Genomic DNA, 57,671 nt, shown 5'->3' with positions numbered 1-57,671 from the left:
CCCTGACGGGTTTACATTACCGCCGGAAGCCGCTGTGGAAACCGCAAGCGGATGCGTATGGGTCGGCATTTCGGCAAGGGTCAGCGTATGGGCTTGTTCGCCGGCCCTTTCGCCAAGCGTATGGCCGCTGCCCATATGAATCGGCACCCGCCCCCTGAGATCGGGAAGTGCAAAGTTTACCCGCCCGTCTCCCCCGTAAGTTGTGCCCAACAATGAAAACAGCGCCTGGTTCTGGTTGATCGGCAAGAGCTGGCCATTGCACAGAGCCCAGCCTTTGGGGGCAAACCCAAAGCTCATCAAGCGGATTTCACTTAAAAACGGTTCGGCCATGATTTCTCCTCTCTGGTTAAATTGAATAAGGGTTAAGGTAAAGGACACGCCCCGCCGGATCCAGGCGTATTAAAGAAGCCGTCCGACCCTGTCGACGCTTGGTTCGACGCAATCGCCGACGGCGCTCCATCACCGCCGTTGCGCGCGATAATATAGTTCTGAACCGCCGTGTTGTCGTTTGCGCTACCCGTATATCCACGCAGCAGAACCGTAGTGTCTTGGCGTTGCCGCAACCGGATATCCTCGCCGCCAGCCGCGGAATCGTTCGGCGCGCCCGAGTTCGATAGCGAGTTCTGAAGCGCACCGCTGCCGCCGGCGTCGAGGCATATCTCGTAAGTATCGCCCGAAACCGTGCCGGCATTGAGATGAATGCCGTTCTTGGCAATCGCAGCCGCAGAGGAGTTGGTCCCTGGATTGGCGATCGTATTACCCGTAATCGTGGAATTCAGCTCGCCGGAAAGCGCCGTAGCGCCGCCGCCGGTCAATAATTCGATGCCGAAATTATTGTACTGGCGGATCTGATTGTTGGTGACGGCCACGGTTACAGCGCCCAGTCCGGCATTCTGTACTTTTAATCCCGAACCCTCGAGCGAACCGGAATTCGCTACTCCCGCCACGCCGATCTGGTTACTGTTGAAAGTCGCTTTGAACGTTCCCGGATCGGTGGATTTGACGAACAGGATCGCATGCCCGAGCGCATCGCGGAAGGTATTGTTGCTGATGTTCGAGGTCAAATTGGCACCGGCTCCGGTATTGTCCCCGCCGGAAATTGTCACCCCGCCGCCGCCTGTCGCGATGGCCGAATGGTTATTCGACAAGGTGTTACCCGTGAAAACCAGATCGGCGGTACTGTTGCCGATCACGTTGAGCTGGAACAAATCGCCACGAGCGGAAGTAAAGGTACTGTTCTGCACCGTCACATTCAGCACAGTACCGGCGCCTTGCGATTCGATACCGATACCGTCATTGCCGTCGGTCGTACTGTTGGCACCGATCGTGGTGCTGGTGAACGTCAGGCGGTCCAACGTCCCGCTGGTGTTTACGACTTTGAAGTTATCTTCGAAACCTCCGCTGATATTACTATTCGAAATCGTCGCCGAACCGGTCAATCCGGTAAAACGCACACTGCCTTCGTCCGCGGCAGCATCATTGCCGTTAACGCCGTTGATTACCGAATTATCTAGCATAAAGTCCACGACCGATGAACCGCGAATCGCGAAATCTGAGAAACCGTTCAGCTGCATTCGGGTCAGGGAAATATTGCGAGTATTGGTTAAACTGATGCCAGTGCTCCCATTCTGAATCGTTCCGCCGCTGCCCGCCGAACCGGTGCCGGAGACGGTCAGACCGCCGTTCGAGCCGGTATTGTTCAATGCAATGCCGTTCGCAGCGCCGTTCGAGCTAATGCTCTGGAACGTCAATCCCGAGCCGCCGATCGTCGAATTGCTGACATTCAGCGCGATACCGGTCGTCGAGGCGAGCGTATTGCCGCTACCGGTCACGTTAATCGCTGTAGCGCCATTGATCGCATTGAAACCTGCGCCGCTGGTCGTCGTGACTGTAAGGCCGCCGCTGAAGTTGATCGTCGCCGAATCGTTGTTATCCAGGGTCACGGCAGCACTCGCTCCGGTTGTCAGTGTCTTGCTCGCGCCGCTGAATGCGATCGTTCCGTTCGTCGTGTTGTCCTTTACATTGATCCCGGTGCTGCTGCCTGTGCCGCTCAGATTGCCTGACAAGGTCACGCCGCCAGCGCTTTTATTAACAATATTGACCAAGCGCGCCGCCGCGGTATTGGTCACGGTGCCGCCATAAGTGATCGAACCGGCACCGCCGTCGAGGTTGAACGCCGTTCCGCTCGCCCCGGACAACGCACCCGAGCCGAAATTGCTGGTTCCTGCAATGCCGGTCAGATTGATATTGTTGGCTCCCCCGGTCGAGGTGAGACCGGCGAACGTGGCGTTGAGCGTTCCGCTGGCCAGATTCAGCGCACGACCATTGGTATTGATCGCGGCGTCCAAAACTGTCACCGTACCGAAGCTGGTAGCACCGGTGTTCATGTTGATGCCGGTGCCAGCGGCGGTAACATTGCCGATCGTGAAGCCGCGGAGAGTATTGCTCCCCCCCTGGCTGATACGGATCGCATCCGAAGCGCTGGTAATGCTGACAGTCGTGCCGTTGCCGCTGTTCGATACAGGCAAAGCGGCGCTGTTCGGAGCCAGCGTAATGCCGGCCATCGTCGCCAGGTCGGAGGTCGCATCCTGCCCGAGCAATTTTTGGTTATTCAGCAGCGTCACCGGCCCGGTGTAGGACGAAGCACTCTCGTACAGGAAAATATTATCGCCGGCTGCCGGATGGTTGCCGGTGCCGTCGTTGACGGCCTGGAACGCCGCCAGCGTGTTGAACGGATTGCTCAACCGCCCGTCGCCTCCGGCAGCGGCCGTGTTATCGATGAACCAGACCATGCCGCTAACGGTAAAGTTGACCGTCGCCGATGTACAAGCGCTGGCAGGTAAACCCACGCCGCTGTCGCAGACTTGATAGGTAAAGCTGTCCGCCCCTTCGTAGCCGGCCGGCGGATTATAAGTGAAAGCGCCCGTGCCGGTATCTACTGAAACGCTGCCGCCTTGAGCCGAAGTGAAAGAAGCGCTGTTGATTGTGAACGGCGATGCGCCGGCGCCGTCCGCCGGATCGCTGACGGTCGTGAGCAAGCCGGGCGCCGCCACCGAAACCGATACGTTGCCGGTCGCGGTATAGGGCCCAGGCGCCTCCACCTGTGGCGGATCGTTGACTGCGTTTACCGTGATCGTGAAATTTGCCGTATCGGAGGTATCGTCGCCGCCGTTCGCCGTGCCGCCGTCATCATGGACGTGCAAGGAAATGTGCGCAACCCCATTCTGATCCGCAGCCGGAGTGAAGGTTAAAGTACCGTTGGACGCTACCGCAGGCGCGGTCGAAAAGAGCGACGGATTATCGTTGCTGTCGATCACGAAATCGACCGTCTGTCCCGTCTCGCCCGGACCGGGCGAGATGGAAGCGGCCCACCCGTTTACCGTCACCAAACCGGCGTCTTCGTTGACGGTTTGATCGCTCCCTTTGACGAATGAAGGCGCATCGTTTACCGAATTAACAGTGATCGTAAAGGTCTGCGCCGCCGAAGTATCGGCTCCGCCGTTCGCCGTGCCGCCATTATCCTGCACGACCACCTTAAAGGTCGAAGTGCCGCTGGCGTTTCCTGCCGGCGTATAGGTCAGGGTGCCGTCCGCCGCCACCGCCGGAGGCGTACTGAACAATGCCGAGTTGGAGACATCGCTTACGGTGTAACTCACCACGGATTGACCGGACTCGTCGGTACCCGCGTTAAATGTCGCCCAATTGTTGACTGTCTGCAGCCCCGCATCTTCCGATACAGTCGGCGGATTAACGGCGGTCAGGCTTGGCGCGTCGTTGACGCTGGTCACTGTCAAGGTCCTGGTTATCGTATTGCTGTCGATCGATCCGTCATTTGCCTTGAAATCGATCGTGCGCGCGGTCGAATCGGGGTTTTGCGACCCGTTGTCGTAAGTCACGCTCCGCAGCACCTGTTGATAGTGGGCCACCGTATCGGTTCCTGTCAACGTCAAAGTCGGAGCGCTATAGGAAGCGGTGATGGAAGTTCCCGTCGTGTCTACCGCGAGCGTCTCGTTGCCGCTATCCAGGAGGTTACCGATCGTGACGGTAGCCGATTCCAAATCGGTGTCGTTGGTGTCCGTCACGGTAAGACCGCTGTCCACCACCACGGCGCCGCCGTCTTCCGTAAAGGACGGGCTCGCTCCGCTCGCCGTCAGCTCAGGCGGGGTATTGGGAGAAACGGTAATGGTAGCGTCGGCTGCAGCACTCGTCGCGCCGTCGCCGTCCGTCAGCACGAAATGCGCCGTGCGATTGTTGAGATCCGGCGATAAGGCGTTGCTGTTGCGGTAGGTAATGTTGCGCAGCAGTGCGCTCACCGCAGCGGCGTCGGCGTCGGCATCGAAAGTGACAACGAGCTCGACGCCTCCGGTGCCACCGCTAAAAGTGCCGATGACTACGCCGCCATATTTGACGTTTGCGCCGTCGAGGCCAATCTGGCCGGCGGCATCGCCTTGATTGCGAATGCCGAGTTCATCTTCCCCGGCAACACCGTCGACCAAAGAAAGGGTAAGCGTGCCGGTATCGAAATCAGCCGAATCGGCATCGGAAGCATCGGCGTTGTCGCCTTGGTCGATTACGCGTGCCGGTTCGTTTTGAGAATAGGCCAACGTATCGCTTGCAAGATCAGTGATCACCGGCGCATCGTTGACCGAATTGATGGTAATCGTTACTGTTGCGGTGTCGCAGAGCGGCTCACTGTCGCAGAGTTCGTAGACGAAACTATCCGTGGTGGTTTCACTGCCGTCGTGCGTATAACTGAAGCTGCCATCGGCATTGAGTGTAAATGCCGAAGCATGAGTCGGCCCCGATACCGGCGTCGTGGTCACAAAAAGCAGATCGCCCGCATCCGGATCAGTGTCATTGGCGGTAACCCGGGTTGCGAGCGATGGCGTCGTCAACGCCGTCACCGTACTGCCTTCATCGACGGTTGCGGTATCATCCACACCGGTCGGCTGTTCGTTGACATTGGTCAAATTGACCGTAATTGTGGCGCTGCCGCTCTGATTCGGACTGCCGTTATCGGTCGCCTCCACAGTCAACAGAAAACTCGGCGTCGTCTCGAAATCCAGCGCGCTGCCGTCCGCAACGGTGATTTGCCCGGAACTCGGATCAATCGCAAAAGCGCCGCCCGTGTTACCGGCAGTGATTGCATAAGTCAGCGTCTGTGCTGGAAGATCGACGTCGGACGCAGCAACTGTCCCGACGATGCTGCTGTTCAAACTGTTTTCGCTTAGGCTAAAGGTATCCGGAGTGACCACCGGCACATCGTTGACCGCGGTGACCGTCACCGTCAGGTTGAAGCTGCCGGAATTGTCGGTCCCGTCATTGACCACCACCGGCACGGTCAAGGTGCCGGTAAAGTTGGCATCGGGGGTGATCGTGTTGCCGGTATGGGTGTAATGGGTACCGTCACCCACCGTCAGCGTGAAGTCGGCCGGATAGGTATTGTCCGGGTCGGTCACGGTCAGGTCGGCCAGCACGATCTCGCGGTTGCCGTCTTCCGCCAGGCTCACCGCAGTCTGGCCGCTGATCACCGGCACATCGTTGACCGCGGTGACCGTCACCGTCAGGTTGAAGCTGCCGGAATTGTCGGTCCCGTCATTGACCACCACCGGCACGGTCAAGGTGCCGGTAAAGTTGGCATCGGGGGTGATCGTGTTGCCGGTATGGGTGTAATGGGTACCGTCACCCACCGTCAGCGTGAAGTCGGCCGGATAGGTATTGTCCGGGTCGGTCACGGTCAGGTCGGCCAGCACGATCTCGCGGTTGCCGTCTTCCGCCAGGCTCACCGCAGTCTGGCCGCTGATCACCGGCACATCGTTGACCGGCGAGACATTGATCGTGCTAATGGCGCTTACGCTGGTTGCCAGCCCATCGTTGGCCATCCAGATCACCGTACGCAGCGCGGCATTCGGCTTATCCGAGGTATTCTGATACTTAACATCACGCAGAGCGGCTTGGTAATTCGCCAGCGTTGCGGTTCCGGTCAATGTCAATAAGCCCGTGCCCGCATCATAGCTGCCGGTAATGCCGTTTTGGTTGACGAACGTCAGCACATCCTGACCGCTTTGGAAGTTGCTGCCGATCGAAACGGTCGCGCCAGTCAGATTCGTGCTGTCTTGATCGGTAACGGTTAGGGTCGGCGCGATTGCGGTTGCCGGACCGTTTTCGCTGTAGTTCAAAGTACCGCCCGCCGTTACGCTCGGACGGTCATTCACGTCGGTCACCGTCACCGTCAGCACTTTTTCCACCGCCAGACCGTCGCTGTCGGTGCTGCTCACCCGCAGGCTGTAGCTGGCCTTGGCTTCGAAGTCGAACACCGCCGCGGTCTTCAGCTGGTCGCCGTCGATCGTAAAGGCGCCGTTATCGGTATCGCCCGCCCCGGCCACCAGAGTATAAGTATGGGTATCGCCGCTGTCCGGGTCGATGCTGGTGAATGTGCCGATCGCCGTGCCCGCCGGTTGGTTTTCGTCCACCTCGGCCGCCGACAGGGTCAGGGCGGTGGGTGCCTCGGGCGCATTGCCGACGGTCACCGTCAGCACTTTCTCGAAGCCCAGGCCGCCGCTGTCGGTGCTGCGCACCCGCAGGCTGTAGCTGGCCTTGGCTTCGAAGTCGAACACCGCCGCGGTCTTCAGCTGGTCGCCGTCGATCGTAAAGGCGCCGTTATCGGTATCGCCCGCCCCGGCCACCAGAGTATAAGTATGGGTATCGCCGCTGTCCGGGTCGGTGCTGGTGAATGTGCCGATCGCCGTGCCCACCGGTTGGTTTTCGACAATGTTTGTCGAACTCAAGACAAGATCGGCCGGTACATCGTTGACCGGCATGATCGTGATCGTGCTGGTGGCGCCGGCGCTGTTCGCCGTCCCGTCGTCGACCGTCCAGGTCACCGTGCGCGCCGTGGTGTTCGGAGCCTCTGAGGCATTCCGATAGGCTACGCTGCGCAATGCCGCCTGATATTGCGCCAGCGTGGCGCTGCCGCTCAGCGTCAAAATGCCGGTGTCCGCGTCATAACTGCCGCTGATGCCATTTTGATCGGCGAACTCCAACTGATCCTGACCGCTTTGGAAGTTGCTGCCGAGCGAAACGGTCGCGCCAGCCAGATTCGTGCTGTCTTGATCGGTAACGGTCACAGACGCATCGATCGCTGTCGCCGGATCGTTCTCGGTATAATTCAGGGTACCACCCGCGGTCATCGCCGGACCGTCATTCACATCGGTCACCGTCACGGTCAAAGTCTTTTCGAACGGCCGGCCACCGCTATCGGTGCTGCGCACCCGCAGGCTGTAGCTGGCCTTGGCTTCGAAGTCGAACACCGCCGCGGTCTTCAGCTGGTCGCCGTCGATCGTAAAGGCGCCGTTATCGGTATCGCCCGTCCCGGCCACCAAGGTATAAGTATAGGTGTCGCCGCTGTCCGGGTCGGTGCTGGCCAAGCCGCCGACCAGTGTGCCTGCCGGTTGATTTTCATCCACGCCGGATGCGCTCAAGGCAAAGTCGAGCGATAATACAATCTGGAAGTCTTGTAGTTTTCCCGGAGTCAATCCGGCGTTTCCCCCCCTAAAAATCACTTCCGGATTTTCGCAAGACTCGACCGGTAACGACAGGATCGGCATAGCCAAATCGCACCGCAGAATGTCGCCATTCCGACCGCTCACGTCATTAACGTTAAATTTACCCCAAGTTGAGAAATACAGGAATTCGCCATAGATATCGACCCCGACGATATGCTCTTTCGCCAGATCCAAACCCGCCTTGCGGCCGTCGAACAGCAATTCGAAATAGCCGCTTGTATCAGGTCCGGTATTGCCAATAAATCGGACGAGATCCTGCTTACGAGCCGAAAAAAGCTGCCCTGGCGCCGTAAGTAATTTATTTATTCCGTTGAGACTGAAAACAAGATTCCCGTCCGGATCTAACGTCAAGGCGTCGATATTCCGTTTCAACCCTACATCGGAACCGTCAAAGAATAATTCAAAGGAGCCTTTTGTTTCGCTATCCCCAGGCGATGAATCCGAGTCCCAGTTGAACTTCAGAATATCCGAACCGCGAACTCTGATTTTCTCTCCACCAATATTCAACTTTACGGCTTTCGAAAGCGATAACAGGAGATAATCGTCCCCGACATAAAAACCGTTGATTCGCTCATTGGCCAATCCCACATCCGATCCGTCGAACAAAACCGACCATTCGTTTTTGGAGGTATCGAACTGCAGAATATCTTCGTTTTTGAATTCGAGATTGCCGACCTTCCCGTCGGTTTTGGTGGCAATATAGAATTTATCGGCCATTAATGGCGAAACACTCAGCAAGGCAACCAGACCGGAGAGAAGGCGTGTCCGTATTTTGGCAACTCTTTTATCGTTCGATTTGAGGAAATTCGGCATTACGCTGGCCCGATCAAGAGGTCTGATATAAAGTAGCGAGATGTCCAGCGGAAGAAATCGACTTTCGGTAAAATCCAATAAGGCATAGTAGAACTAACAGCCTTAATCGGTTTTTACCTCAAAAAAAGATGATTATATTCAGCAGAATTAGCAAGAGAATCAATGCAAGCCGCTCATATTACAACCTGCCCCCATCTATTTCACCTCTGGCACTAACTCTAACAGTAGAATATAAGGGCGGAACATTGTCAAGCTTCTTTATAGGCCTCAACCTCTACGGTTAGGGCATGATTTGGAATTGCACAGAATTTCTCGATTTTAATCGGGGCGATTGCCCTTGAAATTCCGTGCTGTTCCCCGGTTTGAATTTGGCCCCTCTTTGATCGTATAGTATGTGGCTGACCAGTCACACGGAATTTCTTGATGGACACCATTAGCATCCGCGGCGCCCGTACCCATAATCTGAAAAATATCGACCTCGACCTGCCCCGTGATCAGTTGATCGTTATTACCGGTCTATCCGGCTCCGGCAAGTCGTCGCTGGCGTTCGATACGATCTATGCGGAAGGGCAGCGCCGGTATGTCGAATCATTGTCCGCCTATGCCCGGCAGTTTCTCGCGATCATGGAAAAGCCGGACGTGGACCACATCGAAGGGCTGTCGCCGGCGATCTCGATCGAACAAAAATCGACCTCGCACAATCCGCGCTCGACGGTCGGCACGATCACCGAAATATACGATTATCTGCGTCTGCTTTACGCGCGCGCCGGTACGCCGCGCTGTCCTGAACATCAGGTTTCGCTCGAAGCGCAGACGATCAGCCAGATGGTCGATCAGGTACTGGCGCAGCCGCCGGAGCAGCGCTGGATGCTGCTCGCGCCGGTAATCAGCGAACGCAAAGGCGAGCACAGCCAGTTGCTCGAAGACCTCCGCGCGCAAGGCTTCATCCGCGCACGGATCGACGGGACCGTGTACGAACTGGAAGAGGCGCCGGCACTCGACCTGAAAAAGAAACACACGATCGAGGTGATCGTCGACCGCTTCAAGGTTCGCGAAGACATCGCGCTGAGGCTGGCCGAATCGTTCGAGACCGCCCTGCGCATCGCCGACGGCATGGCGATTGCGGCCTGCCTCGACGACGGAACCGAACTGCTGTTCTCGGAACGCTATGCCTGCCCGCATTGCGGCTACAGCCTGACCGAACTCGAACCGCGCATCTTTTCGTTCAATAATCCGAAAGGCGCCTGCACCAGCTGCGACGGGCTCGGCGTCCGCGAATATTTCGACCCCGAACTGGTCGTACACAACCCCGACATCAGCCTGGCCGGCGGCGCAATCCGCGGCTGGGACCGGCGTAACGCCTACTACTACCAGATCATTCTCGGGCTTGCGAAACATTACGGCTTCGACCCGGAAATGCCGTTTTCAGAGTTGCCGAAAGAGATCCAGGCAGTCATCCTGTACGGCAGCGGCAACGACGAAATCGAGTTCAAATTGGCCGGCGATTTCGGCTTTTCGAAAAAGAAGCGCCACCGTTTCGAAGGGATCATCGCAATTATGGAGCGGCGCTACCATGAAACCGATTCGCTGATGGTGCGCGAGGAACTGGCCAAATACCTCTCGCAGAAGCCCTGCAGCGTCTGCGACGGGGCGCGGCTGAACCTGTCGGCGCGCAATGTCTTCGTCGAGGACCTGCCCATCCACCATCTAACGCGTTTTCCGATCCGTAAGGCGCTGGCGTTCTTTCAGACGCTGAACCTGCCGGGCAAGCGCGGCGAGGTCGCGGCCAAGATCATCAAGGAGATTCAGGAACGCCTGGAATTCCTGGTCAACGTCGGCCTCGACTATTTGACGCTCGACCGCAGCGCCGATACGCTGTCCGGCGGCGAAGCCCAGCGGATCCGGCTCGCGAGCCAGATCGGCGCGGGCCTGGTCGGGGTGATGTACGTGCTCGACGAGCCTTCGATCGGCCTGCACCAGAGGGACAATCAACGCCTGTTGAATACGCTGTTCCGGCTGCGCGATCTCGGCAATACGGTGATCGTCGTCGAACATGACGAAGACGCGATCCGTTCGGCGCAGCATATCGTCGACATCGGCCCCGGCGCGGGCATTCACGGCGGCCAGATCATCGCCCAAGGCACGCTGGAAGACATCCTGGCCAGCGAAGCCTCGCTGACCGGCCAATACCTGGCCGGCAAGACCGGCATCCATGTGCCGAAGAAAACCACGCCGAACGACAAGGACAGGCAAATCGTGATCCGCAACGCCCGCGGCAACAATCTGAAAAACGTCGACATCGCGTTTCCGATCGGGCTTCTGACCTGTGTGACCGGCGTATCCGGCTCCGGCAAATCGACGCTGATCAACGATACCTTATATTGTCACGCTGCACGGCTGATCAACCGCGCCGGCGCCCTGCCCGCGCCTTGCGACGGAATCGACGGCCTGGAGCATTTCGACAAGGTCGTGGACATCGACCAGAGTCCGATCGGGCGCACGCCGCGCTCGAACCCGGCCACATACACCGGCCTGTTCACGCCGATTCGGGACCTGTTCGCCGGCACGCCGGAAGCCCGCTCGCGCGGCTACACGCCCGGCCGCTTCAGCTTCAATGTAAAAGGGGGACGCTGCGAAGCCTGCAAGGGCGACGGCGTGATCAAGGTCGAAATGCACTTCCTGCCCGACATTTTCGTGAACTGCGAAATTTGCCACGGCAAGCGCTACAACCGCGAAACCCTGGAAATCCGCTTCAAAGGCAAGACGATCCATGAAGTGCTGGAAATGACGGTCGAAGACGCTGCCGAATTTTTCAGCGCGATCCCTTCGGTCGCGCGCAAGCTGCAGACCCTGACCGAAGTCGGCCTGAGCTACATCACGCTCGGCCAGAACGCGACCACGCTGTCCGGCGGCGAGGCCCAACGGGTCAAGCTGGCCAAGGAACTGTCCAAGCGCGACACCGGCAAAACCTTGTACATTCTCGACGAACCGACGACCGGCCTGCACTTCCACGACATCAAGCAACTCCTGTCGGTGCTGCACACGTTGCGCGATCACGGCAACACGGTAATCGTGATCGAACACAATCTCGACGTAATCAAAACCGCGGACTGGATCGTCGACATGGGACCCGAAGGCGGCGACGGCGGCGGCACATTGGTCGCCGAAGGCACCCCGCGGGACATTGCCGCCAATTCCGCTTCATTCACAGGCCATTACCTCCAACGTTTTTTCGAATGATCGCGGACAATAACCGGCAAGGGCCCGGCAAACTCCCGGCTCGATGAACTTCCGGAATCAACAATCAACTTTATTAATTCATCCTGCCAACGGAGAAAAAACAATGTCGCTGCAAATATTCCGGACTAAACGGGTCGAGGCCGAACAAGAATCGGATTACGGATTGAAACGCTGCCTGAGCAAGTGGGACCTTTCCTTTCTCGGCATCGGCGCCATCATCGGGACGGGGATTTTCGTGCTGACCGGCATTGCAGCCGCCACGCAATCCGGTCCCGCGGTCGTCCTGTCTTTTGTCATTGCCGGTTTTGCCTGCACGTTTGCGGCGCTGTCTTACGCAGAGCTCGCTGCCGCGGTCGGCGGCTGCGGCAGCGCCTACGGCTATAGTTACGCTGCGTTCGGTGAGTTGATCGCCTGGATCATCGGCTGGGATCTGCTGCTGGAATACGGCATTTCGGTGGCCGCCGTCGCGAACGGCTGGGCGGGTTATTTCAATAATGCCCTGACCGCTATCGGCCTTACGTTGCCGGAGTCCCTGACCAAGGCGCCCAAATTGGGCGGCCTGATCAATCTGCCGGCCTTTATGATCATCCTGGTCCTGATGATTCTGTTGATCATCGGCGTCAAGCAGAGCGCAAAGGCCAATAATGCGATGGTCTTCGTCAAGCTGATCACGATCGTAGTCTTTATTTCGGTCGCAGTGTTTAATGTCAACCCCGACAATTGGCATCCTTTCATGCCTTTCGGCTGGTTCGAAACGCTGCCGGACGGAAAAACCACCGGCGTACTGGCCGGCGCATCGATCGTCTTTTTTGCTTATGTCGGTTTCGACGCGGTCTCGACCGCAGCCGAAGAAGCCCGGAACCCGCAACGCGATCTGCCGTTCGGCATCGTTTCGTCGCTGGCATTCTGCACGATCGTTTATATCCTGGTCGCGGGGCTTTTGACCGGCGTCGTGCCCTATACCGATCTGAACGTTTCTTCTCCGGTCGCCCACGCGCTCGAATTAATCGGGGTTAATTGGGCATCGGCGCTGATCTCGACCGGTGTCATCGCCGGATTGACTACCGTCATGCTGGTTCTGTATTACGGACTGACGCGGATCATTTTTGCGATGTCCCGCGACGGCCTGCTCTCGCCTTTTTTCTGCACCGTCAATCCGGCCACCCAAACCCCGGTTCGAGTAATCGTGATTTGCGGAGTGATCATGGCTTTGATTGCCGGCTTCATGCCGCTCGGCGACCTGGCCGAACTCGTCAATATCGGCACATTGGCCGCGTTCGTGATCGTCTGTTTCGGGGTAATCGTGATGCGCATTACCCAGCCTGATATGAAGCGCCCTTTCCGCACGCCTTTCAGCCCGCTGTTTCCGGTGCTGGGCATGATTTCGTGCTCCGCCCTGATGGCGTTCCTGCCGGCACTGACCTGGCTGCGGTTTTTCGTCTGGCTGGTGCTTGGCTTGATCATTTATTTCAGTTACTCCAAGTATCACAGCAAGATTGGACGGCTTGCCTAAATCAAGCGACGCTCATTCAAGTTAACCGCATACCTCGATGGAACCGTAAAACCGAAACGGAGCAAGTAAAAATCCTCCGATTCTTCGGTTTCCATCGAGGCCGTATTTTAAGAATCTCCTTCAAAACTGGACCACAAAATCGGCGCCGGCAAGAAACTGATCCTGTTGGGTGCCCCCGCTGAACGCCGGACTTGCCGCATCCGCCCACTCATAGCGGATCTCCGGCCGCACCGTCAGCCAGTTCAAGGGTTTCCAGTTCAGCCCGCCGGTCAGCGCATAATACCCTGCCTCGCCGGCACCATAGCGGACCCCGTGTTGATCGCGAAACCACTCGGCACGCAGCCCCGCCCCCAGCGAATCGGTAATCGAATAGGTCAGGTACTGGACAATGGAATACCATTCGGCCGTTTCTGTGCCCGCGCCCATCACGTTGTCCTGCCGACCGCGATCGTGCTGCAGTACATAATGCAGGCGTTCGGTCAGCGGGTATTGGAACACCGCACTGAGATAGGTCAGGTTGTCATCGAGCGTCTCGCTGACATCGCCATTCAGCACCGAGAAACTGAACGAGGTGGCGTTGTCCTCACCGGTCCAGTTAAAGCCGCCGAGATAACTCCAGGCCCCGAACTGCCGATCGAAATTATCCACACCGGTCACGGCGCCCGAATAGAAGGTCAGGTTGCTTTGCAGCGGATACGACAATAAGACGCCGGTATGGGTAAACGGCGACGATTTCATGCTGTAGGTATGGGAATAAAAGAAGTTGGGCGGCGAAGCGACCGATTCATAGCCGATGATGGTGTAGAAACGCCCGATTTTGGCCGTCACCCCATTCCCGAACGGCGCGTAGACTTCCGCATACGCTTGGGGAATCGCCACCTTGTAGAAACGCAGATCGTTGTCGTCAATCAGATGCTGGTCCCAATGGCCGGCCGCCTGGGTAAACGGGCTATCGAGGCCGAACATCCCATCGAAGCGTCCCCCGAGGCCCCATTGATCAGAGCCAGTCACCGTTTGCCGTTCGACGAACAGGTTGAGCTGTTCCAGGTTGAATTCGTTCGCACGGTAATTAAAGGAAACCGGTGTGTTCGAACGGTCCACGGGATGGTCGGGGTTATAGTTTCCGCCCGCAGCAATCCAACCGCCCACCGAAAGGCCGGAGCTACGCAAGAAATCAACATCATTGAGATTTTCATGGGTCAATGCTTCGTAAAGCCCCTGAGTATCCCGGAACTCGATCGCATCGGAAACGGCCGGTTGAAACAAAAGCAGCGCCGAAAGAAGGGACGCGCTAAAGGCATTTATAGCCATTGCGACACCAAAGAAATCCGCTATGAGCCCTGAAAGCATTCATTTTCGAAGTTATTCTACACTGTCCCGAGGCTTTACTTCTTCATTGACCGAAAGCCGGTAACCCACGCCGACCTCGGTCAGCAAATAGCGCGGCCGCGCCGGATTGGCTTCCAGCTTGTGGCGTAACTGGCCCATGTAGATACGCAAATAATGCTGATCGTGAATGTGTTCGGCTCCCCACACTTCCTGGAGTAATTGGCGGTGGGTCACCACTGCCCCGGCATGCCTTATCAGTATCGTAAGCAGCCGGTATTCGATCGGGGTAATGCGCACTTCGTGATCGGACAAAAAGACCTTGCGCCGAGCCAGATCCACCTTCAAGCGGCCGGTTTCGAACACCTCCATCGCGCTGAAACTCCGGGAGACTCGGCGCAGCAGGGCCTGCAGGCGCGCATGAAGTTCGCCGCTGCCGAAGGGTTTGGTCAGGTAGTCGTCCGCGCCGGCATCCAGCGCCATGATTTTGTTTTGCTCCTGGCTGCGGGCCGACAGAATCAGGATGGGCAAATCGGACAACTGCCTGAGGCGCCGCGTGACCGCGATGCCGTCCATATCCGGCAAGCCCAGGTCGAGAATCACCAGGTCGGGAGTTTCGCTGGCCAGCATCGCAAGGCCCGTTTTGCCGCAGTCGGCCTCCACGGTGCGCCATCCCCGGTGATTGAGGCTGGATTTCAAGAACCGCCGGGTTTGCAGATCGTCCTCGATGATCAAAATCAGATGCGCCGCCGCCATCAGAGGCACCCCTGGGTTTCGGGCTCGTCAATCGAAGGCGGGTCGCGCAGCGGCAACAGGATCACGAATTCGGCGCCCTTTCCGGCCCGGTTGCCGGCTCGGATAAGGCCGCCGTGCGCCTCGACAATCGCTTTGCATAAGGCCAAACCGAGGCCGACGCCGCTTTGATCGGATTCGCAGGCGCCCCGGTAAAACTTTTCGAATATTTTCGTTTCCTGGCCTTTGGCAATGCCCGGACCGTAATCCGCTACGGCCAAACGGCAACGGCCGTCCTGAATTTGGGCGCAGATATCGACCGGGCTGCCCGCCGGGCTGTACTTGATGGCGTTTTCGACCAGATTGACCAGCACCTGCTCGATCAGCACCGCATCGATCCACAACAGCGGCAGGTTGTCCGCCAGCACCGTACGCACCGGCCTGTCCTGCAAATGCTTCTCCAGCCGGTTCAAGGCGCTGCCGACGATCTCTTCGAGCGCGTTCCAGTCCGGATGCAGAACGATTTCGCCGCTGCTGAGCCTGGCCATATCCAGCAATTTGCCCGTCAGCTCGGACATCCGCTGCGCCTCTTCCAGTACGATATATTTAAAATCGCGGCGCTCCGAAGGCTCAAGATCGGTATCGTTCTCGATCAAAGCATTGGCGGCGCCGATGATGCGCGTCAAAGGCGTGCGCAAATCGTGCGAGATGGAACTCAACAGGGCGTTGCGCATCGCTTCGGTTTCGGCCTGCAGCGTTGCTTCTTTGGCTTGCGCGGCAAGCTGTAAACGTTCCAGGGCCTGGGCGATCAAATGGCAAAAAGTATCGAGGAAGGCGGCCCGCTCCGGGGATTGCGCCGGAAACGGCTTGGCGGCGTGCATAATCAAAATCCCCTGCCAGGCGCGCGAACCTTTGAGCGGGTAATACGCGGTATGATTTTCCTGTTTGAATTTTCGCGCCTCGAACATCCGCTGCGCTTCGGCCAGGTCGATGCCGGTCAAAGAGAAGGGCAAATGCAGGCTCGACGGAAATTGCAGGCGGTCATCGGCATCCGCGTTTAACAGCACCGAAGCCGCACCGAACTCGTCATGGACATGTTCCACGGCGATCCGGCCCACGCTTTCGTGATCCTGCGCCGCCGCAAGATCCTTACTCAAGCGGTAAAGGGCGCTGGCGCGAATTTCCCTTTGCCTGGCCAGCTCCGCCTGGAGTTTGGATTTCTCCAACAGGCTGCCGGTGACGTTGGCCACCACGATCATCACGGTCAGGCCGATCATGTTTTCCAGATCGTGAATCGCGAACGAAAAAATCGGCCGGGCAAAATAAAACGCAAACAACGGCGCGGTGAGCAGCGAAGCGATCAGGGAAGGTCCGCGGCCGCAACGGCTGGCGACCAGGAAGACGCCGAGCAGATAGGTCATCAAAATGCCGGCCTGCCCCACCCAATGCCGCAGCGGCCAATCGACCAGCGTGCAGAGAAACGGAGCGGCCACGCCCCAGGCATAGCCCCGCATCCGCTGCCTGTCGGCTAAGGCGCCGGAAGCGGCCGCGTTGTCCGGTTCCGGATGATGTTGGCTCCGCACCGTTGCTCCAGGGTGACGGCTTGCTGCCGGTTCAGAACGAGCCGGCATTGAGCAGGAAATGCACGCCGATGCTGGCGAAATAACCCAGCAAGATGACCGGGCACCATTTCATATGGCTGCCGAAGGTATACAAACCTTTCGCTTGCCCCATCAGGCCGATACCCGGCGCCGAACCGATCGCCAACAGGCTGCCGCCGACGCCCAGCGTCAAAGTCAACAGCAGCCATTGGCCCTGGGGGATATCCGGATGCATCGTCAACACCGCGAACATCAACGTGCCGTTGTCGACGAAAGCCGACGACAAACCGATCAGGATATTCGCCAGCGTCGGACTGAATTGCCCGTAAAGCACCTGCGAGATCGCGTCCAGATAACCGATAAAGCCCAAACCGCCGATGCCCATCATCGCCCCGTAGAAAAACAATAAGGTATCCCATTCCAGCCGGCCGACCTTCTCGAAAATATCGAAACGGACCGCCTCACTGCGGGAACCGGTTCCGTCGACGCCGAAGAACAGCGCAAACTCCACGTCGTACCGTCCGCTCAAACGATAGGATTTTTGCAAAAAATAATAAAAAAACTGCAATAACGTCAAACCCGCCATCATGCCGGCCGCGGCCGGCAAACCCAGCGCCGTATCGAAACCCACCGCCAGGGCAATCGTGACGCCGAACAAAAAAATGATCCGCTTGGCGCCGCGCGGCAAATGCACCTCCGCGTTTTCCACCGGAGGCTTGTCTTTCGGCAAGGCGAAATGCATGGCCGCGGCCGGCAGCAGAAAATTCACCAGGCACGGGACGAACAGCTTGAAAAACTGGGTAAATCCCAGCATGCCGTGTTGCCAGACGAACAGCGTCGAGATGCCGCCGAGAGGACTGAACGAGCCGCCGGCATTGGTCGCGATCACGATATTCAAACAGGCAAGCGAGACGAAGCGGGGATTGTTTTTGCCGACCGCCACCACGACGGCCCCCATCAACAAGCCCGCGGTCAGGCCGTTGACCACGCAGGAAAGCAGAAACACCAGCCCTCCCGTCATCCAGAACAGTTGCCGATAGCTTAAGCCTTTGCCGACCAGCCAAACTTTCAGGGCGTGAAAAATGCCCATATCTTCCATCGAATTCAGATAAGTCATCGACACCATGATGAACAGCAGCAGCTCCATATAGGCCAGCAAGTTGCTCTTGAAAGCGGTCAACGCCGGCAGGCTGCTGCCGTGCTGCTGGTACGCCACGGAAATGACGAACCAGATGACCGCCGCCGCCAGCAGCATCGGCTTGGATTTGCGCAATTCGGTGACGTCTTCAAGCATGGCTGCAATATAGGCGGCCACCATGACGACAAGCGAAAAATAACCGGCCCAGTGACGGGTCAGGTCGAGATGGAAGGATGGCGCCGCTTCCGCCGTCGACTGGGCAAATCCAAGCCCGGGAAGTGCCAACGCGGCCAAGCCCGAAAGGCGCGCAATGAAAAGCAACATGCTCTCTCCGATGGTGGTTGAAGAAAAGCCTTCGAAACCGCTCCATTCCTTAGCCGTTCCGCAAGACGAGCAAATTGTATTTTTCGGGGCGTAAAAAAAGCGTAAAGACCTTCGTTAAAAAACCGAGTTTGGCAAGACCCGTAGCCGTTCTTAGCTGGCTCCACTCTTTTTAATTAAACGCGCAGACAAGAGTTTCCCTATCTATCGCAGGGTAATCACGCTATATGCTTGATACTCGTCATTCCGGCAGGGAGTGCCGGAATGACGGCTTTTTATACATAGCGCGATCGCCCTGCTATCTACCGAAACGCAAACGGCAATAAGCCTGCCGCAAGGGTGATTACGGACGGATCGCTACAGTTCGGTCAGCCAATAAAACTGGTAAGGCGGCAGCACGATCCGCCGGTCGTACTGGGCCGGACTTCTGCCGCTGTATAAATCGATGAATTGGGAGTAGCGGTTAATGCCTTTGCCGCTGATCGTTTCAAGATCGAGATATTGGGGATGGGCATCGAAATTGGCCACTACCAGCACCCGCTCCGACGGACGCTGGTGGTTGAAGCGGATAAAACAGAGCAAATGTTCGTTATCGACGTCCATCAGCTCCCGGTTGTTGAAATCCGCAAAAGCGGACGTTTCCTTGCGGATGGCGATCATTTTTTTGATCGCGTTGAAAATGGCGTACTCGACCGTGCCCTGTTTTTTCCGTAGCTCGGCGCGCTGCCAGTTGATTTTGGGACGGTGGACCCACCGGTTGTCGAAACTCTTACTGGGGTCGTCGCGATAGCTGTAGTCGTTGACGACGCCGAGCGCGTCGCCGTTGTAGAGCAGCGGAATGCCGCCGAAAGACAGAATGAGGCTATGCAGCAGCACGATTCTGTCGATCGCGGACGCCGCCATCGCCTGGTCGCCGCTTTCCAGCGCCGCTTCCAGTCCGGCCAGGGAGGCCAGCGAACCGCAAATGCGCGCGTCCCCCGTTTGGTCGTTGCGCATGAACACCAGGCCTTTTGCCGGCGAATGATCGAACTGGCCGCTGAAATAATCGATCAGAAACCGGCGGTGGGCATAAGGTTCGTAGCCGGCGGCCCGGATGTCGTTATCGTCGAAACCGAAACCGATGTCGTCGTGGCAGCGCACATAGTTGAGCCAAGTCGCCCGTTCCAGTTTGGCGGGCAGGCTTTTCACGCCCTGGTAGAGCAGCTTGGCGTTCTTGGTGGCGACCGCGTCCCAGAGCAGTGCCATCAAGGTGGCGTTGTAGGCGATTTCGCATTCCTTGGCGATGATCGCGTCTTCGCCGAAATATTTGATCACCTCGACCGGCGCGACGATCGCTTCGGCAATGAACAATACGCCGGGCGCGGTCACCTGGCAGCAGTCCTTCATCAACTGCAGAATCAGGTGCGCATTGCGTTCGTTCTGGCAGGTGGTGCCGATTTTTTTCCACAGGAAGGCGACGGCGTCCAGCCGCAGGATGTCGACGCCCTGATTGGCCCAAAACAGGATGATGTCGAGCATTTCGATGAAAACCGCGGGATTGCTGTAATTCAAGTCCCATTGGTAGTCGTGGAACACGGTCATCACCCATTTTTGCATGTCCGCGTTCCAGGTAAAATTGCCCGGCGCGCTTTCGGGAAAAATTTCCGGCAGGGTCTGTTCGAACATGTCGGGAATTTCCCGAGTATCGAAAACGAAATAATAATCCTGGTACCGGCGCTCTCCGCCGACCGCTTTTTTAGCCCATTCGTGCTCGTCGGACGTATGGTTGAGCACGATGTCCAGGACCATCAGGATGTCCCGCTTCCTGAACTCCTCCGCCACGCGGCGGAAATCCTTCATATCGCCGATGCGGTCGTCGATTTGGCGAAAATCGCTGACCGCATAACCGCCGTCGCTCTTTCCGGGAGGGCACATCAAGATCGGCATGATGTGTACCATGTTGATGCCCAACTCCTGGAAATAAGGCGTTTTATCGGCTAAATCGTCCAGGTTTTCGGCGAACCCGTTGGTATACAACGCCATGCCGACCCATTTCTGGGACAGGAACCAGTTGTGGTCCGATTCGCGCTCGATATCGACGTGCTCCAGTTCCTGGGAACGATCGATGTAGCCCTTGGCCATCGTTTCCACCAGCCGCAGCATTTGCGTCTTGAAATCGTCGCGGTGCCCGTAGAGCGTGGAAAACAGCGAATAGATCGCGTAAAAATTGGCGCCCAGGCGAGTGTAAAAATGCCGCAGGTCCTGGCGCCTGATTTCCGGTTTCAAATCGTCGAGGATGGCATTCAGGAGGGAATGGGAAACTTGTTCATACATGGTTTTAGTTCCATTCGTCGAGGAATGCGCGGTAAAACGCTTTCTCGGCAACCGTGGCCCCGCGCCTTCCGACCAGCGCGCCGGCAAAGGCTTGCGCCCGCTCCAGAGTGAGGTCCAAAGGCCATTGCCGGTTCAGCCCCAGCACCAGCACGGCCGCGAACGCGTCGCCCGCGCCCACCGTATCCACTACGGCGGCGCCGGCCGAAGGCTGTACGGCCACGAAATGCTCCCGCCTGTCCCAAGCGACCGCGCCTTTTTCTCCGCGGGTTACCACCAGCGTCTCCAGGTCGAACAGCTCGTAAAACTCCACCATGGCCGCTTCCAACCCTCCCCCGCTTTCGGGGCTCAGTTCTGCCAGCTCGGCCTCGTTGAGTTTGACCCAATCCGCGCCGTCGAGCAATGCCCGCAGGGTAGCCTTGTCCCACCAGGGCGGCCGCAAATTGACGTCGACGAAGACCTTGCCCCGATGCCGAGTCTTCAAGGCCTCCAGTGCCGCCCGCGCAGCCGGATTCCGGACGGCCAGCGAACCGTGATAAAGAATACCTTCGGCGTCTTTATCTTCGAGCGATTCGGCGGCGATAAAGTCGTAGGCGCAGTCGGCGACGATTTCGTAATGCGGTTCGCCGTCCCTGATCAGCACCCGGACGCTGCCGGTGGGATGGTCGCGGTCGATCTGCAGGCCGGCGCGGCTCATGCCCCAAGCCTCCATCAAGGATGCGATTTCGCGTCCCGGCGCATCGCCGCCGATGCGGCTGATGAAGCGGGGCGATTGCCCGAACGCCTGCAGATGCCAGGCTACGTTGAACGGCGCGCCGCCGAGGACTCGGTTGCCGTCGGGAAAATGGTCGAAAAGCACTTCGCCGAAAACGTGGATAGGTGGGTTATCGTTCATCGTTTTCCTTCATCCAAAGTACGGCGCCAGGGTGATAATGAGCAACGCCCTCCAGGATCCCCGCGCTGTAATTGCCGTTCATGCCCAGGAATCCGCCCCGGGCCCGATAAAATGCGTTCAGCGATCCCAGCTTCGCCGCCAGCCTTTCGGCCTTCTCGACCACGTCGTCGGCGGCGTTGGCGACCAGGACGGAGCGGATCGGACTGACGATCACCGGCAGGTCGTTGCCGCTGTCGCCGGCATAAACCGTATCGGCCACGGCGAAAGCCTGATGCCGCATTAAAAATTCGACCGCATGCCGTTTGGTCGCCCGCGCGGGCAGCACGTCCAGGAGACCGGTGCCCGCTTCTTCGTCGACGCTGTGGATCAGGCCGGCCGTGAGGTTCCTTGCGCACAAGCGCCGCTCCATTTCCTGCCGCAGCGCCTCCGCGTCTATATGCGGCGGCAGGTAATAGCTGAGTTTATAACGGTTTTGCTTGGCTTCTTCCTGCAGGCGCAAATCCGGCAAATCGGCGAATAAAGGCCGCAAATCCTTCGCTTCCAAGCCGCGCCAGTCGGTACCGATATCCCGTTCCCATTCGGGCCAGTGCCGCCATATTCCCCGCTGAACGCGGTAAATCGTCGTGCCGACGTCGCCGATGACCCAGTCGGGCATCGGCAGCGCATAGTCCCGGATCGCTACTTCGACCAATGCCCGATGCCTGCCGCTGACGTAGGCCAAGGTCACTTCGGGGCGCGCCGCCAGGCGCGCGAAACGCTCACGGGCGCCGGGCGATTCCGGCTGGCGGCCGTTCGGCAGCAATGTCCGGTCCAGGTCGGTGCAGATCAGTAGACGTTTAAGCATCGGCTAAAGGCCCTCTGCTAATGGCTGAAAAAGTCATAATGTTCGATCGCTTCGAGCAGCCCCAAAGCATAGGGGCGCTCGGCAAAATAGACATGCTCCAAGTCGCCGAGCGCCGATAACTCCTCGCGATTATGATTGGCGGCCACGACGCCGAGGGTATTCCCGCGCAACATGTCTTCGTCGGCCGCGGAACCGCCCATCACCAAAATCCGTTCGAGAGGAATTTGCCATTGCCGGGCGATATAGCGTAACGCATTGCCTTTGGAGGCCCTTGCGGGCACCAGGTCGAAAAACTTGCCGAAGGAGAGCGTGGGATTGACCGACACTTCATGCTGCCGCAGCACCATCAGAATGTCGTCCATCGGCGGTGCGGCGGCGCTGTCGTAATGGTAAGACAGCTTGAAGCGGCTTTGCTCGGCTTTGGCCGGCGTCAGGCCGGGAATGCCGGGGAGCTCGCCGATGATCCGGCGCAGGGCCTGGGGCGTCCATAAATGGTCGATATGATGCGTCCAGGCGATGTCGGCAATCAGTTGCGGTGCGTAGTAGATTTCGGTGCCGAGACTGGTAATCAGAATATCCGGCGTCGGGATCCGGTATTTTTTCAGTACCGCCAGCGCCGAATCCAGACGCCGCCAGGTGGCGATGCCGAACAGGAATTTTTTGCGTTTGTCCCGGACGAACGGGATGAATTGTTCCAAAGCTTCCGTATCGCCCAGCAGGGTCCGGTCGAGCGCGGAAAAAATGGCGCGCGTCCGGAAACGGCCGGCCGTCACGACCGGCGGCGTTTTCGGCAGCCTGCCCCGCCCTTCCGTCAGGGGCTGGATGCGCCGCAAATAAGTCTGGACATGCGTATTCCAGGAATAGCGCTTGCGTGTGTTCCGCAGGCCGTTGGCGGAAAATTCCTTCCAGATTTTCGGCTGCTTGAGGATCGTCAACAAGGCTTCGGCAATCGCCGACTTATCCAAAGGATCGACCAGCAAGCCGTTGCGGCAATTGCCGATGATGTCGACCGGACCGCCGTTTTCGGTGGCGACCAGCGGCAGCCCGCTCGCGGCCGCTTCCAATAGCGTCAGCCCGAAAGGCTCGGTCAGGGCCGGATTGATGAAGACCCCTTTCGAAGCGGCAGCGAGCCGGTAGATGCCGGCGACCTCGTCGGCATGGTGATGTTTCGGCAGCGCCACACGGCCGTACAGGTCATAACGGTCCATGACCAGCAGCAGTTCGGTCAGCACCGCTTGCGCGCCTTCGCTCATCTCCCGGATATCCTCGCGGTTGCCGGCAATGATCACGAGATTGGCCGCTTCCTGCAGACGCGGCGACTCGCCGTAGGCCTCCAGCAGTCCGACGATATTCTTCCGTTCGTCCGGCCGGGACAGCGCCAAGATCATCGGCTTCTCCGGCGCGTGCAAAAACTTTTCCAGGATTTTGCTAAACGCGATTTCTTCGCCGGCGGCTGCCGGCGGATGGAATTGTTCGAGGTCGATGCCGGGCGGTATGATCACCATTTTTTCCGGCGTATAGCAATCGTAAAGCTCGTACTGTTCCGCGATTTCGTTTTGCGTGCTGGTAATGACCAGGCCGGCGTTGGTCAAGGCGTCTTCTTCGGCGCCGATGCGGCGGGAAATATGATAACGCTGCTCGATTTCCGCCATCGAAACCCCCAAGGCAAGGAGGCGGCGGCGCTTGTCCCGTCCCAGGGAATGGCCGGTATGAACGAGCGGCAGGCCCGTCAAATGCGCCAGCCGGACGCCCACATAGCCTGCATCCGCATAATGGCTGTGCAATACGTCCGGCAGGCGAGGCTGCTTGTGGAGCCAGCCGAGCAGATTGTCGGCAAAACAGTCCAGATGATCCCAGAGGTCTTCTTTTCGGATATAACCTTCGGGGCCCGCCGCGATGCGGACGATCCGGGCATTGTCCGCCAAGGGCTCGATCGCCTCCGCATAATCGTGCGCGACCTCGCTGTCGATGATTCGCCGGGTCACCAAATCGACGCGCCCGACTTCCGGCTGTTTCGCCAGGGCTTGCGCCAGCTCGACGACATATTTGATTTGGCCGCCGGTATCCGCATCGCGCCCCAGCTCCAGATCGCGACTGCGGATCAAGCCGTGGACGCTGATCAACACGAGATACAGCGGTTCGATTTTTTTATTTTTGCTCATCGTTTTTCTACTGTCGATCCCGTTAACAAAACGGTGGCCAGTAAGGCGCCGCCCGCTCGGCGGCTTCTAGACTGCAAACTGCCTGCGTCCGGAGGCTGTTGGGCTTATCCGGGGAATTTGTCCGGCTGCGGCAGTTCCCGGTAGGCCGCCCGCAGCAATAAGTCTTCGAAGGTGTAAAATCCGTTAGCGCAAACGGATAAATGGGAAAACGCGAAAGCGGCTCCCGTACCGAAAGCCTCTCCATTAAACTCAATATATTGATAAAAAAGTATTTTTTTAAGCTGGTGATCGTTGTAACAGTGATCTCTGCCAGTCGGGATGGTAGCACGATAACGGAAAGCAGGCCAAACTTGCGCCCTCTTGCAAACGGCTTGAATTACGGTTGTCATGGCGTCTGAAAGTGCGGAGGCCGGGCATTTCCGGCGAATCCGCACGCGAAAAAATATCGAAAAATACTTGGTCATCTATTGCTTTCTCCTTTAAACTTCGGTCCCATCGCTCGTCATTGACCTCTTCCGGAGTGCTGCCATGGAAGCCTATCCATCCGAACTTCTGCTGATTGCCTTCGTCGCGATGCTCGCGCCGCTCCTGGCCGAACTGCCCACCGGCTTCCGCTTGCCTGTCGTGGTTCTTGAAATCATTTTGGGGATCATCATCGGCCCCCATATGCTGCATCTTGCCGCACCTGAGGGTATGGTAGGCACACTGGCCGAACTGGGCCTGACTTTTCTCCTGTTCATGGTAGGACTCGAAATCGACTTCGACAAGATCCGCGGCAGGCCTGCGGCATTGGCGATCGGCGGCTGGTTTCTTTCGCTGCTCGCGGCCATGGCCTGCATGTCTGTTTTCAGTATGATCGGGTTGATTCAAGCGCCGCCGTTACTCGCCGCCGTCGCGTTGTCCACCACCGCCTTAGGCGTCCTGGCACCGATCCTGCGCGACCGGGGGGAACTGGATTCCGACTTCGGAACTTATATGGTAGCCGCCGCCGCAGCCGGCGAATTCGGCCCGTTGATGATCATTTCGCTGCTGCTGATTCCCGCGCACGACACTTTCCTGCACGGGCTGTTCATGGTGACGTTCATCATTATCGCTTTTATCGCGGCGAATCTCGCACTGAACGCGCGTTCGACGCGGTTGATCGAAATGATGAAGCGCACCATGCAAAGCAGCGGCCAGCTTCCCGTGCGGATTTGCATCCTGCTGCAGATTCTGTTCGTCGCGCTCGCCGCCGAATTCGGCTTGAATATCGTGATGGGCGCTTTTGCGGCCGGCATGGTGGCAGGGCTCGTCGTTAAAGGGAAACAGGGGGAACTGCTGCTGCAAAAACTGGATGCCATCGGCTACGGCTTTTTAATCCCCATCTTCTTTATCGTGGCCGGCATGAATTTCGATGTCAGTGCCTTGTGGTCCGCGCCGTTGGCTCCGGTGCAAGTGGCGTTGCTGTCCGGCTTGCTGGTCCTGGTGCGCGGCGTTCCGCTCGTGCTTTACAAGAAGGAACTGACTCCCGATGAGCAGCTGCCTTTCGCGTTTTATTCGGCCACAGGACTCCCGCTGATCGTGATCATCAGCGAAATCGGCGTTTCCTCGGGCCTGATGCGGCCGGACAGGGCGGCGATCCTGGTCAGCGCCGGCATGGTATCGATTTTGCTGTTTCCCGTCCTGGCCGTGAAATTGCGCGGCAAATTCAGCTTGCCTTGGCGAACATAAAAAGCCCGATATGCAACGGATGGCGCAGCTTCCGCTTCAACCCCGCACGGGGAACGGGAAGCCTTGGCGGACAAGGTCAATCACATGACGCACAAATCGTAAAATTTTATATAATAAACCCAGTATTTCTGTCGATTATACTTACCGGGTTATGGATTCTTACATTGTGTTCTGCTTGTTTTCTTTCGCGCTTCTCTCTCATTCTAACTTACTCAACCGCTGCTGCCGGAACCGCAGAACCAAAGCCGCAACGCGCCTTTCGCCGCTTTGCAAAGCACTCCTCACCGCACTCGGACTGCTCCTGCCCGCCCTCTCGTTTGCAGTCGACCAGGCTGGCGAAACCGGCGCCGACCCGTCATTGAACCTGACTCATCATTGGAGCGGTTATTTGATCGTATTGCTGTTTGCGATCGCTTACGTCCTTGCGATGCTCGAAGAGGTCACCGACCTGCGCAAATCGAAACCGATGGTGTTTGCGGCCAGCTTGATCTGGGTGATCATCGCCGGCATCTATGCGCACGGCGATATGACCGCACAGGCCGGCACAGCTTTCCGCACCACCCTGGAAGCGTACGCCGAACTGTTTTTGTTCATTCTGGTGTCGATGAGTTACTTGAATGCGATGGAAGACCGCGGCGTATTCGAGCGCCTCCGGGTCTGGCTGCTGAATAAAGGCTTCAACTACCGGCAATTGTTCTGGATTACCGGCTTTCTTTCATTTTTCATCTCTTCGGCCTGCAATAACCTCACCACGGCTCTTCTGATGGGATCGGTGATTCTGGCACTCGGCAAAAACAACCAGCGTTTCGTCTCGCTGTCCTGCGTTAATGTGGTCGTGGCGACGAATGCCGGCGGCTCGTTCAGCCCTTTCGGGGACATCACGACGCTGCTGGTCTGGCAGAAAGGCGTCGTGCCCTTTGGGGATTTCTTTTCGTTGCTGATCCCGGCGCTGGTCAATTTCATCGTACCGGCCACGTTGATGTATTTCTGGATTCCAAAGGCCTGCCCCGTTCCGATCGAAGAGTCGCAACCGATGAAGCGCGGCGGCATCGTGATCATCGTCCTGTTCATCCTGACGATCATTACTTCGGCCTGCTTCGAAAACTTCCTGCACCTGCCGCCGACTGCCGGCATGATGATGGGTCTGACTTATCTGAAGTTCTTCAGCTATTACCTGCAGAAATTTCCGCCGGGATTCCTCCATACGGCGCTGGACTCCGCCCGCTACGAATCCGAGAAGCAGGTCGAAATGGATCTGGCCATCAAAGATCTGACCGTGGTCAAGGACGGCTATATCGACTATTTCGGCCCGATGAAGATCATGAACCGGATGGAAAAATGGGAACATGACCGGGAAGAGCAACTGAACGAACCTTTCGACGTATTTACCAAGGTCGCCAATCTCGAATGGGATACCCTGCTGTTTTTCTACGGCGTCATGGTCGCGGTCGGCGGACTCAGCTTTATCGGCTATCTGGAACTGACTTCGCAGTACCTGTACACCGGCATGGACCCGACCATCGCAAACATTCTGGTCGGCCTCGCTTCCGCGTTCGTCGACAACGGCACGATCATGCTCGCGGTATTGACCATGTCACCGGATATTTCGCAGGGGCAATGGCTGCTGGTCACCTTGACTGCCGGGGTCGGCGGCAGCATGCTGGCGGTCGGCTCGGCCGCCGGCGTCGGGCTGATGGGGCAAACCAAAGGCCTATACACGTTCACCAGCCATTTAAAGTGGACGCCGGCGATCGTTTTGGGTTTTTTCGCCAGTATCGGCGCCCATTTCCTGATCAACGGGCGTTATTTCATAGAGTAACCGTCCCCGCGGCACCGGATTGAACGGTCCGGCGCCGCGGCTGATTTGCCGGGGAAGGCTGTTTTTGCCGTGCGATCAACCTCAGCGGAACCAACTATCAACGCAGCCAGGGCGGCCTTTGGGAGAGAAGGCTTCAATGCGAATTAAGCGCTGCGCCAGCGTTGCCCCATCAACTATTTGCAGAGCAAATCCCCCCCGCCCCCCTTTTTCAAAGGGGGAGAAAACGGCATTCCTTTTTCAAAGGGGGACGTCGTTGTCGCCATTGTTGAAGCCACTCCTGCCCTCGCCCCTTTTGACAATGCCGCTTCCCCTCCTTTTTCAAAGGAGGGCAGGAGTATTGACCGCATCGACAACGAATAACGTTTGACAATGCTGCCGCTTTCCCCCCTTTGAAAAAGGGGGGCAGGGGGGATTTTATTAGGCTGCTTTCACAGCATAACAGCCTTTAACTCTTAATCCGTATTTCAGTCTTCTTTTTTACGGTCGGCCGCTTCGCCTTCGACAGACGAATCCTGCTCGCTTTCGTGCGTATCGCTTTCGCCGTCCTTAACCGCCGAACGAAAATTTCGTATGGCCGCGCCGATGTCGGCCCCGGCGTTTCTGAGGCGCTTGGTGCCGAATAAGACCACCGCAATGCCCAGTACGATTAATAATTTGGTAACGCTGATTCCCATTTTTATCGCCTTAAGTGAAGTTAAAAATCGCCGACGAGCCGGCGGATTTCCTGAAAATACGGCAACATTCGGAATGTGGACCGTACTTTACTGTAATGCGCGTAAACCGCGCTGCGCTATTCTTCCAACCGCTGTTGCTGGATCCAGGCCTGCCAGACCGCCAGCAGCACCGCCAGAATCACCGGCCCTAAAAACAGCCCGATCGGGCCGAATGCGGACAAGCCGCCCAGCACCCCGAACATCACGATTAGGAAGGGTACGCGGCTGGCGCCGCTGATCACCAGGGGGCGGATCACATTATCGACCGTACTGACGACCAGCACGCCCCACATGATCAGCCCGACCCCCTGCCAAAGATGCTCGGTGGCGATCAAACCCAATCCCAACGGCGCCCAGACCAGCGTCGCCCCCATCGGCACCAGCGCCAGCAGTGCGGTGACTGCGCCGAACATGACCGGCGCCCTGACCCCGGCAAAGGCGTAGCCGAGACCCGCCACGATGCCTTGCGCCAAGGCAGCCAGCACCAGGCCATAGACCACTGCGCGGGTCGTATAACCGGCGGCCCTGAGATACAAGTGCTGGTATTTGCCCAGGAAACGGACCAGCCCCTGCTGCAGCTGCTCCACAGCGCTCTCGCCGTCGCGGAAGCAAAAAAACAGCATGACCAGCATCACCGAAAGCTTCAGCACATATTGGCCGACTCCGCCGATAAATTTTGCCGCGTCGCCGAGCCACTGTTGCACCCATTCGGAAATCTGCCTGGCCATTCCGGCGCGGTCGCCGATGAATTGATCCAACTGTTCCTGCATATGAGGACCGATCCAGGGAATCTCGGCCAGGAACGCGGGCAGCCGGTAAGACGGGTTCTGCAGATTGTTCGCGACCGTCTGGTACATGGTCCTGAGCTCTTCCTGCAGCACGTCGACCAGCCCGTACAGCACCAGCAGGATCGCTGCGGAGATGCAGCAGGACATCACCACGGCGCTCAATGTGTTCCGACGCCCCAGTCTGCGCCGGAGCCTGAGGTAGGCCGGCCACATCACATAGGCGACGATCAAAGCCCAGGCGATCGTCTGCAAAAACTCGCGCAGCACCAGGTAACTCAACCACAACAGGCCAACCAGTAAAATTCCGGGTATCAGAAAGCGGGTCGGCTTGTCGGGCAGCAATTCATTTATCATCGGACGACGGGCCTCATCCCGGAGGAAGTCCAAGGCTTTCCGGGGCAGTCGGGAAAATACGGATTTGCTCGATTCGCGAGTTCTGCATCTTGTCGATCACGACATCGAACTGGCTGAACTCGATCTGCTGCCCTTCGACCGGAATGTCGCCGAGTTTGGCCAGAATCAAACCGGCGACCGATACCTCGTTTTCGAGTTCGAGTTCTTCGTTTTCGATATCGATACCCAGAATCCGTTCCAGGGAAAAGATCGCCAGACTGCCTTTCGCCACGATCGTACCGTCATCGAGCCGGGTCCATTCGGCGACGGCCGGACGGAATTCGTCGCGAATCTCGCCGACCATCGCGCTCAATAAATTGTCCAGCGTAATGAAACCCTGCGGCATCCGGTTTTTCCGGCCAACAATCGCGAAGTGCGCGGCGCCGGCGCGAAAATGGCGGAACAGTTCAAGCGCCGGCGTATGCGCGGAAACATAATGGACAGGTCGCAGGAACGGGCGAAGATCGTCGATCGGCTTGCCTTGCTGCTGCGCGAAAAATAAATCCTTCAAATGAATCATCCCCAGCACATCGATACCGTTCCGGTCGAAATAAGGATAACGGCTAAAACGCTTTTGACATACGGACCGCAAATTTTCGTTCAAACTCTTCTTCGCATGGAGCGCCGCCATTTCATGCAGAGGACGCATCAGATCGGAAACCTGCAATTCGCTGAAGTCGAGTGTATTCGCGAGCACTCTCCATTCTTCCTGGGTAAACGTGCCGCTTTTGCGGTTGCCGCGCAGAATCAGCTTAAGCTCTTCGGCGGTGTAATGGGGATCGTGGCCCTCCTGCAGTTTGATCCCGAAAAGCCGCAAGGTCAGATTCGCGCTGCAGTTCAGCAGCCGGATTACCGGGTACATCACTATGTAAAATCCGTAGAGCGGGGCGGCGCTGATCAGACCGGCCTTTTCCGGGCTGCGGATCGCAAGCGATTTGGGCGCCAGCTCTCCGGCAACGATATGCAGGAAGGAAATGACCGAAAAGGCGATCAGGAAAGCGATGCTGTGTACCACCTCCGGCGAATGCAGACCCATCAGGCTCAATGCCGGCAAAATCAAATCGGCGAATGCCGGCTCGCCGATCCAGCCAAGCCCGAGCGAGGCGAGCGTAATGCCGAGTTGGCAGGCAGACAGATACGCATCCAGATGCGCATGAACTTTCGCAAGCATGCGCCCGCGCCAACCTTGGGTTTTCGCAATCGCGCGGATACGCGTCGGGCGCAGCCTGACCAGCCCGAACTCTGCAGCCACGAAAAAACCGTTCAGGGCAACGAGAACAACGGCGATCGCAATCAAAAACAGATTATTCATAAAAGATAAAAACTCATTTTCGAGTTTTTCGGAATGACCTTCCGAAGGCCGCAGAGGCTAGAAAGGATGGGCATGGCTTCCCGCCATCATACGACTCTGTAGACAATCGTTCGACGGGCATTGCACCTGCCCCGAGCGCCAATTTTTTAAAAATCCCTAAGACCGTTCGGATTATAATAAACCCTACGGCCAAATGCGAGGACTCGAATGAAATCGACTCGCCCCGGGCTTCTGCGATAAACCGGCCCTCGTTTTGCGTCCGTCCAAAGCTCGCATCCAACCCTATTTCGTATTAATATCTGCCGAATGATCAGACCAGCAGCACGCCGCGATTACGCCCCGATAGATTTTGCAGCGCCTTCATTTCCCGTTCGATTCAGTGCTTCCCGACGCGAGCCGCGCCGTCGGCGTTTGCCGTTGGGTTGGCCCGGCACAATCATGGCCCTTCTGTTCATCGCGGCTGCCGGCTGCACTCAACCGCCGTCCGTGCAGCAGTTGAAAGGCTTCGCGCAAGGCACCAGCTACCATATCAGTTACTGGTCCGCCGCCCCGGCCGATACCCAGGCGGTCAAAAAAGCGGTCGACGCCGAATTCGCCGCAATCGATAAGCTCCTTTCGAATTACCGTCCCGATTCGGTGATCGAGTCGTTCAATCGCAATGCCACGACGGACAGCCAGGAAGTCGGCCCCGAAATCGTGCAATTGGTGAAAACCGCAGAAACGGTCCATAAAGCGTCGCAAGGCTGCTACGACCTGACAGTCAAACCGTTATTCACGCTGTGGGGTTTCAACGGCGAAACACCGGCCGTTCCGGATGACAAAGCGATCGCCGATACGTTAACACAAACCGGCATGGAAAAACTGGCCGTCGTCGACGACACCCATCTGAGCAAGAAACAGCCGGCACTGCAGACGGACCTATCCTCCATTGCGCAGGGCTACAGCGTGGAAAGCCTGAGCCGCGTGCTCGAAAAACACGGCATTCGCGACTATATGGTCGAAATCGGCGGCGAACTGAAAACCCGCGGGCAAAAGCCCGATCAGACGGCCTGGCGCATCGCCCTCGAAAAACCCCTACCCGGCGAGCACAAGCTGCACAAGATTCTGGCGATGCCGAAAGAGTCGCCGCTCGCGATCATGACCTCGGGCACTTACCGGCACTATTTCGACGCCGACGGCCGGCGCTACAGCCACATTCTGGACGCGCGCACCGGCCGGCCCGTCACGCACGACCTGGTTTCGGTGACTGTCGCCCATCCCGATCCGGCCGTTGCCGACGCCTGGTCTACGGCCCTCTTGTGTCTCGGCCAGGAGCAGGGACTCAAAACCGCCAATGCCGAACATCTCGCCGCCCTGTTCATACGGCTGCAAAACGATCAATTGGTTGAATCGCAATCGGATTCGTTCGCTGCGTTAAATCTTATCTCCAATCAATAATAAGCGCCCGGAGCAAGGACACTCGCTTAATGTCTTCAAACGTCGTACAAAAAATCATCGCCTCCGTCGGCAACCGCATCCTCGGCAACCCGTTCAAAACTTTTCTGATCATCTGCCTGCTGGTCAGCCTGGTCGTGCAATACACCGCCAACAATTTGAGCATCAATACCGATACCGCCGAATTGATCGCGCCCGATGCGCCGTTCCAGCAAAACCGCCGCAAGTTCGAACAAAACTTCTCCCAGGATATGCATACGCTGTTGCTGGTCGTCGAATCGGACGTGCCCGAACTGACCAAGTCGGCGACCAAGCGCCTGGGCCGTTTGCTGGGCGCGGACAAAACCAATTTCGATTCGGTATACGTGCCGAACGATAACGAATATTTTCATCGCAACGGCCTGCTCTATCTCGACGAAGACGACCTGCAAACCTTGTCGGACAGCCTGTCGCAAGCCCAGCCTTTTATCGGCCGCATCTCGAAAGAGCCGAACCTGACCGGTTTTTTCTCGATTCTCGAAGAGGCGCTGACCTCCGCGAACAAGGACCAGTCCGTCCCGATCGATCTGACCTCGCTGATCGACAAAATCAATGTTTCCCTGCATAAACGCATCAACGGCGAGGATAGCCTGTTGTCCTGGGAAAACCTGATCGCCGAACAGAAAATCACCAAGGCAAGCGCGAACAAAGGTTTCATCAATGTGCTGCCCAAATTCGACTACACGTCGATACGGCCCGCCGAAAACGCGATCGAAGCGATCCGGAAGGCGGCCGAGTCGATTCAAGAGCCGAACCTGCCAAAAGTCAAAGTCTGGGTGACCGGCGAAGTCGGCCTGGAGGATGACGAGCTGCTGGGTATGAGCACCGGCACCTTCAACGCCAGCATTTTTTCGGTGGTGCTGGTCTTCGCTATTTTGTTGACCGCCTACCGCTCACTGACCCTGACGTTGGCGACCCTTTTCACCCTGGCGCTGGGCATGGTGTTTTGCGGCGGTTTTGCCGCGCTTTCGGTCAAAGAACTGAACCTGATTTCGGTCGCGTTCGCGGTTTCGAACATTGGCCTCGGCGTCGAATATGCGATCCATTTCTGCCTGCGCTACCGGGACAACCTGACCCACCACATCGACAAAGTCCGCGCGATCCGCAGCACCCTGCTCAGCACCAGTCCTTCGCTGCTGTTGTGCGCCGGCACCACCGCGATCGGGCTGTATGCCTTCATTCCGACCGATTATAAAGGCGTGTCCGAACTGGGCCTCCTGGCCGGCACCAGCCTGTTCATCTGCCTGTTGATCACGCTGACCGTTTTGCCGCTGCTGCTCAAATTCGTACCGGTTTCAGTTCCCGCCGACTCAATGAATACGCATCCGGCACTGGCCAGGCTGGGCGAGAGGCTGGCCAATCTGACCCTGCATTATGCCAAACCGATTGCGATCGTAACCGGGTTGCTGACCTTATTGTCGATCGTTCTGGTCTTTCGGGTCGAAACCGATTTCAATCCGCTGAACCTGCGCGATCCCAAGACCGAATCGGTGGTCGCGTTCAAAAATCTGATGAAGGACAAGGACACTTCGCCAATGACCTTGACCATCCTCGCGCCCGATGCGGAAAAAGCCAAGGCGCTGCAGCAGCAGCTCGCGAAAATCGATACGGTCGATAAATCGATCAGCCTGTTCGATTTCGTGCCGGAGAACCAGGAAGACAAACTGGCGATCATCGAGGAAATCGCCTTGATGCTGGGCGCACAGCCGCAGCGTTTCCCCGAACTGCAGCCCGATCCGGCGCCGGAAAACGGCATCAGAAAGCTGATTCAGGCCATCGATACGATATTGCCTCAAAAAACGAACGCCAAGGAAATCGAATCGCTGGCCACCTTGAGGAAGGAGTTGCGCGACATTTTGATCGAACTGGATGCCAGACAGATCACCAGCCGCGATCAGTTTATCGAACAGGTGCAGATCACCCTGCTCGGCACGCTGCCGAAAGTGATGAACGAACTCTACGCGAGCCTGAACGCGAGCGAAGTCACGCTCGCCGACGTGCCGCCGGACATCAGGGAAAGATGGCTCAGCAAGAGCGGACTGTACCGGATTCAGATCATTCCGAAATACGATCTGAACAATCTCGACAACATGGCGAAATTCATCACCGACGTGCAGGCAGTCGCGCCGGAAACGACCGATCTGCCGATCATGTACTGGGAATCGATGAAGGAAGTGATCAACGCCTTCCAGGAAGCGATCATCATCGCGCTGATCACGATCGCCTTGCTCCTGATGGCGATCCGCCGCAACGTGATCGATACGCTGCTGGTGATGACGCCGCTGATTCTGGCCGGACTGTTTACGATGGCCAGCACGGTGCTGACCGGCACCCCGATCAATTTCGCGAATATCATCGCGCTGCCGCTGCTCCTGGGCCTCGGCGTCGACAACGGCATCCACATGGTCGAAAAACTGCATCACTCGCTGTCGGAAGAACAGAACATCTACCAGTCGAGCACCGCGCGGGCGATGTTCTACGGCGCGCTGACCACCGCATCGAGTTTCGCAGGCCTGGCGTTCTCTCCGCATCAGGGCATCGCGAGCATGGGCCTGGTGATCACGATCGGGATATTCTGGATCATGACCTGCACGTTCGTGATTCTGCCGGCGCTAAGCAAACTGGTATTCAGACGCAGAATGCCCCATCCCGCGGTCAAACTGCCGGAAACGGCCTAGGCGAGAGGCATCGTTCCGTTTGCGCCGCCTTTTACGATCCTACGCCGCAAGCCGCCCGGGAGAAGATACACGATGCTCGACTATAGCGACTATATCAAAATCTTCATTGCGCTGCTGGCAGTGGTCGATCCGATCGGCGTCATGCCGATCATTGCCGGTCTGGCGGCGCGCGGCGACCGGAACGAACTGAATTCGATCGCCGGCACCGCCGCGCTGGCGGTCGCGGCAATCCTGCTGGCCGCACTGTTCATCGGCGAAGATCTGCTGCATTTTTTCGGGATCAGCATCAATTCCTTTAAAATCAGCGGCGGCATTTTGCTGATGCTGATGGCGCTCTCGATGCTGCAAGCCAAAACCAGCGAAACGGTGCATAACCGGCAGGAAGCCGAAGCGCTCGAAAACCACCGCTCGCTCGCGATCGTGCCGGTGTCGATGCCGCTTTTGGCCGGCCCCGGCGCGATCAGCGCGGTGATCCTGTATGCGCAAATGGGCAACAGCATCGAACACTATTTGCTGATCAGCCTCGACATTCTCGCGGTCGTGCTGATCTTATGGGCCGTCATCCGCTTCATTCCCTGGCTGACCCGGCACCTGGGGCAGACCGGCGTCAACGTCTTTACCCGTCTGATGGGCCTGATCCTGTCGGCGCTGGCGATCGAATTCATGGCGAGCGGCTTGAAAGGCTTGTTTCCGGTTTTATCCACCCATCTTTGACGCGCATGATCGAATCGTTAAGCTATGCTTCCGAAAAATCGGGCATGCCGCCCGGTTCGCTCGTGCATGTCGGCGAAGTGCACGACCACCTCCAGAGCATTACGGTAATCAATTACAACGCCTCTCTACTTGAAATACGCACACTCGCCTCAGTGGACGAGATCCTACAGTACGACACGCCCGAAACGGTCACCTGGATCATCGTAAACGGCCTGCAGAATGTCTCGATCGTCGAGGCAATCGGCCGACATTTCAACATTCACCACTTGGTGCTCGAAGACATCCTGAACACGCATCAGCGGCCCAAATTCGAAGAATTCGAGAATTATCTGTACATCGTCTTCAAAGCAATCGCTTTACTGAACGGCGATGCTTCGGTCGAGTACGAACAGATCAGCCTGCTGCTGTTGAACAATATCGTCTTCACCTTCAAGGAAAAACCCGACACGATTCTGGACCCGATCATCAATCGGCTGAAGGTACCGCAAAGCCATATCCGCACGCAAAAAGGCGACTATCTGGCTTACGTGATCATGGATACGGTCATCGACGAATACTTCGCGCTGCAGGATGCTTATGACGAACTGATCGAAACGGTCGAAGACGAGCTCCTGACCAACCCGACCCACCGCACTCTGGGCACGATCCAGAAGATCAAGCGCGAACTGGTCTATTTGCGCCGGTCCGTCTCCCCGCTCCGGGAATTGCTGGCGGCGATCCACCGCAGCGAATCCCCGCTCCTGAAACAGCGCACCAAGCAGGATTTCACCGATGTCTACGACCATGCGATCCGGATCATCGAAACGCTGGAATCCTACCGCGACCTGATTTCCGGCATGCTGGATATCTACCTGTCCAGCATCAGCAACAAAATGAACGAAACGATGAAAGTACTGACCGTGTTCGCGACGCTGTTCATTCCGTTGACCTTCATTGCCGGCGTGTACGGGATGAATTTCGAATACATGCCCGAACTGAAATGGAAATGGGGCTATCCGGCATTGTGGGCGGTGTTTATCGTCATCGCGGGCGTACTGCTGATCTTCTTTAAGAAACGCAAGTGGATTTGAGTTCCGCCTCGATTCTGTCCTGATCCCAGCCCAGAACCGGCGCGATCGTTTCCGCAATCCGCCTTACCTCTTTCGGCGCCAGTTTCGCCAGAATCAGCAAAGGCAGCCTGCGCCGAAGCAGATCCTCGAGATGCACGACCATTTCGGTGCGCGCGCAGACCAGCAAATCGGCAACGATAAACGGCGCGTCCGCCACGATCCGCGCCGCCGACCCGGGCTGCTGCCCGCACTGTTCGAAGATTTCCGGGACGCGGCTGCCGTACCGGAACAGCAGCCATTCGGCGCTTTCGCGGTCGATGCCCAGTTCAACGGCGCGCCGGATCATCGCTTCGGACCAAGCCGGAAAATCAGCCGACGGCGACCAGGGCAGCGGCTTGCCGAAGGTCGCGCAACGGACCGGTTTACTCAATTCGCGGCAGAGGCGATCTACGATCTGCGCCGCATCGCTTCGGGCCGAGGTCAGTTTGCCGCCGATCGAGGTCAATAGGCCGTTGGGCGCCGCATGCAGCGCCCAGTCGCGGCTGACCGCCGACGGGGAGGAGTCATCGCTTGCCTTCAGTACGCGCAGCCCTGCGAAAGCGCCGATAATGTCGTCTTTCGTCCAATGCGTGTTCCGGGCGAAATGGTTCACTTCGTTCAACAGATAGTCGATGTCCTCCGCATCGGCCCTGACCGCATCGATGTCGCCCGAATAATCAGTGTCAGTCGTGCCGACCAGCGTCCGTCCGTACCAGGGAATCATGAAGAATACCCGACCGTCGGCCTGCGCGGTCAGCAATAACGCCTCGTTGCCCAACAGATTCGGCAGCACCAGATGCACTCCCTTGCTGAGGCGGTAGTTCTGCCGGCCTTGCCGCAATCGGAAAGCCCATTGCCCGGCCGTATTCACGAAGTGCCGCGCCCGCACGGTCATGCTTTCGCCTGTCGTCCGGTCGGTCACGACCGCAGCGGAAAGTTTGCCGTCCCGCTCCAGAAAATCGCTCGCTTCGCAGTAATTCACGCAGACCGCGCCGGCGCTTTGGGCGCCGGCCACCAGTTCCAGCACCAGCCTGGCATCGTCGGTCTGGGCATCGAGGTAGGTAAATCCGGCTTTCAGGCCGTCGGCGCGCAAAAACGGGAAACGCCCGGCGAACCTGCGTTCGCCGTAATAACGAAAACCGTGATCTCCGCCGATCGCTCCGGCCAGTCCGTCATACAACGTCAGGCCGACCGCCAGCCGAAAGCGGTCCAACCGGCCGCCCCGGTAGACCGGCACCCCGAAACGCAACGGACGCACCCGGTGCGGCGCCGCGGCCAACAGCATCTGCCGTTCGGCCAGCGTTTTGCGCACCAGTTTGAAATCGAAATTTTCGAGATAGCGAAGGCCGCCGTGTACCAGCTTGCTCGAAGCGCTGGATGTCGCATTCGCCCAGTCGCCCCGGTCGACCAGCGCAACTTTCAATCCGCGCAGAGCCGCATCATAGGCGGTCCAGGCGCCGTAAATGCCGCCGCCGCAAATCAGCACATCGAATATCTGCCCATCCAATCGGGAAAAATCGCGCACCATCATTTGCTTTATTGCCTCAGCCGCCGTAAATACCTCATCACTGATGCCGCGCATTGTCCACGAAAAACACGAAAAGCACGAAAGATTTCATGGCTCAATCCGTTCAACCGTTAGACGATTGCAGCTTTGGGTTTTCAATTGCAGGTCGCTACGGTTAGATGGCTTATTAGAACGGTTGACCGGGTTGGTAATGGCTTTTTTGATACACGTCCGTGATGGCTTCTCCATTCCAGACGTAGCAAAAGTGGGGGCCTTGCCGAACTGGGGAGAGTAAACGCGGCCTGAAGACGGCGACACACTCTCCGCCGGCGTAGCGAACGCTGTCATAGACGAGCCCGTTCGAACCCGAGTCGCGCAATCCTTTCGCCAATGTTTGCGGATGTCCATAGTGCAAAGGATTATCGGTATAAATCTCCGGCAGTTGAGCCTGCATTTGGCGAATATCATGAAGCTCCGCATCCAGATCGGTCGCATAGCTGCGCATGTCGATTTCAATCGGCGGCTCGTTCGTAGCGGCTAAAAACCGCGCCTTATGAAATCGGGTTTCCGCAATCGCCGTATCCACGTCGCTGCCGGCATAATAAACCCCATAAGTCCCGTCCGTGAAGCGGCTTCCTTCGGGGATGAGATGGGTAAAGGCCGCCATGATCGGCGTGGTGCCAGGGCCTGAGATACGGTCCCTCACAGGCACGAGCCGGATATCGCCGGATTCGTCGAGTAAGCGGTCATTCGTCAGCGCCTCGATCGCGAAAACAATGTCCAGGTCCTCCGGAGCGGCAACCCGATCAAACAAGCCCACCGGCGGAAATCGGCTGGGGACCAGCCGCCAACAAGGCTGCCAAACCACGCGGTTGATCGGCGGTGATATTGCCGTCACCACCCGCGTTGTCCGTCGAGATACTGCCGAACCACATATAAATCGACGACGCGGCCTTTCAGCATCCGCTCAAGCGCCGATTGCCCCTGAAACGGGGGGGCTTTATTGGGGCGCTTGATCCATTGGTCCGCCGCTTCGGATTTAGGCAACAAAACCTGCAGGGCTTTGTAAATGCCGAAAATGTAGGAGAGCCGTTCCAACTTGTCGGGATTCAATTTGGCCAGTTCAGGCTGTTTTTTCCACTTGAAAAAGGTACTTCTCGCATCCAGGCCCAGCAGGGTCATTGCTTCATCCGTACTGAGCTTCCAGGCTTCAGCAATATTAAAAAAAACCCGTAACGCGCTTTTTGCAATCATTGCCTCATCGTGGCCCAAGCGTCCGCTAGCGATCGATAACATACTGCACCGTCTGATAAAGTATATTTATAAATGAAATTAAAAAATAAGTTCATTTATGAACTTTGTCAAGATTTTAGGCATTTGCTTCACGAGGGGGAACGGAGCAAACGGAAAAAAATCGTACGGCAAGACAAAAACGGTCAGATTGAACCCTAAGGATTCGGCTCCGAATAACTTCCCGGCCCAAGACCTGCCAGCTTTTAAAAACTAGCAGGTCTACCCCTCATACCAGGAAGTTAATATCGGCCAGATCCTAAGAGGAAGCTCGATGCAACACGGAAAGCCCTTCGCGTAGTCGAGCGCAACGACCAACCCAATTCCGGTGACGGACAGATCGAACGCAATAGAATGACGGCGAGGTTCGATTGCCGGGAAGGCTGCGTAATTTCAGTGGAGGAAAAGGGCCTCAGCTCAGAGCCAACGTTGAAATTTTGCCCCCGATTTCTTTCCTCAATTTTTTCGTGCCTTTCGTGCCTTTCGTGTTTTTCGTGGATCTTGATCACACCGCATCAGGCGCGGGCGCAAACCCAGACGTCGACCCGTTCGACGCCTTGCCGTTTGAGCAGCAAGGCCATCTCCTGCACGGTGGAACCGGTCGTCATTACATCGTCGAGAATCGCCACATGCCGGTAAGGCAACGGCTTGACCAGTTCGAACGCATTTTTGATGTTCCGCTGCCGCTGTTTGGAAGTCAGGCCGGCCTGATGCGGCGTGGCGCGCCGCCGCCGGCAACTGTAGAGATCGAGCGGAACCCCGGTTTCGGCAGCGATCAGTCTGGCAATTTCGATCGCCTGATTGAAACCGCGCTCCCGGTAACGCGTTCTGTGCAGCGGCACCGGCATCACGCAATCGGGCATTGCCGCATGCCGGCCGACATGCTCGGCCAGCAGCTGCCCGAGCAAACGCGCATGGGCATGGCGGGAACCGAATTTCAGGCCGGTGATCAGATGGCGCATGCCTTCCCGGTACAGAAAAGGCGCATGGACCCGATCGAATGCCGGCGGCCGGCTGATGCAGCGCCCGCAAAGCCGGTCCGCATCAGCCGCTGCCAGCGGATTTGCGCAACGCGGGCAACAGCAGGCATTGACCGGCAATTGCTCCCGGCACGGCAAGCAAAGGTCGCGCCCCGCCTGTCCCGCACTCCCGCACAGGACACAGGTTGGCGGAAACAGCAGTTGCTGTATAATATCGAGCCAGTTGTTCACCCTTTTTAGAGAATTGAGTTGATCGGTTTTCAATTCAGCCCTACCCGGAGATTTTTCGCATGACCGCACACCCTGCCGCCAGCGCCCTCGAAGCCGCCGCGCCGGTCCGTCACGACTGGCAACTCGAAGAAGTGCGCGCACTGTTTGCGCTCCCTTTCAATGACCTGATCTTCAAGGCGCAATGCGCGCACCGGGCTTACTTCGACCCGAACGAAGTGCAGGTCAGCAGCCTGTTGAGCATCAAGACCGGCTCCTGTTCGGAAGATTGCGGCTACTGCCCGCAAAGCGCCCGTTACGATACCGGCCTGAAGCCGGAAGCCTTGATGCCGGTCGATGAAGTCCTGAAAGCCGCGGAACGGGCCAAGGCGGAAGGCGCGAGCCGCTTCTGCATGGGCGCCGCCTGGCGCAGGCCGAAGGACAAGGATATCGAGAGAGTAGTCGAAATGGTGCAGGGCGTCAAAGCGCTGGGCATGGAAACCTGCGTCACGCTCGGGATGCTGACCGACGAACAGACCGCGCGCCTGAAGGAAGGCGGCCTCGATTACTACAATCACAACCTCGACACGTCCGAAGAGTATTATTCCGAAGTGATCACCACCCGCACCTACCAGGACCGCCTCGACACGCTCGCGCGCGTCCGCGGCGCCGGCATCAACGTCTGCTGCGGCGGCATCGTCGGGATGGGCGAAAGCGACGATGACCGCGCCAAGCTGCTGATCGAACTGGCAAACCTGCCATCGCACCCGGAAAGCGTGCCGATCAACATGCTGGTACAAGTCGAAGGCACACCGCTGATGGGCACCGAGACGCTGGATCCGTTCGTCTTCATCCGGACGATCGCGGTTGCGCGGATCATGATGCCGAAATCGCGCGTGCGCCTGTCGGCGGGCCGTACCGACATGAATGACGAAATGCAGGCGTTGTGCTTTCTGGCCGGCGCCAATTCGATCTTCTACGGCGACAAGCTCCTGACCACCGACAACCCGATGACGAACCGCGACAAAGCCCTGTTCGACCGGCTCGGCGTGCATATGGGCGGTTCCAGCTACGCGCATCAATAACAGCCATCGACAAGGGCTCAAAAGGTAGGTGGGGTTGCGCTGTTTGCAACCCGACCCGTTTGAAGACTCATGTTGGGTTACGGCTGACGCCTCACCCAACCTACTCGCTATTTCGCTGATTTTTTGAATGAACGCCTTCCAAACCGACGCCGAACAGACGCTCGAAACCGTTGCGGCCCAAGGCTTATACCGCAGAAGGCGAATCGTCGCCTCACCGCAAGGCGTGCATCTGACGGCCGACGGCCGCGAACTGGTCAATTTTTGCAGCAACGATTACCTGGGCCTTGCGAATCATCCTGAGGTGATCGGCGCCTTCAAAAACGCCGCCGACCGCTACGGCGTCGGCAGCGGTTCCGCGCATCTGGTCTGCGGCCATAGCATGGCGCATCACGCACTCGAAGAGGAACTGGCCGAATTTACCGGCCGTAGCCGGGCCTTGCTGTTTTCGACCGGTTACATGGCAAACCTCGGCGCGATTGCCGCGCTGACCGCCAGCGGCGATACGGTACTCGAAGACCGCCTGAACCATGCCTCGCTAATCGACGGCGGCCTATTGTCTGGCGCGCGCTTGAAGCGCTACCGCCATGCCGACCTCGAACACTTGAAAAACACAATGTCTGGCGCCGGCGGCAAAAAACTGATCGTGACTGACGGGGTCTTCAGCATGGACGGCGATCTGGCACCGCTGCCGGCCCTCGCCGAACTCGCGCAAGAAGCCGGCGCCTGGCTGCTGGTCGACGATGCGCACGGCCTTGGGGTGCTCGGCGAACGGGGCGGCGGCGTGCTCGAACATTTCGGCCTGAATCAAACCGACGTACCCGGGCTGGTCGGCACGCTGGGCAAGGCGTTCGGCACCTTCGGCGCATTCGTGGCCGGCTCCGACACCCTGATCGAACTGTTGATCCAGAAAGCGCGCACCTACATCTATACCACCGCGCTGCCGCCCGCGGTCGCGGAAGCGACGCGCGCGAGCCTGCGGCTTGCCCATGCCGAAACCTGGCGGCGCGACAAGCTGAAAATCTTGACCGAGCGCTTCCGGCACGGCGCCGCACAGATCGGCCTCGAACTCATGCCGTCTCCCTCGCCGATCCAGCCGATCCTGATCGGCGACAGCCGGAAAGCCGCGGCGCTCAGCGAAGAACTGCTCGAATCGGGTTTTTTGATCGGCGCAATCCGGCCGCCGACCGTACCGCAAGGCAGCGCGCGGCTTAGAGTCACGTTTTCCGCGGCCCATGAGGAAGCGCAGGTCGACAGGCTGCTGGAGGCACTGGACCGACTAAAGGCTAAAAATGATACGGACACGGCGCCGTAAACGGCATTGAACTTCCTAAATGACACACATTCATACAGAAACCTACGGACGCGGAAAACCGATCGTGATGGTGCACGGCTGGGGCATGCACTCGGGCATCTGGCGGCCCTTTGCCGAGGCGCTGGCCGGGCATTACCACGTCACCTGCGTCGATCTGCCGGGACACGGACGCAGCGGCAGGATTTCCGCGTTCGACCTGGAACATCTCGGCCCTGCCCTGCTGGCCGCGGTCGGCGATGAGCCGGCCTGCTGGCTGGGCTGGTCGCTCGGCGCAACGGTCGCGCTCGATGTCGCCTCCCGCTTCCCGGACCGCGCCGACCGTTTGCTTCTGCTGGCCGGCAATCCCCGCTTCGTCCGCACCCATGACTCCGCCGACGATCCCGACCATTGGCCCGGCGTCTCGCCCCGCGTGCTCGAGGCCTTTTCCGGCCAGTTGACCGCCGATGCCCAGCAAACCCTGCTGCGCTTTTTAGCCCTGCAGGTGCACGGATTGCCGGAAACGAAAGCGTTGTTGAAGACCTTGAAAGCGGCCGTTTTCGAATGCGCTCCGCCCGACAATGCCTCGCTTCTGCAGGGGCTGCGCGTGCTGAAAGAGGCCGACTTGCGTCTGGCCCTGGCCGCCTTCGACCGGCCCGTCGCGGCGATTCTGGGCGGGCGGGACACCCTGGTGCCGCACGCGGTCGGCGCGCATCTCCAGCGCCTGCAGCCGAAACTGCAATTACACCGGCTGGAGAAGGCCGGGCATGTCCCCTTCCTGACCCATCAGGAACAACTGCTGGCGATCATTGCCGGCTTTATGGAGTCCCGATGAGCGCGGCCTTGCTCGACAAACCCCGGATCCGGCAATCGTTCGGCGCCGCCTCCGGGACTTACGATCAGGCCGCCGCACTGCAGCGCCGGAGCGCGTCCGACCTGATGCAGCCGATCGAGGAAGCCGGCATCCGCGGCACCGTGCTCGATCTCGGCTGCGGCACCGGCAATCTGACCGAGCTGTTGTCATCCGTCCTTACGCCTCCCAGCGCCGTGATTGCGCTGGACATCGCCCCAGCCATGCTCGATGCCGCGCGCGCCAAGCTAGGCCTGCCTCTTAACGCGGATTCGAAGGTTAATTACATCTGCGCCGACGCCGAACGCCTGCCGTTCGCGGACGCGTGTCTGGACGGCGTATACTCGAATCTGGCGCTGCAGTGGTGCGAGCGGCTGGATCGGGTGCTGGCCGACCTGAAGCGGATTATGAAACCCGGCAGTCCGTTGATCTTCTCGACATTCGGCCCGCAAACCCTGAAGGAACTCAAGAGCGCCTGGGCGGAAGTCGACGATCTGCCGCATGTGAACGCGTTTCATACCGGGCAGGAATTGCTCTGTCTCCTGCAAACAACGGGTTTTAGCGCATGCCGGGTACGACAATCCGTCCATACGCCCCGCTATGCGAATGTGGTCGACCTGATGCGCGAACTCAAGGCGATCGGCGCCCACAACGCCCACCTTGGCCGGCCGAAACACCTGACCGGTAAAGCGCGGATAGAGGCGATGAACCGTGCGTATGAGCGCCTCCGGACCGAAGGCTCGCTTCCCGCCACTTTCGAAATCCTGCAAGTTTCCGCGCGCGCTTGAGATGATCCAGCAAGGCTATTTCATTACCGGCACCGACACCAACGCCGGCAAAACCTGGGCGACGCTGGCGCTCATGCAGGCCTTCAAATACCGGGGAAAAAAGGTTGCAGGCATGAAACCGGTCGCCTCGGGCTGCCGGTTTCGGAGCGGAAAATTGGCAAACGAAGACGCGCTGCTGCTGCAGGCCCATGCCAGCGTTTCCCTCGATTACGACCTGATCAATCCGTACGCCTACGAACTGCCGATTTCGCCGCATCTGGCCGGCAGCGACAACCCGGCCGATTTCGCCGTGCTAAAATCCCGCTTCGAGCAATTGCAGGCGCGAGCCGATACCGTTCTGGTCGAAGGCGCGGGCGGCTGGTATGCGCCGGTCAACGCGCACCAGGACATCAGCGACCTTGCCCTGACCTTAGGCCTGCCGGTGATCCTGGCTGCCGGAATCAAACTCGGCTGCATCAATCATGCGAAGTTGACCGCCGAAGCGATCGCGCTGAAAGGACTCAGACTGGCCGGCTGGATTGCGGTGTGCAACGACCCTGACATGCTCTGCGCGGAAGCCAATATCGCCACTCTCAAGGAGGCATTGGCTGCGCCTCTGCTGGGGACAATCCCCTATCTGCCGAGTGCCGATTTAAACGATCTCGGCCGTTTCCTTAATCCGGATCGGCTCTGATGTCCTCAAACCCGCCAATGCGGCGGATTGGTCCTTGCGAATCCGGGCAATGCCTCGATTCGCTCGCACCACGCGTTGAGGGCCGGAAAATGCGCATCGGCCCGGCATAGCCTGCCGCTGACCGCCTCGGTGTTTTCGCGCCGGGCGGCGATCAGCAGGAGCTGAACGACCGGATAAACCGCCACGTCCGCCGCGGTGAGCCGGTTGCCTGCCAGATAATCGTTTCGCTCCAGCAGCGCTTCGAGCCGGTCCAGCTCCTGCTCGACCTGCCGGCGGGACGCGATCGCTTCGTCCGTTTTTTCCGGCAACTCTCCGGAAAAGATCGTGCCCGCGAACGCAGTCATGTGCGGTTCCAGATAATAAACGCATTCCATGATCAGCCGCCAGATCAGTCCATGCTCCTCAGGGCCGCTTCCGAACAGGGCCGGCTCCGGCCGTATCGCATCGAGATAAGCGAGAATTGCGATCGACTCGTACAGCGTCAATCCGCCGTCTCTCAGTGCGGGAACCTGTCCACGGGGATTGATGGCCAGGAACTCGTCCGACTTGAGATCATCGTCGGCAAAACGCAATTGCCGGCTTAAGTAAGGGATTCCTTTGATTTCCAGCGCCAGTTGGACCCGCCAGGAATACGGGCTGCCGCAGCCCCAGAAAATTTCCATCATCGCAAATTCCGAATGAATGCGTTGCGATCCGCCATCAATCCCGGAGCGCTTTTACCCAACCGTAACCTTCCCGATAACCGGGATATGAAAAACGGTACCCCAGCGCCTTCAAGCGGGCATTATTGCAGCGCTTGTTCATCGGCGCATCGTCGCCGGCCTCTTTGACGGCCGGAAGAGGGCACTGCTGGCGTTCGGCCAGCCAGGAGACGACTTCCCACATCGACGCGGGGTCATCGTCGCTGGCCAGATAACACGCATCCAATGCCCTGCCCGCCCGGCGCTGTTCGAAGAGGAAGGCCAGCACGCCGACACAGTCGTCCCGGTGAATCCGGTTCGTATAGTAAGGCGGCGTTTGCTGAATCGCCGGCCGGCTCGCCGCCAGCCTGACCAGATGTTCGCGTCCCGGCCCGTAGATGCCGGAAAAACGCACGACGATATTGCCGGGATGCGCAGCCAGCACCCGTTTTTCCGCTTCCCGGATCAGCCGGGCGTTCGGATTGTCCGGTTCGGCGGGAGACATTTCATCGACCCATTCGCCGCGCGATTGCCCGTAAACGCTGGTGGAAGACACGAAGATCCAGGGTATTCGGGGAAATTTTTCCAGCACGTTTCTTAAACCGGTTTGATAAACGGCTCGGTAGCCGGTTTCGCTCCGGCCGTCGGCCGAGACGATAAAGAACAGTTGGTCGAAATCCGCGTCGAGGCCGGCGAGCGCATCCGCATTGGAAATGTCCGCTTTCAGGTAACGAATCTCTTCCCCGACGTCGGGCGGTTGCCGCTTTAAACCGGTCACTCGATGCCCCTCGGCGATCAACCGCTTTCCGAGCCGCATTCCGACATCGCCGCAGCCGACGATCAAAATCCTGGCCATCGTTACAGCGCGTTGATCAGCCGCAGTTCCTGCGGGTAAGGCGACATGTAATAGGAGTCGTCGATGTAAGGATCCGGGGCTTTCCGGAAATGATGCTTGAGCAAAGTCAAAGGCACGATCAGCGGAATTTCGCCGCGCCGATAGCGTTCGATCACTTCCACCATTTCGGCCTTGTCGTCGAAATCGAGTTCCTTTTTCAAATAGCCCTGGATATGCTGCAGCACATTCACGTGCTGGCTGCGAGTCGGCACGTGTTTCAGCAGTTTCATCAGCCCGGCGATATACTGCCCGGCCGTCTCGGCCAGATTCTCCTTCGTCAGACCGGCCAGCATCCGCCCGAGCTCGCGGTAATCGCCGTGACTCATGATGATCAGTTTGTGGCGGGCATGGAACCGGGTCAGACTTTGGGCGGAAATGCCTTCGGCGACGAGTTGCTTCCAGCGGTAGTAGACATAAACGCGCTGGACGAAATTCTCGCGCAGTCCCGGATCGCCGAGCCGTCCTTCTTCTTCGACCGGCAGCAGCGGATTCGCTTTCATCATCGCCTCCGCATAGATCCCGACGCCCTCCTTGCGCGGCTGCCCGCCGTGATAGACCTTGACGCGCTCCATCCCGCAGCTCGGCGAGTCCTTTTTCAGAATGTAGCCGCACAGACCGGCATGCCGCTCTTTGAGTCCCTCCGCATGCGCGCGCAGCCTGTCGGTTACGTCGCGTTCGGGGTCCTTCACCCCGACGCAACGTATCCGTCCGTCGCTATCGACCAGATGCAACGTCGGCCGCGGGACGCCCAGGCCTATCTCGACCTCCGGGCAGAACGGGTGGAACTCGAAATATTGGCCGAGCGTCCCGGTAATATAGGAATCGTGCTTGTGGCCGCCGTCGAAACGGACTTCCTGACCAAGCAGACAACTGCTGATGCCGATCGGAATTTTGTTCATGCTGCTTCAATACCGCCGTTGCAAACCGGAATTGTTAGGGTACATTGTACACAACCATTATACGTGACAGCGTTTCGTAGTTCGATCACGAGTCGCGTCAAAGAAGATTTTCGGCGGCTGAAAGCCTTGGCTTTTTTCCGTGCAATGAGTCCCTTTATGAAGATTATCCAATCATTTTTTCTAGGATTGATCATTATGACGCTCAGTAATCCCACCGAAGCGAAAACCCTGCCGCCCTGCCCGAAGAGCCCGAACTGCGTATCGAGCCAGGCAACCGGCGAGCATTTCATCCCGCCCTTCAAAATCAAAGGCAAACCGGAATCGGCGTTTGCGGCTTTGAAAAACGCGCTGACCGGACAAAGCCGCACCGTGATTACCGAAGCAAGCGGCGATACGGTGCATGCGGAAGCGACCAGCCTGATCTTCCGTTTCGTCGACGATATCGAAGCGATACTGGATGCCGATGCCGGCCTGATCCACATCCGTTCCGCCTCCCGGGTCGGTTACAGCGACTTCGGCGTCAACCGCAGGCGGGTGGAAAGATTGCGAACCACCCTGCAGCAGGCCGGGGTTATCGAATAATTTAGCTTTATTGGATTGTTACAACTGCCGGCCGTTCAATGTCCCGTTACCCGCTCTCGTTGTTCATTTTCCGTCGCGACCTTCGGCTGGAAGACAACACCGCACTCAATGCGGCGCTCAAGCATTCGCGCCGGGTGCTGCCCTGTTTCATCTTCGATCCCCGGCAGATCCGGCCGCATCCTTATCAGAGCCTGCCTGCCCTGCACTTCATGCGGCAGTCGCTGAATGATCTACAAACACAATTTGCCGCTGCGGACGGCAAGCTCGCCGTCTTTCACGAGGAACCTTGCCGGGTGGTTCGAGAGCTGTCCGCCAAACTGAAGATCGGCGCGGTATTCGTCAACCGCGATTACACGCCGTTCAGCCGCCGCCGCGACGAGGAAATGGCCGAGGTTTGCCGCGAACTCGGAATCGATCTGCACGTGCTTCCCGATGCGCTGCTGAACGAACCGGAAAGCCTGCTCAAAAGCGACGGTACGCCGTATCAAGTGTTTACCGCGTTTTATCGGCGGGCGCAGCAGAATCCGGTCGATTTGCCCGTGCCGCTGGCCGGCGCGAATTTTTTCGCATCGGAAGGCAACAGGCCGTTGGTGGAAGGAGACATGGCGGACGCACCGGCCCGGAACACGGTAAGCGGCGGGCGGCGCGAAGCCTTGGCGATACTCAACCGGCTCGACCGGCTTGCCGATTACGAACAGAGGCGCGACTACCCGGAGCTGAATGCCACCAGCCGGCTGTCGGCCTACCTGAAGTTCGGCTGTTGCTCCGCGCGCGAAGCTTATTATGCGATCCGGTCACAGCTGGGCGACGACCATCCGCTGCTGCGCCAACTGTACTGGCGCGATTTTTTCACTCATATCGCTTACCACTTTCCGCGCGTATTCGGACAGCCTTTTCTAAAGAAATTCGAGAACCTGGAATGGGAGAACCGGCCGGACCGGTTCGCGGCCTGGTGCGAAGGCAGGACCGGGTTTCCGATCGTCGATGCGGGCATGCGCGAACTGAACGAAACCGGCTTCATGCATAACCGGGTCAGGATGATCGCCGCTTCGTTCCTGGTCAAGGATCTCCACATCCACTGGCGCTGGGGCGAACGCTATTTTGCGAGCCGTCTGGTCGATTACGACCCCTGCGTGAACAACGGAAACTGGCAATGGGCGGCCTCGACCGGCTGCGACGCCCAGCCCTATTTCAGGATCTTCAATCCCTGGACACAGCAGCGGAAATTCGACCCGGACGGCGGCTATCTTTACCGCTGGCTGCCGGAAGTGCGCAAATTCCCGGCGGAAACCCTGCACCGCTGGGACAAAAAACACGGCGGAAGCGGCTATCCGGCTCCCATCGTCGACCATGCCACCGAGAGCCGCGCCGCGAAGGAACGGTTTTCAAACGCCGCGAACGCGAAGGTAAACGCCGTAAGCGAGCAGAAATAGCGCCAGCCAGCCGGCTACCAGCCAACCGATCACCCCGTCGTAATAGCCGACCAGAAAGCCGTATTCGGCATTGTGATGCGTATCGAACAGGGTCTTGCCCATCTTGATCTGCCAGACCCAGGCCGAATGGCAGCCGATGCAAAGCCCGAGATTCGCGGACGCGCGGGTTCGCAGAATGCCCAGAAAAATGCCGACCGTAAATAAAGCCAGCCAGTCCGGAAAATTGTACCCGTTAAACAGATTCCCGAACGCTTCGGCGAGCAGCCGGAAACCGCTCGCTAAACTCGCCCCTTTGCCTGAAACCTGGGAATGGCTGTGCAGGAAGTGCAGCGAAGCATAATAGAGCGCGCTGACTGCGATCGCGGCGAACAGCGGCATTTTCCTGCCCAGCGACGCGATCAGCAAACCGCGGAACAGCGACTCTTCGATCAGCGAAATCAGCAGCGACAATAACAGGAGCAAGCCCATCTTCCGGGCGATCAGCAGGACCGTCCACGCTTTCGCCGGGTCGAGGCTTTGAATGCCCAGGAGATACTCGGCCGACAGCACCGGCAGCAGTGTCAGGAGGCCAAGCGCGAAACCCTGCGGAATCTGCTTGAGCCACAGGTTCCCGGCGGCAAAGCCCAAGTCGTGGCGGCCGATCCTGAGCCAGGCCATCGCCGGAAAGATACTCAGCACCAGAAAAACCAGCGTGGTTTTCGAGATGACTTTGGATAGGGTAAAACGGTCGCCGACGGCCTGAATCAGCAAATAACCGAGCAGGCAGGCCAGGAGCGAAACCGCCAGCAAGACCGCCAGCGGAACCAGCGCATAATAAATGCGCTTCAGCATGCTTTCGGGCCGAGCCTAAAATCGCCCCACAGCATTTGCACCGCGGACAAGGCCGCCAGCGAAGCGGTTTCGGTGCGTAAAATCCGCCCGCCGAGCCGCACCGGCACGAAGCCGGCCGCTTTCGCGGCTTCCCGTTCGTGGTCGGCAAAGCCGCCTTCCGGGCCGGTCAACAGCGTCACTTGATCGTTTTCAGGCTGCAAATCGGCCAGGGTCATCTCGGCATAAGGGTCGAGAAACAGCTTCAAACCCTGCTGTTCGGGCACCCATGGATGGAGCGGAGTGATCGGCGCCAGTTCCGGCAGGATGCTCCGGCCGCATTGTTCGGCCGCATGCCGGACGATGCGCTGCCAATGGGTAAAACGCTGGACACGCTTGTCGCCTTTCAACTGCACCAGGCAACGCTCGGTTTCGATCGGGGTAATCCGGTTCACGCCAAGCTCGACGGCCTTCTGCACGGACAAGTCCATCCGGTCGCCGCGCGCCATGCCGAGCCCGAGGCACACCGTCAGCGGGGACTCCACATCGCGGCTCTGCCGTTGCTCGACCGCCACGGCCACCCGGTTCCGGCTGGCTTCGAGCAATACCGACAGATAATCGGCACCCGAGCCATCGAATAAGACGATCTTGTCGTCTTTCGCCAGACGCAGCACGGTCCTGACATAATGCGCGCTGTCGTCGTCAAGCTCGATATGCTGGCCGCAGTTCAACGGTTGGGAAACGTAGAGTCGGGAGATTCGCATTGCGATGAAGGGAAGCTTGGCAATATGAAATTCGACGGGGGACAGCGCCGAAGATTCGGTCCGAGAAGGCCGCAAGATCTGCCAGGTTTTTAAAACCTGGCAGGTCTATATGAGGCGGCCCGGAAAAACGGCGTATTCATGCCGCCGGCGGCCGGAATTGGAGATTCTCGAGAATCGCGAGCGTCGGGCCCGACTGATTCATCGTATAAAAATGCAGGCCGGGCGCCTCCTGTTCGAGCAGTTTCCGGCACAAGTCGGTCACCACGTCCAGCCCGAAAGCCTGGATCGCGGCGCGGTCGTCGCCCAGGCACTCGAGGCGCTTGCGCAGCCAGCGCGGAATGTCCGCCCCGCACATCTCGGAAAAACGGAACAGCTGCGCATACTGCGTGATCGGCATGATGCCCGGCACGATCGGAATGGTGATGCCGCTTTGCTCGCAACGGTCGCGGAAATAAAAATAGGCTTCGGCGTTGTAGAAATACTGCGTAATCGCGGCGTCCGCCCCGGCATCGACCTTGCGCCTGAAGTTGGTGAAGTCGGCGTCGGAATTCTGCGCCTGCGGATGTACTTCCGGATACGCGGCCACGTGAATTTCGAAGGTGCCGCCGGTTTCCTTGCGGATAAACTCGACCAGCTCGTTCGCATAGCGGAACTCTCCGGCAGACAGCATCCCGGACGGCAGGTCGCCGCGCAGCGCCACAATCTTGCTGATTCCGTGCTCGCGGTAGTCCTGCAGTATCGTCCGGATACTGTCCCGGGTCGAGGCGACGCAGGACAGGTGCGGCGCGGCCGCGATGCCTTTGGACTGAATTTCGACAACCGTTTCGAAGGTCTTCTCGCGGGTCGAACCGCCGGCGCCGAAGGTGACCGAAAAAAAGCCGGGATTCAGCCGGGCCAGCTTGTCGTGAACGACTTTCAGACTGGCCGCACCGTCGTCGGTTTTCGGCGGATAAAACTCGAAACTGAGCACCTTCGGGTGCGTGTAGCGTGATGTCATGCGTTACCTAAGCCGGAGGATGTCCCGGGCTGTCCCGCGGGCAGCCCGAAACGAGTCAATCAATAACGGTAAGATTCGCCTTTGTACGGGCCTTCGACCGGCACATTGATATACCGGGCCTGTTCCTCGGTCAACTGCGTCAACTGGACGCCGATCTGGGCCAGATGCAGGCGGGCGACTTTTTCGTCCAGCGGTTTGGGCAGCACGTACACCTTGTTCTCGTACTGCTCGGCATGCTGCCACAGCTCGATCTGCGCCAATACCTGGTTGCAGAACGAATTGGACATCACGAAGCTCGGATGGCCGGTGGCGCAGCCGAGGTTGACCAGGCGGCCTTCGGCCAGCACGATCAGGCGCTTGCCGTCCGGGAAGATCACATGGTCGACCTGCGGCTTGATGTTTTCCCAGGGGTATTGGCGGAGCGAAGCGATGTCGATTTCCGAATCGAAATGGCCGATGTTGCAGACGATCGCCTGATGCTTCATCGCCTGCATGTGGGCGTGGGTGATCACATTCACGTTGCCGGTGGCGGTCACGAAGATGTTCGCGCGCGGCGCCGCTTCTTCCATCGTCACGACCCGGTAGCCTTCCATCGCCGCCTGCAGGGCGCAGATCGGATCGATCTCGGTGATCCAGACGGTCGCCCCCAAGCCGCGCAGCGACTGCGCGCAGCCCTTGCCGACATCGCCGTAGCCGCAGACCACCGCGATCTTGCCGGCCACCATCACGTCGGTGGCACGCTTGATGCCGTCGACCAAGGATTCGCGGCAACCGTAGAGGTTGTCGAACTTGGATTTGGTGACCGAATCGTTGACGTTGAAGGCCGGCACCCTCAGGGTGCCTTGGGCAACCCGTTCGTGCAGGCGCAGGACGCCGGTCGTGGTTTCTTCCGACAAGCCCTTGACGCCCGCCATCAGCTCGGGATATTTCTCGTGCATCATCAGCGTCAAATCGCCGCCGTCATCGAGGATCATGTTGGGGCGCCAGCCGTTCGGGCCTTCGATGGTCTGTTCGATGCACCAGTCGAATTCGGCCTCGGTTTCGCCTTTCCAGGCGAAGACCGGAATGCCGGCCGCGGCGATTCCGGCGGCGGCATGGTCCTGGGTGGAAAAGATGTTGCAGGACGACCAGCGCACTTCCGCGCCCAGGGCAGTCAAGGTTTCGATCAGCACCGCGGTCTGAATGGTCATGTGCAGGCAGCCGGCAATCCGGGCGCCTTTCAGCGGCTGTTCGGCGCCGTATTCGGCGCGCAGCGCCATCAGCCCCGGCATTTCGGTTTCGGCAATGGCGATTTCTTTGCGTCCCCACGCCGCCAGCGCCATGTCGGCGACTTTATACTCTTGGCTCATTTTCTGCTTCTCCATTTCCATGCTGATTAAATGCCGGCCGCATCGCGCAAGGCGTCAACCTGGTCGGTTTTTTCCCAGGTAAAGGTGGCTTCGGTGCGTCCGAAATGGCCGTAGGCGGAGGTGGGCTGATAGATCGGCTGCAACAGGTCCAGCTGCGCGATCAGGCCTTTCGGCCGCAGGTCGAAAATCGAACGGACGATCTCGACCAGGCGGTCTTCGCTCAGCTTGCCGGTACCGAAGGTTTCGATCGTGATCGAGGTCGGCTCGGCCACGCCGATCGCGTAGGACACCTGAAGCTCGCAGCGCTCCGCAAGGCCCGCGGCGACGATATTTTTGGCGACATAGCGCGCCATATAGGCGGCCGAACGGTCGACTTTGGAAGGATCCTTGCCGGAAAAGGCGCCGCCGCCGTGGCGCGCCATGCCGCCGTAGCTGTCGACGATGATCTTGCGCCCGGTCAGGCCGCAGTCGCCGACCGGGCCGCCGATCACGAACTGGCCGGTCGGGTTGATGAAAAATTTGGTGTCTTTATGAATCCATTCCTTCGGCAGTACCGGCAGGATGATTTCGTCCATGACCGCTTCATGGATCGCCTGGTTGCTGATGTCCGGCGAATGCTGGGTCGACAGCACCACCGCGTCGATCGCGACCGGCTTGTGATTCTCGTAGCGGAAGGTGATCTGGCTTTTGGCATCCGGGCGCAGCCAAGGCAAGGTCTTGTTCTTGCGCACTTCGGCCTGGCGTTTGACCAACAGATGCGAATACTGGATCGGGGCCGGCATCAGCACCTCGGTTTCGTTGGTCGCATAGCCGAACATCAGGCCTTGGTCGCCTGCGCCCTGTTCGTGGTTTTCGCCTTCGTCGACACCCATCGCGATGTCGGCGGACTGTTTGCCGATCGCATTCAACACCGCACAGCTTTGGCCGTCGAAACCGATGTCGCCGTGGTCGTAGCCGATATCGCAAACCGTTTTCCGTACCAGGGCTTCGAGGTCGACCCAGGCGTTGGTCGTAATTTCGCCGGCGACAATGACCATGCCGGTTTTTACCATCGTCTCGCAGGCCACCCGCGATTTAGGGTCCTGCGCCAGCAGCGCATCCAACACCGCATCGGAAATCTGGTCCGCCACTTTGTCGGGATGCCCTTCAGATACCGATTCCGAGGTAAAAATGAAATTGTTGCTCATAGAAGTGCCTTTTATAAAGTGTTATAAAGCCTGATACGCAAAAAGGCTGCAATGGCAGCCTTTTTCATGAGTTGGTGGGCCCTGTAGGACTTGAACCTACGACCTGCCGATTATGAGTCGGACGCTCTAACCAACTGAGCTAAGGGCCCGTGTCCGTTTTTTAGTCGCCGTCAAGAAAACAGCGCAGCTGTTCCGATCTCGATGGATGCCGCAGCTTTCTGAGCGCCTTGGCTTCGATCTGGCGTATTCTTTCGCGGGTTACGTCAAATTGCTTACCGACTTCTTCGAGCGTATGGTCGGTATTCATATTGATGCCGAAACGCATCCTGAGCACCTTCGCTTCACGCGCGGTCAACCCCGCCAGCACGTTTTGCGTCGACTCGCGCAAGCCGGCAATTGTAGCAGATTCGACCGGCGATAGCACTCTCGAATCTTCGATAAAATCGCCCAAATGCGAATCTTCGTCGTCGCCGATCGGCGTTTCCATCGAAATCGGCTCTTTCGCGATCTTCAGCACCTTGCGCACCTTGTCTTCGGGCATTTCCATCCGCACGGCCAGCTCTTCCGGCGTCGCTTCGCGGCCCAGTTCCTGCAGGATCTGCCGGGAAATCCGGTTCAGCTTGTTGATCGTTTCGATCATGTGCACCGGAATCCGGATCGTACGCGCCTGATCCGCGATCGAGCGGGTAATCGCCTGGCGAATCCACCAGGTCGCGTAGGTCGAGAATTTGTAACCGCGCCGGTATTCGAATTTGTCGACCGCTTTCATCAGGCCGATGTTGCCTTCCTGGATCAGGTCGAGAAATTGCAGACCGCGGTTCGTGTATTTTTTTGCGATCGAAATAACCAGGCGCAAGTTCGCTTCGATCATTTCCTTTTTCGCACGCCGCGATTTGGCCTCGCCGATCGACATGCGCCGGTTGATGTCTTTCAAACCGTTGATCGTCAGGCCGAATTTCGCTTCGATTTCGCCCAGGTTTTTGATCGCCTTGCGGAGTTCCTTTTCATGCGGCTTCAACGCTTCCGCGTATTTGCTGCCGTCCTCCAGGCAGCGGTCCAGCCAGACCGGATTGCTTTCGTCCTCGGTAAACATCGCGATGAATTCCGGACGCGGCATTTTTGCATGCTTGGTGCAGATGTCCAGAATGATCCTTTCCTGCTCGCGAACACTCGTGACGCCTTCGGGAATGATTCCGGACATTTTTTTCAGGTACTGGGGCGTCCACTTGAATTCCATGAACAAATCGGCCAGCACGTCGAACGCCTGCTCGGTTTCCGCACTCGCATAGCCGTATTTCTTGCAGGCATTGGTCGCGACCTGCAATTGCGCCCTCAATCTCTCGACTTTTTCACTGACCTCTTCGAGATTCAGGCCTTTCAGCTCTTCGTCGGCAGGAGCGGCGTCCTCGACATCTTCCGCGCCGGCCTGCGCCACGCTCAAGTCGTCGGTTTCGCTGTAATCGGCGAAACCGGTAATCAGATCGTTCAGGCGGATGCCGCCCTCTTCGGTCGAAATCGAATCGTAGGATTGCAGAAAATCGTCCACCACGACGCAGGAGCGTGCCAGGGCTTTGACCAATTGCTGCTGGCCTTCCTCAATCCTTTTCGCGATTTTCAATTCGTCCGCGCGCGTCAAAAGTTCGACCGAACCCATTTCGCGCATGTACATCCGGACCGGATCGGTGGTCCGCCCGAACTCGCTGTCGACCGAGGCCAGCGCGGCAACTTCTTCCGCATCTTCGTCATCGCTCGTGACCGCGGCCGCATCGGTGATCAATGAGTCTTCATCGGGCGCAACTTCGTAGACCTGAATCCCCATATCGTTGATCATGCCGATGAAGTCATCAATTTGCTCAGGATCGACAATGTCACTCGGCAAGTGGTCGTTAATTTCGGCATAAGTCAGGAAGCCCTGAATTTTGCCTCTGGCAATCAATTGTTTAATCTGAGACTGTTGCTGTTCTTGATTCATCATTCACTCACCGGATATGCAATTCAGCAGAACTACACGTAACAGGCAATTCTACTATATAAACTTATGATTTGGCACCTACTTTTTGAGCGCCAACAACTTGCGCAGGGACTCTTTTTCTTCGAGAGTCAACACTTTCTTAGACAAAAGCCGCTCCAATTCATTTTCCGCGGACTGTTTAAGCAAACCGGCAAGCGCATCGAGAAAAACGTTTTCGATATTTTCCGGAGCAATCAACAGCTCCAGAAACGCGAGCGCCCTGACCGACTTTTCATCACCCGAACCGCGGT

General features: G+C 58.2%; 43 protein-coding genes and 1 tRNA gene (2 of these 44 cut by a window edge). 15 read left to right on the top strand and 29 right to left on the bottom strand.

Going from position 1 to position 57,671, the window contains the following annotated elements:
• Positions 1 to 330 carry the 5' portion of a phage tail protein gene (locus tag JJL52_RS12500; protein WP_202052755.1) on the bottom strand. It extends 171 nt beyond the left edge of the window, so 330 of the gene's 501 nt are visible here — the first part of the coding sequence; the start codon lies at positions 328 to 330; the stop codon falls past the left edge of the window.
• Positions 331 to 362: 32 nt separating this feature from the next.
• Positions 363 to 8,378: a cadherin domain-containing protein gene (locus tag JJL52_RS12495; RefSeq protein ID WP_202052754.1), complete on the bottom strand. Its 8,016-nt coding sequence runs from the start codon at positions 8,376 to 8,378 to the stop codon at positions 363 to 365.
• Between the two features lie 423 nt (positions 8,379 to 8,801).
• Here JJL52_RS12495 and uvrA point away from each other — a divergent pair, with 423 nt between their 5' ends.
• The gene (uvrA, locus tag JJL52_RS12490; RefSeq protein ID WP_202052753.1) at positions 8,802 to 11,618 is read left to right on the top strand and encodes an excinuclease ABC subunit UvrA; all 2,817 of its coding nucleotides are present in this window, start codon (positions 8,802 to 8,804) and stop codon (positions 11,616 to 11,618) included.
• 103 nt (positions 11,619 to 11,721) lie between these two features.
• Positions 11,722 to 13,131 (top strand): amino acid permease, encoded by a 1,410-nt coding sequence (locus tag JJL52_RS12485; protein ID WP_202052752.1) that lies wholly within the window; start codon positions 11,722 to 11,724, stop codon positions 13,129 to 13,131.
• Positions 13,132 to 13,251: 120 nt separating this feature from the next.
• On the opposite strand, the gene JJL52_RS12480 is transcribed toward JJL52_RS12485, so the two are convergent.
• The 9 genes from JJL52_RS12480 to JJL52_RS12440 all read right to left on the bottom strand — a co-directional run bounded on the left by JJL52_RS12480 (position 13,252) and on the right by JJL52_RS12440 (position 24,924).
• Positions 13,252 to 14,442, bottom strand: a complete 1,191-nt coding sequence (locus tag JJL52_RS12480; RefSeq protein ID WP_202052751.1) for a porin — start codon at positions 14,440 to 14,442, stop codon at positions 13,252 to 13,254.
• A 51-nt stretch (positions 14,443 to 14,493) separates the two neighbouring features.
• Complete coding sequence (locus JJL52_RS12475; protein ID WP_202052750.1) at positions 14,494 to 15,213, bottom strand: response regulator; 720 nt, start codon at positions 15,211 to 15,213, stop codon at positions 14,494 to 14,496.
• The gene (locus JJL52_RS12470) at positions 15,213 to 16,772 is read right to left on the bottom strand and encodes a DUF4118 domain-containing protein (protein WP_336885069.1); all 1,560 of its coding nucleotides are present in this window, start codon (positions 16,770 to 16,772) and stop codon (positions 15,213 to 15,215) included. The genes JJL52_RS12475 and JJL52_RS12470 overlap by 1 nt, the downstream gene beginning before the upstream one ends.
• A 31-nt stretch (positions 16,773 to 16,803) precedes the next feature.
• A complete protein-coding gene (gene nhaD, locus JJL52_RS12465; protein WP_202052749.1) occupies positions 16,804 to 18,252 on the bottom strand; it encodes a sodium:proton antiporter NhaD in 1,449 nt (482 codons plus the stop codon).
• 354 nt (positions 18,253 to 18,606) lie between these two features.
• The gene (locus JJL52_RS12460) at positions 18,607 to 20,562 is read right to left on the bottom strand and encodes an alpha-amylase family glycosyl hydrolase (protein WP_202052748.1); all 1,956 of its coding nucleotides are present in this window, start codon (positions 20,560 to 20,562) and stop codon (positions 18,607 to 18,609) included.
• 4 nt (positions 20,563 to 20,566) lie between these two features.
• Entirely contained in the window at positions 20,567 to 21,454 is an 888-nt protein-coding gene (locus JJL52_RS12455) for a carbohydrate kinase family protein (protein WP_202052747.1), read from the bottom strand.
• Entirely contained in the window at positions 21,444 to 22,298 is an 855-nt protein-coding gene (locus tag JJL52_RS12450) for an HAD-IIB family hydrolase (RefSeq protein WP_202052746.1), read from the bottom strand. Before JJL52_RS12450 ends, JJL52_RS12455 begins: the two co-directional genes overlap by 11 nt.
• Positions 22,299 to 22,315: 17 nt before the next feature.
• Positions 22,316 to 24,460: an HAD family hydrolase gene (locus tag JJL52_RS12445; protein WP_202052745.1), complete on the bottom strand. Its 2,145-nt coding sequence runs from the start codon at positions 24,458 to 24,460 to the stop codon at positions 22,316 to 22,318.
• 104 nt (positions 24,461 to 24,564) lie between these two features.
• Entirely contained in the window at positions 24,565 to 24,924 is a 360-nt protein-coding gene (locus tag JJL52_RS12440) for a hypothetical protein (protein WP_202052744.1), read from the bottom strand.
• Between the two features lie 64 nt (positions 24,925 to 24,988).
• Between JJL52_RS12440 and JJL52_RS12435 the strand changes: the two genes are divergently transcribed.
• On the top strand, positions 24,989 to 26,170 hold the full coding sequence (locus tag JJL52_RS12435; RefSeq protein WP_202052743.1) for a cation:proton antiporter: 1,182 nt from the start codon (positions 24,989 to 24,991) through the stop codon (positions 26,168 to 26,170).
• 151 nt (positions 26,171 to 26,321) lie between these two features.
• Positions 26,322 to 27,989 (top strand): sodium:proton antiporter NhaD, encoded by a 1,668-nt coding sequence (gene nhaD, locus JJL52_RS12430; RefSeq protein WP_202052742.1) that lies wholly within the window; start codon positions 26,322 to 26,324, stop codon positions 27,987 to 27,989.
• 464 nt (positions 27,990 to 28,453) lie between these two features.
• Here nhaD (JJL52_RS12430) and tatA read toward each other — a convergent pair whose 3' ends face one another.
• From tatA to JJL52_RS12415, 3 genes are all read right to left on the bottom strand, one after another.
• On the bottom strand, positions 28,454 to 28,663 hold the full coding sequence (tatA, locus tag JJL52_RS12425; RefSeq protein ID WP_202052741.1) for a twin-arginine translocase TatA/TatE family subunit: 210 nt from the start codon (positions 28,661 to 28,663) through the stop codon (positions 28,454 to 28,456).
• Between the two features lie 116 nt (positions 28,664 to 28,779).
• Positions 28,780 to 29,844: an AI-2E family transporter gene (locus JJL52_RS12420; protein WP_202052740.1), complete on the bottom strand. Its 1,065-nt coding sequence runs from the start codon at positions 29,842 to 29,844 to the stop codon at positions 28,780 to 28,782.
• 13 nt (positions 29,845 to 29,857) lie between these two features.
• Positions 29,858 to 31,195, bottom strand: a complete 1,338-nt coding sequence (locus JJL52_RS12415) for a hemolysin family protein (RefSeq protein WP_202052739.1) — start codon at positions 31,193 to 31,195, stop codon at positions 29,858 to 29,860.
• A gap of 438 nt (positions 31,196 to 31,633) precedes the next feature.
• Between JJL52_RS12415 and JJL52_RS12410 the strand changes: the two genes are divergently transcribed.
• From JJL52_RS12410 to corA, 4 genes are all read left to right on the top strand, one after another.
• The gene (locus JJL52_RS12410) at positions 31,634 to 32,632 is read left to right on the top strand and encodes an FAD:protein FMN transferase (RefSeq protein ID WP_236994233.1); all 999 of its coding nucleotides are present in this window, start codon (positions 31,634 to 31,636) and stop codon (positions 32,630 to 32,632) included.
• 29 nt (positions 32,633 to 32,661) lie between these two features.
• Positions 32,662 to 35,346, top strand: a complete 2,685-nt coding sequence (locus tag JJL52_RS12405; protein ID WP_202052737.1) for an MMPL family transporter — start codon at positions 32,662 to 32,664, stop codon at positions 35,344 to 35,346.
• A 72-nt stretch (positions 35,347 to 35,418) separates the two neighbouring features.
• Positions 35,419 to 36,060 carry a YchE family NAAT transporter gene (locus JJL52_RS12400; RefSeq protein ID WP_202052736.1) on the top strand — a complete coding sequence of 214 codons (642 nt, stop codon included), beginning with the start codon at positions 35,419 to 35,421 and terminating at the stop codon, positions 36,058 to 36,060.
• A 5-nt stretch (positions 36,061 to 36,065) separates the two neighbouring features.
• On the top strand, positions 36,066 to 37,130 hold the full coding sequence (gene corA / locus JJL52_RS12395; RefSeq protein ID WP_202052735.1) for a magnesium/cobalt transporter CorA: 1,065 nt from the start codon (positions 36,066 to 36,068) through the stop codon (positions 37,128 to 37,130).
• On the opposite strand, the gene JJL52_RS12390 is transcribed toward corA, so the two are convergent.
• From JJL52_RS12390 to JJL52_RS12375, 4 genes are all read right to left on the bottom strand, one after another.
• Positions 37,108 to 38,730 carry a glycerol-3-phosphate dehydrogenase/oxidase gene (locus JJL52_RS12390; protein WP_202052734.1) on the bottom strand — a complete coding sequence of 541 codons (1,623 nt, stop codon included), beginning with the start codon at positions 38,728 to 38,730 and terminating at the stop codon, positions 37,108 to 37,110. The two genes, corA and JJL52_RS12390, sit on opposite strands and share 23 nt — an antisense overlap.
• 112 nt (positions 38,731 to 38,842) lie before the next feature.
• Positions 38,843 to 39,553, bottom strand: coding sequence for an RES domain-containing protein (locus JJL52_RS12385; protein WP_202052733.1), 711 nt, complete (start codon positions 39,551 to 39,553; stop codon positions 38,843 to 38,845).
• Positions 39,550 to 39,909 carry an MbcA/ParS/Xre antitoxin family protein gene (locus JJL52_RS12380; RefSeq protein WP_236994232.1) on the bottom strand — a complete coding sequence of 120 codons (360 nt, stop codon included), beginning with the start codon at positions 39,907 to 39,909 and terminating at the stop codon, positions 39,550 to 39,552. Before JJL52_RS12380 ends, JJL52_RS12385 begins: the two co-directional genes overlap by 4 nt.
• Before the next feature lie 551 nt (positions 39,910 to 40,460).
• Positions 40,461 to 41,156 carry a double zinc ribbon domain-containing protein gene (locus JJL52_RS12375; RefSeq protein ID WP_202052731.1) on the bottom strand — a complete coding sequence of 232 codons (696 nt, stop codon included), beginning with the start codon at positions 41,154 to 41,156 and terminating at the stop codon, positions 40,461 to 40,463.
• Positions 41,157 to 41,215: 59 nt separating this feature from the next.
• On the opposite strand from JJL52_RS12375, the gene bioB reads away from it, so the two are divergent.
• From bioB to bioD, 5 genes are all read left to right on the top strand, one after another.
• On the top strand, positions 41,216 to 42,217 hold the full coding sequence (bioB, locus tag JJL52_RS12370) for a biotin synthase BioB (RefSeq protein WP_202052730.1): 1,002 nt from the start codon (positions 41,216 to 41,218) through the stop codon (positions 42,215 to 42,217).
• Between the two features lie 127 nt (positions 42,218 to 42,344).
• On the top strand, positions 42,345 to 43,529 hold the full coding sequence (gene bioF, locus JJL52_RS12365; protein ID WP_202052729.1) for an 8-amino-7-oxononanoate synthase: 1,185 nt from the start codon (positions 42,345 to 42,347) through the stop codon (positions 43,527 to 43,529).
• A gap of 19 nt (positions 43,530 to 43,548) precedes the next feature.
• Positions 43,549 to 44,340 carry a pimeloyl-ACP methyl ester esterase BioH gene (gene bioH, locus JJL52_RS12360; protein WP_202052728.1) on the top strand — a complete coding sequence of 264 codons (792 nt, stop codon included), beginning with the start codon at positions 43,549 to 43,551 and terminating at the stop codon, positions 44,338 to 44,340.
• Positions 44,337 to 45,143, top strand: a complete 807-nt coding sequence (gene bioC, locus JJL52_RS12355) for a malonyl-ACP O-methyltransferase BioC (protein ID WP_202052727.1) — start codon at positions 44,337 to 44,339, stop codon at positions 45,141 to 45,143. Before bioH ends, bioC begins: the two co-directional genes overlap by 4 nt.
• 1 nt (position 45,144) lies before the next feature.
• A complete protein-coding gene (gene bioD / locus JJL52_RS12350; protein WP_202052726.1) occupies positions 45,145 to 45,816 on the top strand; it encodes a dethiobiotin synthase in 672 nt (223 codons plus the stop codon).
• Between the two features lie 5 nt (positions 45,817 to 45,821).
• Here bioD and JJL52_RS12345 read toward each other — a convergent pair whose 3' ends face one another.
• From JJL52_RS12345 to JJL52_RS12335, 3 genes are read right to left on the bottom strand one after another with little or no spacing between them, the layout of a single operon-like run.
• Positions 45,822 to 46,481 carry a glutathione S-transferase family protein gene (locus JJL52_RS12345; RefSeq protein WP_202052725.1) on the bottom strand — a complete coding sequence of 220 codons (660 nt, stop codon included), beginning with the start codon at positions 46,479 to 46,481 and terminating at the stop codon, positions 45,822 to 45,824.
• A gap of 34 nt (positions 46,482 to 46,515) precedes the next feature.
• Complete coding sequence (locus JJL52_RS12340; RefSeq protein WP_202052724.1) at positions 46,516 to 47,352, bottom strand: SDR family oxidoreductase; 837 nt, start codon at positions 47,350 to 47,352, stop codon at positions 46,516 to 46,518.
• Positions 47,353 to 47,354: 2 nt separating this feature from the next.
• Positions 47,355 to 48,290, bottom strand: coding sequence for a YbgA family protein (locus JJL52_RS12335; RefSeq protein WP_202052723.1), 936 nt, complete (start codon positions 48,288 to 48,290; stop codon positions 47,355 to 47,357).
• Between the two features lie 195 nt (positions 48,291 to 48,485).
• Here JJL52_RS12335 and JJL52_RS12330 point away from each other — a divergent pair, with 195 nt between their 5' ends.
• A complete protein-coding gene (locus tag JJL52_RS12330) occupies positions 48,486 to 48,872 on the top strand; it encodes a DUF1499 domain-containing protein (RefSeq protein ID WP_236994230.1) in 387 nt (128 codons plus the stop codon).
• A gap of 38 nt (positions 48,873 to 48,910) precedes the next feature.
• Complete coding sequence (locus JJL52_RS12325) at positions 48,911 to 50,305, top strand: cryptochrome/photolyase family protein (RefSeq protein ID WP_202052721.1); 1,395 nt, start codon at positions 48,911 to 48,913, stop codon at positions 50,303 to 50,305.
• On the opposite strand, the gene JJL52_RS12320 is transcribed toward JJL52_RS12325, so the two are convergent.
• From JJL52_RS12320 to dnaG, 8 genes are all read right to left on the bottom strand, one after another.
• Positions 50,258 to 51,136: a CPBP family glutamic-type intramembrane protease gene (locus JJL52_RS12320; RefSeq protein WP_202052720.1), complete on the bottom strand. Its 879-nt coding sequence runs from the start codon at positions 51,134 to 51,136 to the stop codon at positions 50,258 to 50,260. The genes JJL52_RS12325 and JJL52_RS12320 overlap by 48 nt on opposite strands.
• Positions 51,130 to 51,876 (bottom strand): 16S rRNA (uracil(1498)-N(3))-methyltransferase, encoded by a 747-nt coding sequence (locus JJL52_RS12315; RefSeq protein ID WP_202052719.1) that lies wholly within the window; start codon positions 51,874 to 51,876, stop codon positions 51,130 to 51,132. Before JJL52_RS12315 ends, JJL52_RS12320 begins: the two co-directional genes overlap by 7 nt.
• Before the next feature lie 136 nt (positions 51,877 to 52,012).
• Entirely contained in the window at positions 52,013 to 52,873 is an 861-nt protein-coding gene (metF, locus tag JJL52_RS12310) for a methylenetetrahydrofolate reductase [NAD(P)H] (protein WP_202052718.1), read from the bottom strand.
• 59 nt (positions 52,874 to 52,932) lie between these two features.
• Complete coding sequence (ahcY, locus tag JJL52_RS12305) at positions 52,933 to 54,222, bottom strand: adenosylhomocysteinase (protein ID WP_202052717.1); 1,290 nt, start codon at positions 54,220 to 54,222, stop codon at positions 52,933 to 52,935.
• Between the two features lie 26 nt (positions 54,223 to 54,248).
• Positions 54,249 to 55,409 carry a methionine adenosyltransferase gene (gene metK, locus JJL52_RS12300; RefSeq protein WP_202052716.1) on the bottom strand — a complete coding sequence of 387 codons (1,161 nt, stop codon included), beginning with the start codon at positions 55,407 to 55,409 and terminating at the stop codon, positions 54,249 to 54,251.
• 72 nt (positions 55,410 to 55,481) lie between these two features.
• Positions 55,482 to 55,558: transfer RNA gene (locus JJL52_RS12295), tRNA-Ile, on the bottom strand.
• An 11-nt stretch (positions 55,559 to 55,569) separates the two neighbouring features.
• Positions 55,570 to 57,381, bottom strand: a complete 1,812-nt coding sequence (gene rpoD / locus JJL52_RS12290; protein ID WP_202052715.1) for an RNA polymerase sigma factor RpoD — start codon at positions 57,379 to 57,381, stop codon at positions 55,570 to 55,572.
• A 78-nt stretch (positions 57,382 to 57,459) separates the two neighbouring features.
• Positions 57,460 to 57,671, bottom strand: the 3' end of a protein-coding gene (gene dnaG, locus JJL52_RS12285) for a DNA primase (RefSeq protein ID WP_202052714.1). 1,513 nt of this gene lie beyond the right edge of the window; the window shows 212 of its 1,725 coding nt (coding positions 1,514-1,725); its start codon lies beyond the right edge, outside the window — the gene reads right to left on this strand; its stop codon occupies positions 57,460 to 57,462.

Source organism: Candidatus Methylomicrobium oryzae (genome assembly GCF_016745425.1).
Lineage (GTDB): Bacteria > Pseudomonadota > Gammaproteobacteria > Methylococcales > Methylomonadaceae > Methylomicrobium > Methylomicrobium oryzae.
This window is presented reverse-complemented; position numbering and strand designations above follow the sequence as displayed.

Excerpts from the sequence above, each read along its gene's own strand:
- JJL52_RS12495 (WP_202052754.1), bottom strand. The coding sequence starts at position 8,378 with ATGCCGAATTTCCTCAAATCGAACGATAAAAGAGTTGCCAAAATACGG.
- uvrA (WP_202052753.1), top strand. The coding sequence starts at position 8,802 with ATGGACACCATTAGCATCCGCGGCGCCCGTACCCATAATCTGAAAAAT.
- JJL52_RS12485 (WP_202052752.1), top strand. The coding sequence starts at position 11,722 with ATGTCGCTGCAAATATTCCGGACTAAACGGGTCGAGGCCGAACAAGAA.
- JJL52_RS12480 (WP_202052751.1), bottom strand. The coding sequence starts at position 14,442 with ATGGCTATAAATGCCTTTAGCGCGTCCCTTCTTTCGGCGCTGCTTTTG.
- JJL52_RS12475 (WP_202052750.1), bottom strand. The coding sequence starts at position 15,213 with ATGGCGGCGGCGCATCTGATTTTGATCATCGAGGACGATCTGCAAACC.
- nhaD (WP_202052749.1), bottom strand. The coding sequence starts at position 18,252 with ATGTTGCTTTTCATTGCGCGCCTTTCGGGCTTGGCCGCGTTGGCACTT.
- JJL52_RS12460 (WP_202052748.1), bottom strand. The coding sequence starts at position 20,562 with ATGTATGAACAAGTTTCCCATTCCCTCCTGAATGCCATCCTCGACGAT.
- JJL52_RS12455 (WP_202052747.1), bottom strand. The coding sequence starts at position 21,454 with ATGAACGATAACCCACCTATCCACGTTTTCGGCGAAGTGCTTTTCGAC.
- JJL52_RS12450 (WP_202052746.1), bottom strand. The coding sequence starts at position 22,298 with ATGCTTAAACGTCTACTGATCTGCACCGACCTGGACCGGACATTGCTG.
- JJL52_RS12445 (WP_202052745.1), bottom strand. The coding sequence starts at position 24,460 with ATGAGCAAAAATAAAAAAATCGAACCGCTGTATCTCGTGTTGATCAGC.
- JJL52_RS12440 (WP_202052744.1), bottom strand. The coding sequence starts at position 24,924 with ATGACCAAGTATTTTTCGATATTTTTTCGCGTGCGGATTCGCCGGAAA.
- JJL52_RS12435 (WP_202052743.1), top strand. The coding sequence starts at position 24,989 with ATGGAAGCCTATCCATCCGAACTTCTGCTGATTGCCTTCGTCGCGATG.
- nhaD (WP_202052742.1), top strand. The coding sequence starts at position 26,322 with ATGGATTCTTACATTGTGTTCTGCTTGTTTTCTTTCGCGCTTCTCTCT.
- tatA (WP_202052741.1), bottom strand. The coding sequence starts at position 28,663 with ATGGGAATCAGCGTTACCAAATTATTAATCGTACTGGGCATTGCGGTG.
- JJL52_RS12420 (WP_202052740.1), bottom strand. The coding sequence starts at position 29,844 with ATGATAAATGAATTGCTGCCCGACAAGCCGACCCGCTTTCTGATACCC.
- JJL52_RS12415 (WP_202052739.1), bottom strand. The coding sequence starts at position 31,195 with ATGAATAATCTGTTTTTGATTGCGATCGCCGTTGTTCTCGTTGCCCTG.
- JJL52_RS12410 (WP_236994233.1), top strand. The coding sequence starts at position 31,634 with ATGGCCCTTCTGTTCATCGCGGCTGCCGGCTGCACTCAACCGCCGTCC.
- JJL52_RS12405 (WP_202052737.1), top strand. The coding sequence starts at position 32,662 with ATGTCTTCAAACGTCGTACAAAAAATCATCGCCTCCGTCGGCAACCGC.
- JJL52_RS12400 (WP_202052736.1), top strand. The coding sequence starts at position 35,419 with ATGCTCGACTATAGCGACTATATCAAAATCTTCATTGCGCTGCTGGCA.
- corA (WP_202052735.1), top strand. The coding sequence starts at position 36,066 with ATGATCGAATCGTTAAGCTATGCTTCCGAAAAATCGGGCATGCCGCCC.
- JJL52_RS12390 (WP_202052734.1), bottom strand. The coding sequence starts at position 38,730 with ATGCGCGGCATCAGTGATGAGGTATTTACGGCGGCTGAGGCAATAAAG.
- JJL52_RS12380 (WP_236994232.1), bottom strand. The coding sequence starts at position 39,909 with ATGATTGCAAAAAGCGCGTTACGGGTTTTTTTTAATATTGCTGAAGCC.
- bioB (WP_202052730.1), top strand. The coding sequence starts at position 41,216 with ATGACCGCACACCCTGCCGCCAGCGCCCTCGAAGCCGCCGCGCCGGTC.
- bioF (WP_202052729.1), top strand. The coding sequence starts at position 42,345 with ATGAACGCCTTCCAAACCGACGCCGAACAGACGCTCGAAACCGTTGCG.
- bioH (WP_202052728.1), top strand. The coding sequence starts at position 43,549 with ATGACACACATTCATACAGAAACCTACGGACGCGGAAAACCGATCGTG.
- bioC (WP_202052727.1), top strand. The coding sequence starts at position 44,337 with ATGAGCGCGGCCTTGCTCGACAAACCCCGGATCCGGCAATCGTTCGGC.
- bioD (WP_202052726.1), top strand. The coding sequence starts at position 45,145 with ATGATCCAGCAAGGCTATTTCATTACCGGCACCGACACCAACGCCGGC.
- JJL52_RS12345 (WP_202052725.1), bottom strand. The coding sequence starts at position 46,481 with ATGATGGAAATTTTCTGGGGCTGCGGCAGCCCGTATTCCTGGCGGGTC.
- JJL52_RS12340 (WP_202052724.1), bottom strand. The coding sequence starts at position 47,352 with ATGGCCAGGATTTTGATCGTCGGCTGCGGCGATGTCGGAATGCGGCTC.
- JJL52_RS12335 (WP_202052723.1), bottom strand. The coding sequence starts at position 48,290 with ATGAACAAAATTCCGATCGGCATCAGCAGTTGTCTGCTTGGTCAGGAA.
- JJL52_RS12330 (WP_236994230.1), top strand. The coding sequence starts at position 48,486 with ATGACGCTCAGTAATCCCACCGAAGCGAAAACCCTGCCGCCCTGCCCG.
- JJL52_RS12325 (WP_202052721.1), top strand. The coding sequence starts at position 48,911 with ATGTCCCGTTACCCGCTCTCGTTGTTCATTTTCCGTCGCGACCTTCGG.
- JJL52_RS12320 (WP_202052720.1), bottom strand. The coding sequence starts at position 51,136 with ATGCTGAAGCGCATTTATTATGCGCTGGTTCCGCTGGCGGTCTTGCTG.
- JJL52_RS12315 (WP_202052719.1), bottom strand. The coding sequence starts at position 51,876 with ATGCGAATCTCCCGACTCTACGTTTCCCAACCGTTGAACTGCGGCCAG.
- metF (WP_202052718.1), bottom strand. The coding sequence starts at position 52,873 with ATGACATCACGCTACACGCACCCGAAGGTGCTCAGTTTCGAGTTTTAT.
- ahcY (WP_202052717.1), bottom strand. The coding sequence starts at position 54,222 with ATGAGCCAAGAGTATAAAGTCGCCGACATGGCGCTGGCGGCGTGGGGA.
- metK (WP_202052716.1), bottom strand. The coding sequence starts at position 55,409 with ATGAGCAACAATTTCATTTTTACCTCGGAATCGGTATCTGAAGGGCAT.
- rpoD (WP_202052715.1), bottom strand. The coding sequence starts at position 57,381 with ATGAATCAAGAACAGCAACAGTCTCAGATTAAACAATTGATTGCCAGA.